General features: G+C 49.4%; 48 protein-coding genes, 1 tRNA gene and 1 pseudogene (2 of these 50 only partly in view). 34 read left to right on the top strand and 16 right to left on the bottom strand.

Annotated features, from left to right (window positions below; genetic code table 11):
* The 9 genes and pseudogenes from QUF14_RS25805 to QUF14_RS25765 form a co-directional block, all read left to right on the top strand.
* Positions 1 to 680 (top strand): annotated as a pseudogene (locus QUF14_RS25805) (HsdM family class I SAM-dependent methyltransferase); its annotated part reaches 1300 nt to the left of the window's first position; the annotation flags it as partial.
* Positions 680 to 2251, top strand: a complete 1572-nt coding sequence (locus QUF14_RS25800) for a restriction endonuclease subunit S domain-containing protein (protein WP_000190892.1) — start codon at positions 680 to 682, stop codon at positions 2249 to 2251. The pseudogene QUF14_RS25805 and the gene QUF14_RS25800, both read left to right, overlap by 1 nt.
* A gap of 17 nt (positions 2252 to 2268) precedes the next feature.
* Positions 2269 to 3555 carry a hypothetical protein gene (locus tag QUF14_RS25795; protein WP_100733715.1) on the top strand — a complete coding sequence of 429 codons (1287 nt, stop codon included), beginning with the start codon at positions 2269 to 2271 and terminating at the stop codon, positions 3553 to 3555.
* Positions 3552 to 7838: a hypothetical protein gene (locus QUF14_RS25790; RefSeq protein ID WP_000007268.1), complete on the top strand. Its 4287-nt coding sequence runs from the start codon at positions 3552 to 3554 to the stop codon at positions 7836 to 7838. The genes QUF14_RS25795 and QUF14_RS25790 overlap by 4 nt, the downstream gene beginning before the upstream one ends.
* A 10-nt stretch (positions 7839 to 7848) precedes the next feature.
* Positions 7849 to 8697: a hypothetical protein gene (locus QUF14_RS25785; RefSeq protein ID WP_000061128.1), complete on the top strand. Its 849-nt coding sequence runs from the start codon at positions 7849 to 7851 to the stop codon at positions 8695 to 8697.
* Between the two features lie 2 nt (positions 8698 to 8699).
* Entirely contained in the window at positions 8700 to 9857 is a 1158-nt protein-coding gene (locus tag QUF14_RS25780; RefSeq protein ID WP_001004902.1) for a hypothetical protein, read from the top strand.
* Positions 9847 to 11532, top strand: coding sequence for a helicase HerA domain-containing protein (locus QUF14_RS25775; protein ID WP_000323668.1), 1686 nt, complete (start codon positions 9847 to 9849; stop codon positions 11530 to 11532). The genes QUF14_RS25780 and QUF14_RS25775 overlap by 11 nt, the downstream gene beginning before the upstream one ends.
* 7 nt (positions 11533 to 11539) lie before the next feature.
* A complete protein-coding gene (locus QUF14_RS25770; RefSeq protein WP_001115387.1) occupies positions 11540 to 12082 on the top strand; it encodes a hypothetical protein in 543 nt (180 codons plus the stop codon).
* On the top strand, positions 12079 to 13548 hold the full coding sequence (locus QUF14_RS25765) for a protein kinase domain-containing protein (RefSeq protein ID WP_001022620.1): 1470 nt from the start codon (positions 12079 to 12081) through the stop codon (positions 13546 to 13548). The genes QUF14_RS25770 and QUF14_RS25765 overlap by 4 nt, the downstream gene beginning before the upstream one ends.
* Positions 13549 to 13749: 201 nt before the next feature.
* Here the strand turns inward: QUF14_RS25765 and QUF14_RS25760 are convergent, their stop codons facing one another.
* The gene (locus QUF14_RS25760) at positions 13750 to 15015 is read right to left on the bottom strand and encodes a tyrosine-type recombinase/integrase (protein WP_001218328.1); all 1266 of its coding nucleotides are present in this window, start codon (positions 15013 to 15015) and stop codon (positions 13750 to 13752) included.
* 198 nt (positions 15016 to 15213) lie between these two features.
* A tRNA-Leu gene (locus tag QUF14_RS25755) sits at positions 15214 to 15298 on the bottom strand.
* A gap of 195 nt (positions 15299 to 15493) precedes the next feature.
* Between QUF14_RS25755 and ahr the strand changes: the two genes are divergently transcribed.
* Complete coding sequence (gene ahr, locus QUF14_RS25750; RefSeq protein ID WP_024211952.1) at positions 15494 to 16513, top strand: NADPH-dependent aldehyde reductase Ahr; 1020 nt, start codon at positions 15494 to 15496, stop codon at positions 16511 to 16513.
* A 3-nt stretch (positions 16514 to 16516) separates the two neighbouring features.
* Here the strand turns inward: ahr and idnK are convergent, their stop codons facing one another.
* Positions 16517 to 17080, bottom strand: a complete 564-nt coding sequence (idnK, locus tag QUF14_RS25745; protein ID WP_000896738.1) for a gluconokinase — start codon at positions 17078 to 17080, stop codon at positions 16517 to 16519.
* A 216-nt stretch (positions 17081 to 17296) separates the two neighbouring features.
* Here idnK and idnD point away from each other — a divergent pair, with 216 nt between their 5' ends.
* The 5 genes from idnD to QUF14_RS25720 all read left to right on the top strand — a co-directional run bounded on the left by idnD (position 17297) and on the right by QUF14_RS25720 (position 23145).
* A complete protein-coding gene (idnD, locus tag QUF14_RS25740; protein WP_001197418.1) occupies positions 17297 to 18328 on the top strand; it encodes an L-idonate 5-dehydrogenase in 1032 nt (343 codons plus the stop codon).
* A gap of 23 nt (positions 18329 to 18351) precedes the next feature.
* Positions 18352 to 19116 (top strand): gluconate 5-dehydrogenase, encoded by a 765-nt coding sequence (gene idnO, locus QUF14_RS25735; protein WP_000998701.1) that lies wholly within the window; start codon positions 18352 to 18354, stop codon positions 19114 to 19116.
* A gap of 64 nt (positions 19117 to 19180) precedes the next feature.
* Positions 19181 to 20500, top strand: coding sequence for a gnt-II system L-idonate transporter (gene idnT, locus QUF14_RS25730; protein WP_001128340.1), 1320 nt, complete (start codon positions 19181 to 19183; stop codon positions 20498 to 20500).
* A gap of 66 nt (positions 20501 to 20566) precedes the next feature.
* The gene (gene idnR / locus QUF14_RS25725; protein WP_001422765.1) at positions 20567 to 21565 is read left to right on the top strand and encodes a DNA-binding transcriptional regulator IdnR; all 999 of its coding nucleotides are present in this window, start codon (positions 20567 to 20569) and stop codon (positions 21563 to 21565) included.
* 77 nt (positions 21566 to 21642) lie between these two features.
* Positions 21643 to 23145 carry a helicase HerA-like C-terminal domain-containing protein gene (locus QUF14_RS25720; RefSeq protein WP_001294564.1) on the top strand — a complete coding sequence of 501 codons (1503 nt, stop codon included), beginning with the start codon at positions 21643 to 21645 and terminating at the stop codon, positions 23143 to 23145.
* Between the two features lie 160 nt (positions 23146 to 23305).
* Here QUF14_RS25720 and lptG read toward each other — a convergent pair whose 3' ends face one another.
* From lptG to ytgA, 3 genes are all read right to left on the bottom strand, one after another.
* Positions 23306 to 24388 (bottom strand): LPS export ABC transporter permease LptG, encoded by a 1083-nt coding sequence (lptG, locus tag QUF14_RS25715; RefSeq protein WP_001295681.1) that lies wholly within the window; start codon positions 24386 to 24388, stop codon positions 23306 to 23308.
* Positions 24388 to 25488 carry an LPS export ABC transporter permease LptF gene (gene lptF, locus QUF14_RS25710; RefSeq protein ID WP_000584114.1) on the bottom strand — a complete coding sequence of 367 codons (1101 nt, stop codon included), beginning with the start codon at positions 25486 to 25488 and terminating at the stop codon, positions 24388 to 24390. Before lptF ends, lptG begins: the two co-directional genes overlap by 1 nt.
* A 62-nt stretch (positions 25489 to 25550) precedes the next feature.
* Positions 25551 to 25601, bottom strand: a complete 51-nt coding sequence (ytgA, locus tag QUF14_RS25705; RefSeq protein WP_211180521.1) for a protein YtgA — start codon at positions 25599 to 25601, stop codon at positions 25551 to 25553.
* 153 nt (positions 25602 to 25754) lie between these two features.
* Here ytgA and pepA point away from each other — a divergent pair, with 153 nt between their 5' ends.
* The 3 genes from pepA to valS all read left to right on the top strand — a co-directional run bounded on the left by pepA (position 25755) and on the right by valS (position 30824).
* Positions 25755 to 27266 carry a leucyl aminopeptidase gene (gene pepA, locus QUF14_RS25700; protein WP_000397144.1) on the top strand — a complete coding sequence of 504 codons (1512 nt, stop codon included), beginning with the start codon at positions 25755 to 25757 and terminating at the stop codon, positions 27264 to 27266.
* Positions 27267 to 27525: 259 nt separating this feature from the next.
* Positions 27526 to 27969 carry a DNA polymerase III subunit chi gene (holC, locus tag QUF14_RS25695; protein WP_000786397.1) on the top strand — a complete coding sequence of 148 codons (444 nt, stop codon included), beginning with the start codon at positions 27526 to 27528 and terminating at the stop codon, positions 27967 to 27969.
* Positions 27969 to 30824 carry a valine--tRNA ligase gene (valS, locus tag QUF14_RS25690; protein WP_100733714.1) on the top strand — a complete coding sequence of 952 codons (2856 nt, stop codon included), beginning with the start codon at positions 27969 to 27971 and terminating at the stop codon, positions 30822 to 30824. The genes holC and valS overlap by 1 nt, the downstream gene beginning before the upstream one ends.
* A gap of 53 nt (positions 30825 to 30877) precedes the next feature.
* Here valS and QUF14_RS25685 read toward each other — a convergent pair whose 3' ends face one another.
* Positions 30878 to 32074, bottom strand: a complete 1197-nt coding sequence (locus tag QUF14_RS25685; protein WP_000079650.1) for a YjgN family protein — start codon at positions 32072 to 32074, stop codon at positions 30878 to 30880.
* 192 nt (positions 32075 to 32266) lie between these two features.
* On the opposite strand from QUF14_RS25685, the gene QUF14_RS25680 reads away from it, so the two are divergent.
* Positions 32267 to 32770, top strand: a complete 504-nt coding sequence (locus tag QUF14_RS25680; protein ID WP_001059402.1) for a GNAT family N-acetyltransferase — start codon at positions 32267 to 32269, stop codon at positions 32768 to 32770.
* A 144-nt stretch (positions 32771 to 32914) separates the two neighbouring features.
* Here QUF14_RS25680 and rraB read toward each other — a convergent pair whose 3' ends face one another.
* A complete protein-coding gene (rraB, locus tag QUF14_RS25675; RefSeq protein WP_000002959.1) occupies positions 32915 to 33331 on the bottom strand; it encodes a ribonuclease E inhibitor RraB in 417 nt (138 codons plus the stop codon).
* Positions 33332 to 33492: 161 nt separating this feature from the next.
* On the opposite strand from rraB, the gene argF reads away from it, so the two are divergent.
* Positions 33493 to 34497, top strand: a complete 1005-nt coding sequence (gene argF / locus QUF14_RS25670) for an ornithine carbamoyltransferase (RefSeq protein WP_000012907.1) — start codon at positions 33493 to 33495, stop codon at positions 34495 to 34497.
* A gap of 57 nt (positions 34498 to 34554) precedes the next feature.
* On the opposite strand, the gene QUF14_RS25665 is transcribed toward argF, so the two are convergent.
* The 3 genes from QUF14_RS25665 to QUF14_RS25655 form a co-directional block, all read right to left on the bottom strand.
* Complete coding sequence (locus QUF14_RS25665; protein WP_100733713.1) at positions 34555 to 36222, bottom strand: DNA-binding protein; 1668 nt, start codon at positions 36220 to 36222, stop codon at positions 34555 to 34557.
* A gap of 122 nt (positions 36223 to 36344) precedes the next feature.
* Positions 36345 to 36797, bottom strand: coding sequence for a toxin-antitoxin biofilm protein TabA (gene tabA, locus QUF14_RS25660; RefSeq protein WP_001355110.1), 453 nt, complete (start codon positions 36795 to 36797; stop codon positions 36345 to 36347).
* A 144-nt stretch (positions 36798 to 36941) separates the two neighbouring features.
* The gene (locus QUF14_RS25655; RefSeq protein WP_000256677.1) at positions 36942 to 37535 is read right to left on the bottom strand and encodes a TetR/AcrR family transcriptional regulator; all 594 of its coding nucleotides are present in this window, start codon (positions 37533 to 37535) and stop codon (positions 36942 to 36944) included.
* A gap of 70 nt (positions 37536 to 37605) precedes the next feature.
* Between QUF14_RS25655 and bdcA the strand changes: the two genes are divergently transcribed.
* The 7 genes from bdcA (at position 37606) to QUF14_RS25620 (ending at position 42368) form a co-directional block, all read left to right on the top strand.
* Positions 37606 to 38319, top strand: a complete 714-nt coding sequence (bdcA, locus tag QUF14_RS25650) for an SDR family oxidoreductase (protein ID WP_000500711.1) — start codon at positions 37606 to 37608, stop codon at positions 38317 to 38319.
* A 130-nt stretch (positions 38320 to 38449) separates the two neighbouring features.
* Positions 38450 to 38845, top strand: a complete 396-nt coding sequence (locus tag QUF14_RS25645; protein ID WP_000230254.1) for a RidA family protein — start codon at positions 38450 to 38452, stop codon at positions 38843 to 38845.
* A 280-nt stretch (positions 38846 to 39125) separates the two neighbouring features.
* Positions 39126 to 39260 (top strand): pyr operon leader peptide, encoded by a 135-nt coding sequence (gene pyrL, locus QUF14_RS25640; protein ID WP_001296693.1) that lies wholly within the window; start codon positions 39126 to 39128, stop codon positions 39258 to 39260.
* Between the two features lie 3 nt (positions 39261 to 39263).
* The gene (gene pyrB, locus QUF14_RS25635; protein WP_000013046.1) at positions 39264 to 40199 is read left to right on the top strand and encodes an aspartate carbamoyltransferase; all 936 of its coding nucleotides are present in this window, start codon (positions 39264 to 39266) and stop codon (positions 40197 to 40199) included.
* Between the two features lie 12 nt (positions 40200 to 40211).
* Positions 40212 to 40673, top strand: a complete 462-nt coding sequence (gene pyrI / locus QUF14_RS25630) for an aspartate carbamoyltransferase regulatory subunit (RefSeq protein ID WP_000148577.1) — start codon at positions 40212 to 40214, stop codon at positions 40671 to 40673.
* A 72-nt stretch (positions 40674 to 40745) separates the two neighbouring features.
* Positions 40746 to 41132 (top strand): 2-iminobutanoate/2-iminopropanoate deaminase, encoded by a 387-nt coding sequence (gene ridA / locus QUF14_RS25625; RefSeq protein ID WP_000047539.1) that lies wholly within the window; start codon positions 40746 to 40748, stop codon positions 41130 to 41132.
* Positions 41133 to 41387: 255 nt separating this feature from the next.
* The gene (locus QUF14_RS25620) at positions 41388 to 42368 is read left to right on the top strand and encodes an IS110-like element IS621 family transposase (RefSeq protein ID WP_000399629.1); all 981 of its coding nucleotides are present in this window, start codon (positions 41388 to 41390) and stop codon (positions 42366 to 42368) included.
* A gap of 237 nt (positions 42369 to 42605) precedes the next feature.
* On the opposite strand, the gene mgtA is transcribed toward QUF14_RS25620, so the two are convergent.
* Together mgtA and mgtL are read right to left on the bottom strand one after the other, a co-directional pair.
* The gene (gene mgtA, locus QUF14_RS25615) at positions 42606 to 45302 is read right to left on the bottom strand and encodes a magnesium-translocating P-type ATPase (protein ID WP_000471876.1); all 2697 of its coding nucleotides are present in this window, start codon (positions 45300 to 45302) and stop codon (positions 42606 to 42608) included.
* Positions 45303 to 45442: 140 nt separating this feature from the next.
* Positions 45443 to 45496 carry a mgtA regulatory leader peptide MgtL gene (mgtL, locus tag QUF14_RS25610; RefSeq protein WP_001387276.1) on the bottom strand — a complete coding sequence of 18 codons (54 nt, stop codon included), beginning with the start codon at positions 45494 to 45496 and terminating at the stop codon, positions 45443 to 45445.
* A gap of 167 nt (positions 45497 to 45663) precedes the next feature.
* Here mgtL and treR point away from each other — a divergent pair, with 167 nt between their 5' ends.
* The 5 genes from treR (at position 45664) to nrdG (ending at position 53025) form a co-directional block, all read left to right on the top strand.
* Positions 45664 to 46626: a trehalose operon repressor TreR gene (treR, locus tag QUF14_RS25605; protein WP_272942091.1), complete on the top strand. Its 963-nt coding sequence runs from the start codon at positions 45664 to 45666 to the stop codon at positions 46624 to 46626.
* Positions 46627 to 46744: 118 nt separating this feature from the next.
* Positions 46745 to 48166, top strand: coding sequence for a PTS trehalose transporter subunit IIBC (gene treB / locus QUF14_RS25600; RefSeq protein WP_002431719.1), 1422 nt, complete (start codon positions 46745 to 46747; stop codon positions 48164 to 48166).
* A 49-nt stretch (positions 48167 to 48215) separates the two neighbouring features.
* Positions 48216 to 49871 (top strand): alpha,alpha-phosphotrehalase, encoded by a 1656-nt coding sequence (treC, locus tag QUF14_RS25595; protein ID WP_286333146.1) that lies wholly within the window; start codon positions 48216 to 48218, stop codon positions 49869 to 49871.
* Positions 49872 to 50264: 393 nt separating this feature from the next.
* Positions 50265 to 52403 carry an anaerobic ribonucleoside-triphosphate reductase gene (nrdD, locus tag QUF14_RS25590; protein ID WP_000187805.1) on the top strand — a complete coding sequence of 713 codons (2139 nt, stop codon included), beginning with the start codon at positions 50265 to 50267 and terminating at the stop codon, positions 52401 to 52403.
* A 157-nt stretch (positions 52404 to 52560) separates the two neighbouring features.
* On the top strand, positions 52561 to 53025 hold the full coding sequence (gene nrdG, locus QUF14_RS25585) for an anaerobic ribonucleoside-triphosphate reductase-activating protein (RefSeq protein ID WP_001106232.1): 465 nt from the start codon (positions 52561 to 52563) through the stop codon (positions 53023 to 53025).
* Positions 53026 to 53069: 44 nt separating this feature from the next.
* Here nrdG and cybC read toward each other — a convergent pair whose 3' ends face one another.
* Together cybC and pmbA are read right to left on the bottom strand one after the other, a co-directional pair.
* Entirely contained in the window at positions 53070 to 53456 is a 387-nt protein-coding gene (gene cybC / locus QUF14_RS25580) for a cytochrome b562 (protein ID WP_001232246.1), read from the bottom strand.
* 52 nt (positions 53457 to 53508) lie between these two features.
* Positions 53509 to 54861, bottom strand: a complete 1353-nt coding sequence (pmbA, locus tag QUF14_RS25575; RefSeq protein WP_001162171.1) for a metalloprotease PmbA — start codon at positions 54859 to 54861, stop codon at positions 53509 to 53511.
* A gap of 93 nt (positions 54862 to 54954) precedes the next feature.
* Here pmbA and yjgA point away from each other — a divergent pair, with 93 nt between their 5' ends.
* Positions 54955 to 55506, top strand: a complete 552-nt coding sequence (gene yjgA / locus QUF14_RS25570) for a ribosome biogenesis factor YjgA (RefSeq protein WP_000166270.1) — start codon at positions 54955 to 54957, stop codon at positions 55504 to 55506.
* Positions 55507 to 55661: 155 nt separating this feature from the next.
* Here the strand turns inward: yjgA and mpl are convergent, their stop codons facing one another.
* Positions 55662 to 57035, bottom strand: a complete 1374-nt coding sequence (gene mpl, locus QUF14_RS25565; protein WP_001219783.1) for a UDP-N-acetylmuramate:L-alanyl-gamma-D-glutamyl-meso-diaminopimelate ligase — start codon at positions 57033 to 57035, stop codon at positions 55662 to 55664.
* A gap of 175 nt (positions 57036 to 57210) precedes the next feature.
* On the opposite strand from mpl, the gene fbp reads away from it, so the two are divergent.
* Positions 57211 to 57671 carry the beginning of a class 1 fructose-bisphosphatase gene (gene fbp / locus QUF14_RS25560; RefSeq protein ID WP_000853753.1) on the top strand. 538 nt of this gene lie beyond the right edge of the window, so 461 of the gene's 999 nt are visible here — the first part of the coding sequence; it begins with the start codon at positions 57211 to 57213; the stop codon falls past the right edge of the window.

Below are 57671 nucleotides of genomic sequence, written 5' to 3'. Positions count from 1 at the left end.
CGACCAAAAAAGTCGTTGATAGCTACAACGCCTGGTATGACCACGTAAAAATGAAGTGGGAGGATATCGGTGATTTAGAGCTGGATGAAAACGGCGAGCCTAAATGGGCGGGCTATCGTACCGATTTGCGCAGAACGGGCGGGACTGATAAAAAGCCGTTTTACAGCCTGCAGCCTACAACCGCAGGGCTCGCGCTGGGCAGCAAGCCCGATAGCAAGGGCAACTGGCAACCGGTAGGTGCCACTATTGACCCAGCAGTACTTTTTATCGACCGCTGCCTGCAACTGCTTAAACCCGGTGGCCGCCTGTTAATAGTGCTGCCCGATGGTATTTTATGTAACTCCGGCGACCGTTATGTCCGCGAGTACATTATGGGGAAAAAAGACGAAAAAACTGGCGAGTTTGTTGGCGGTAAAGCCATAGTCAAAGCGGTGATCTCTCTGCCAAGTGACTGCTTTAAGCTCTCCGGTACAGGCGCCAAAACCTCGATTTTGTATTTACAAAAACGCCATGCTAACCCCAACCAACCAGAGCAATTTTTACCTGAGCCACAAACCGATGTATTTATGGCGGTGGCCGAAACTCTGGGCTACGTGGTGAAAAATAATATTGAAGACTATAACGCTGGTGTTACCAACGATCTGGATAAGATTGTATCGGCTTATAAGCGGGGGGAATGATGGCAACTATTTTTAAAAGAACACCCGAACAATTGTCTGAAAGGCGGATTGATCCTTGGCACTATCAACCGCGATTTGAAAGACAAATTAATAAGATAAAAGACAACCTAGGTGCTTTGCCCCTGGAAGCGGTAATTGATTCAAAGCGCGGGGTGGCTAGTGGCGCAACACCTTTAGGAGCAAATTATTTAGAAAAAGGCCGTGTTAAGTTTTATCGTACTTCTGAAGTTGAAGAAATGTTCTTGCAAGCTGAAGAAGCTGTTTTTATTAACGATGAAGATGATGAAAAATTAAAGCGCAGCCGATTAGTGGATGGCGACGTTTTACTTACTATTACTGGTGCAAAATTTGGTAAATCGGCTGTTGTGTCAGCTAAACATCTACCGGCCAACATTAGTCAGCACTCAGTCAGATTCAAGCCCGATCCCAAAAAAGTTGACGCCTATTTCTTGGTGGCATATTTGAATAGCAAAACCGGACAAGTAGCGATCTGGAAGGAGGCATATGGCGCAACTCGCCCTGCAATTGACTTCCCAAGTGTCCGCTCGCTAGCAGTTCCTAAAGTTTTACCTCTAGCCCAAAAATACATCGGGGATAAAGTTCGCCAAGCCGAGCAACTGCGCGTTTGGGCGAAGAGGCTCAATTCGGTTTTACAGTCACAAATTCACTCTGTATTTAAAGGTGATCCTAAGCCAGAAAAAAGAATTGGTAAGGTTATATCAATTCAACAACTATCCTCCCTGAGGCTGGAGGCTGAATACTATGGTGATTTAGAGCTTTGGGCGGAACTCGAAATTAAGAACTCTCCTTTTCCGAATAAACCACTCGGGGAGTTATCTTCAAGAATTAAAGATGGTCCTGGCGGATGGGCGGTGTCTACAAGCGACTATAGACCATCAGGCATTCCAGTTATAAGAAGTGTTAATTTAATCGACGGTCGCTGCGAATTAGAGGACTGCGTTTTTATCTCTAAGGAAAAGCATAATGATCTGAGATCGCATCAAGTAAAGCCTGGTGGTCTTTTGCTTTCTGTTCGAGGAACAATCGGCCGCGCTGCTGTATTTGACAGCGAGAAATACAGCACTGCTAGCCTGAATGCGGCGGTTGTAACTATTGACTGCAAACCAACTATAAACCCGTACTATTTAGCAGCATTTTTAAACTCAGAAGTTGGAAGGATTCAATCGAACCGAATTGCAAACGGCGCAGTTCAATTAAATATGAATTTAAAAGAAACAGCATCAAACTTAATTGTTATACCGCCTATTAATTTACAAGAAACTATCGCGGCAACTTTCCTATCCAAAAACCGAGCTATTATCTTAGCTAATTTATTAATTCAGTCCGCCAAAACCCTGGTCGAAGCCCTCATCGAAGGCCAACTGACCGAGCAACAACTAATCCAGGCTCAACAAGCCCTGGAAGATGGCGACAACAGCTTAGATCAGGCGATTTTAAGTAAACTGAGCGCTGAGGGTTATGCCATCGAAGGCGCCACACCGCTATTTAGCGATGTGGATGAGTTATACAGTTTGCTGGAAGAGGCGGCGCAAGCGGAGGCTGAAGAGTAAAGATGGAGACAAGGGGCATGGACAGCATTACAACCAGGCAAAATAACGACCCCGTAAATAGCGAAGCGGCACTTAACCTCTGCCTGCAGCTTTGGCATCAAGGCGGTTTAACCGCCAGTAAAGCAGCGTTGTTACTGGCGGCTGTGCCTGCCCTCAGGTCACTGTTACAACCAATAATACAGCCGAAAAAGAAAGACGCTGAAACGGATATCATTAGCGCCTTTAGCCTCACTGCACCATTACTTGATGCCTTTAGTGATTTAAGCCAGTCGGGTGAATGGCAATTAGCGTTGTTGGGCTTAAACCCAGATATTCGCCAACATTGGATAAATTTAGCCGCCGCTCGCTGCCAGGAAGCTGGCGCGATGAGTGACCCAATGGTATTGGTTAAACTCATTCAGCAACTGGGCAATGCCAGTGAATGGGTCTTAGCCCAGTTGGAAAACGCAGACTTCTCACCACAAATCATTGCAAGCCCATTGGCGCAAACCGAACGGGATTTACTCGGTCATAGCCTAAACGACAATGCTGCCATTCCCGCTCTATGCCGTATTTTGCGCACCAGCCATACCCTGTTTACCGTGAGCGAACAAAATGAACCACCGGCATCTATACAAGCGGTGGATGTCACCGCAAAACAACTGACAAATAACTGGTGTAGTGGGCGGTTGTTAGCACTCCCTAATACCTTGCTTGATGAACATAACCTTAAACCCAATGCCGATTGGTTATTGGTGTCCCGCTCGGGTCATGACAACATGCCGCTTACCGAGCTATTCGCCCAACAGCCCTGGTTATTTTTACTCAGTCTAATTATCTTTGTGCAAGATGCCTGGGCTGCCGAGCAACGTGGCGGTTTGTTGCTCACCTTACCTGCCGGGCAAAATGCCTTTGCCCCCGGTCAAATAAATGTGGCGGTACAGGGCATTGAAGGTGATGAGGTGAGTCTGGGTAGTTTGGCCGAGTTTCTTGTGCTTCTGCTCGGTGAGCTCAATATACCCCTCTACCCGGCACTCGATGCGAACACGGAAAGCATCAACCGCCTAAACCGCGTCCTGAGCTCATTCATTGCCGAATTGTTGGCAAAAAAAATCTGGCAATTTACCGAGGCGGGTCGTGGAGAGGCCGGCCAATATCGAATTCATACAAGCTTCAGCGATGCCTGTTATAGCCTGCCGTTAGCACCACTATTTGGCTACAAAAGCCAAACGTTACAACGGACCATTAAGCAACTGGCGCAAAACTGCTATGCCAATAAAAAACGCGCCGCCAATAGAATAAACCTTCAAGGATCGTCGTTATGAGTTTTGAATTAAACGAACAGATGGTTGATAGCCTGGCAAAACAACATCGCTGGGCGGCGACGGGTGTATCAGATTATCCACCTCGCGACCCGTTAGTGGGCCAGAGCCGCTTTTTTAAACGCTTTCAAACCTTTTTGCATACGGTGGATCACGACGATGATCGCTTTGCCCATGTGTTTGCCGTCGAAGCCGAATGGGGTCGGGGTAAATCACGTTTAGGCCATGAATTGGTCGCACAAATTAACGACTGCTCCAGGGGCTGGTTTGTCCGCGACGAACAAGGCCAACTGCACGATAAGCAGCTGTTTAATCGCGACACGCAAGACAAATACCTGGCGCTCTACATTCGCTACTCGCAAGTGGCATCAGATTATCAAAACTCGGATAACTGGTTTGCTTTTGGTTTATATCAGGCGCTATTACCACTGGCCACTCAAACCTTTGATGGATCGATTCAAAGTGAAATTGCCAAACAAGCCTATGAACGCTTAATGCCATTTGGCTTTAAATCTGAACTGTTAGCAGATGCCTTACAGCTGAACGCCAACCACAGCGAAGAAGACCTCTATACTGACCAAACGCTGGTAGTCAGTTTGGTGCAAGCCGCCTATAAAGTATTAAAGAGTTATGGCGTGCAGTATATGTTGGTGGTGCTGGATGAGCTGGAAACCGTTGCAGAAGCCGCCACCTTTGGCCTGGAAGATGAACAAGATAAACGCCTCGATGGCCAGGCCATTCGCCTGATTGGTAAAGCAATTAAAGAGGAAGACCCTCGGCGTAAACTTCCATGGTTGCGCTATGTGGCGCTGTGTTCACCACTGCTTGGCCAGCAATTGCGCGAAATTCAATCTGTCGCACGCCGCTTTGAGTTAGTAGAACTTGAGCATAATGCCTTTGCCGATGTATCAGACTATGTGGCAAGCCTCTTAAAAGACGGCAAGCTGGGTTTTAATTACCCTGCTGGTTTAGTGGAAGCTGCATACGCCATGAGTGGTGCCAACTTCGGTTGGTTTAACGTGGTCATGGCTAATGTGGATGCAGTGCTGAGCCAATACCAACAAGCAGGCCGCAGTATCAAGGATGTGGGCGATTTATTTGAAGCTGTGCTGGCAGGCTCTGGCCGCGTGGCCAGGCATGTGCTGGATAAAGGTGCGATAGAAGGCATTCAAACCCGCGACCAGGCACTATTGACCGAATGCCGTACTTTGCTATACGGCCAATTACCCGTGCGCTTAACTGAAGTGAGCCATGCAACTGAATTGCTGGCGCTGAAAAACGAAGATCTGGAACCCATAGCCGCTCATTACCGCAAACTGAGCATTGACCGCTTACAGTGCCGACAAGCCCTGGAGCAAGCCAAATTCCGCCGCGATAAAGATGAATGGTACTACCCTGCAGTAGATCAAGCGCTGAATTTAGATACTTTGCTGGATAACCTGCGTACTTTTTCAATTAAAGAACAAGCCGCAAGCGGCGATAAAGGCGCGGTATTACTACCGCTGTCCAAAGGTGAGTTTAAATATTTACTCAGCTTGCTGTATGACCACCCAGCGATTGAATTCGCTGCCGATGCCTTATGGCACAAGCTAGTGGGTGAAACTACCGAACTGGACGCCAGCGAAGCAACGCATATTGGCCCCAGTGTGGCGATGTTACTGCGCCTGGATTTGCGCTATCGCAGTGCTCAGCAAAACTCACTGATATTTAAAGATCCCGCCATGGGCGATGCACATGAACAGGCAATGAGTGAACTTAGCAAACAAAGTAGCCAGAAGCCGCTCATCAAGGCATTAGCCCGTGTAACGGGCTTTGTGAGATTACTGGATAACAACTGGACCTATGATGAAAACTTGCTGAGTAATAAAGCGGGCAGCGACGATGCACCTCTGGCCATTTTAACCGAGCCCCGTGGCCGCCAGGGTGGTTTAATTACCCTGGATGGATTTAAGCTTCACCCAGAAGGTAAAGCCTTGTTTGCCTGGGTCAGTAACCTAATTGAGCTGAACAATCTTCACACCTTTGCGGCAAACCACAGCTACCAAAATGGTCGCACGCCAGTATTAGCGTTAACCGCATCTGCACATCTCATGGAGCAATACAGCCGACTGGATGAAAGAAATGAGTTACGTGATGCGATACTGCTGCATTATATCAACCCAAGCGAAGCAGACCAGTTAGAGCGTATTGGCTTAAGTCTGGCAGCATGCCAGTTGCACGGCGTGAATTTAACTGCCGACAGCTTTACCGCGAAATTCAAAAACAAGCTGCATGCCCTGACAACCTTTGCCACGGATGCCATTCACAAGTGGCGCCAGCGTTTGCAACAGCGCGGTTTAATTGCCTGGCCGTTAAAGGTAGATGGTAAATTATCACCGAATGACCGAGACCTGTTGTTTAAAGGCTGGTATCAGCTGGCCATTGCTCACCCTGAGTTAAATGGCATTCTCGATTTACAGCAGCAACACGGCGTGCCAGTGAATGAGCTGAGCAGCTTGTTGGATAAGCTTAAGGTGCCGGGCAGCTATATTGCCAAAGGCTACACGGCCGATGAACATGCCGGGCTATTTACTGAACTTAATAATGTGCAGCGAAGCCAGGCGCAGCTCCCATTATTTTTAGCCCGTATTGCTCATCCTAATAAAAAGCACAAGTGGCAATTCGAAGGCTTTAAGCAGCAGTTTTATTTCGCCTATGTGGCTGAAACGAGTATTACTGCCAAAGGCGTGTTTAATGACTGGATGTGGTGGTGTGGAGAGCTGAACTTACTCACTTTAACCAATCCAACAGAAAAACAGGCAATTTGGGAGCACTACCCGCGCTCCCGCTTAGAAAATGCCATTAGAGAAGCGCAAAACTGGTTCCGCGGTAACGATATGGGCAGCTACGCAGCCAATGTGGAAGTCATGAGCCGCGTGTATGGTTATGCACGCATTAATGAAATGTTCGCGCCACTGGGTAAAAATAAGCTGGGGTTTGTCACCGTAGAAGCTAAAGAGCAGTTGGAAAAAGCACAATCACTATTTAACGTGCTCAAACAGCAAGAAGAACAACTGGCTGATATGGCCGAGGCCAATGACACGCAAGTACTGGCTGGGCTTATCCACAAACGTGCTGAAGTGCTGGAGCTGGTAGCAAAGGTTAAACCGCTTAATAGTTCCAGGCCTATGCTAAAAGATGCTCATATTCTCAGCTTAGAAGACAAAACGACCTCGCTTTATCAACGGATTGAACAGGCCTGTTTATTTGCCGAGTTTGTTGAGCGCAGCGCTGAGCGTATCAACAACCGACTCGCTGATTTAATCATAGATGTTGAAACAGAGTGTGCCCCGCTGACGAATTTCCCGAAACGTCTGTACACCAACACGCTGCGCACTATAGGTCATATTTTAGACGGAGCGTTAAAAGACGATACCAGCAGTGCCACTGGCCGAAAAGAGCAGCAAGCAGACAGCGATACCTTACTGCATTACCTGCGTAAACTCGATTTAGGTAGAGCGCATGACAAGCTTTCAGCCTTAGCGCAAGAAGTGGGTTTAAACCTGCACAATGATCAACAGTTGCCGATAGCGGAGATTCAGGGGCATATTTTGTCCAGCTACCGCAACTGCAAAGAACGATTTAGTAAGCTGGTTAATAACCTCACAGAGCAAAAACTACGTGCACAACAACTGCAAGAATGGCTTAGTAGCGCCACGGCTGAGTATCAGTTCACCGATGACATTGCAGAGCTACCAAAACTGGTAATGAAATTACAGCTCATTGAAGATGCTACTGCCGATCTCCCCAACGATGCCGAGAGCAAGCGTCAAAGTATGCAAAACAGTTTGCGCAATGGGCAGTTTTCATCGTTACGGGATTTACCAGAAGAGCTTTTAAAACCGGCACGCGGTCAACTTACACCGATTCAAGGCCAGCTACTTAAAATTGAAGAGCGTCTAAACCAAGTAAGACGCAACTCCATCGCGCAGGTAAACAGCTGGCTGCCGTTATTAAAACCGCTATTGGCTTCTCAAAAGCAAGCGGAACCAGCAGCGTTGACTCTGGAGGATGTGAGCAATTTGGGTGTCAGAGAACTTCAACAGGTGTGTGAAAGCACCCAGGCCAAATGGCAGAGTCAAGGTGAGCAGATATTAAAAAATACAGGCTTAACACTGGCGGATTGGCAACCGATTTATCAGGCTTTGAGCCAAAATCAGGAACCCGTGTTAACACCTGAGCAACAGAAAGGACTTGTAGACAAAGGCATTCTAAAAATGCGCCTTACCTTTGCCACTGGTTTATAGAGGTGACGCGATGAGTCTTTATTTATCTGCGGCACTGGCCAGTAATCGTAAAGGCCGTTTTTTGCAAACTGTTGCGGGGGCTACTCCCTTAACGAAGGATTGGATTAGCTCGCCGCCAGCCAGTGGTTTGTTAATAGTGCAAGCAGAAGAGTTGACTGACGCTAATACTATGCAGCACCTGTATCACTGGGCTATGCAGGCAGGTTGTGCCGCTTTGGTAATAAACCTGAAAGCTGAACAATTTACCTTATTAGCGCAATTGCCCTCCCCACTGGATTGGCAGTTAGTACCAGCTATCTTGAGGGTGCAGGAACCGGAGCTAACCGCTTTGCTAGCCAGTGAAACAGACCAGGCTATTGCTGGCTTTACTGGCAGTGCAGATCGCCACCAACACCAGGCCGGTGATGTAGTGCATACCCGCTACATACGAAAACACAGCAACAGTGGGCTATTAGCTTTTACCACGTTACCTTTGTGGTCGCTGACTTTACTCGATCATAGTGAGCTCCTGGTGAGCTGGTTGAATTGGTTTGTGGACCATGCAGGCATTGCTGAACGAATAATCGAACCTAAAGCGCCATCGACTGACTACACGCCAGATAAGCACGATCTGGTTGTATTGCTATTACTCTACGCTGGCGGTGGCATGAGCTTACAAGCGTTGTCTGAGCATAATGCGGTTAAGCTGATGTTTGATGTTAATAGCCTTGATATTGTCAAGCGGGGTGAGATGTTGCGGCAGCACGATTTTATCGACGACGCGGGCATAACAACTACAGGTAAAACATGCCTACAAACCTCGCAATATTGGGCTTATGCCCCATTACTTAGCGAGCAGCTACACACAGGAATGCTATAAGCATGAATGAGAACAAAACGATGAATTTAGCGCAATCGCTCGCCATCGATAGCCAGCTTCGCTTACCGGGAAGTGCAGGACGCTTGCTTAAACAGGTCCGTGATATTGAGCAAGTGGCGCCGCTGTTCCGTGATGCTGGCTTAGTGAAAGCGGTCCCCAAGCCCACAATTGTTAATTTACGCGTAGCCGGTATTGCGACTAAATCGTGCTTAGACAAGGTATTGGGTGGTTTTATTTATGCCAGTGCAGCAGTGCGCACAGATTTGTTAATAGATGACAATAAAGTCAGCACGGTGGGTAGCGACTCGATATCAGAACTGGATGATATTGATTTTGAAGCTCAGCGTAAACGGCTTGATTTAATTGAAATTCGTCAGGCTTATCAGTTAGTTGAGAAAAAACTTTTAAGTTATGAGCCTGGCGATTTAATTTTGCTGGATACGCCGTTGTTTTTAGCACGGGATATGGCTCCGCTGGAGCGAAATGTCCGTCATAAACAAGAGTACGAAAAAACCAGACAAGTGATAGAAACTTTTTGGCAAAACCATCGCTCCAGAATTTTTCCCTGGAATCAAAATGGTGTAGTACTTGCGAGCATTTTGGCTGAGCGCTTTAGTGCCATTGTAAGTATCGCCAAACAAGATTTACGTACCGAACAAGGCCGCAAACAAATTTTAGCATCTGATGGGTTTTCTAAAGAGTTGATGCAAAATCTGGAAGGACTGGATGAAAGTTTGGTTGGCGTGGGGGATTTGCGATTTATCAATGGCATTTTAGGCAACTATTCGCGCACCATCGCATTTCGGTTGTCTGAACAAGAAAAGCGCATTGAACCCAATATTGAAGCTAAGCAAGGTCTAATTGGTTTTCACTTCCGTAGTGCCCGAGGTGGACAGATAAAAATGGTGCAATTAGCGGGTGACGAACCAGAATGGAAAAGTGCTGATCTCGATTTAGTTGCCTCTCGCCTGATGGTGCTGGATATGCAAAACAAAGGTAATGCAATGCCGTTGCCACAATTACTTGGTTATCAACAGCTTGGTATTTTACCTAAATTTGCTACGTTTTATCGCCAGGGTTTACACCAGGCACTAAAGAATAATGATATTGAGGCAGGGTGGTTGGCAGGCCTCGATGAGGGATTGAATAATGGCTTATAAAGTTTTAGGTAAATTAGTCGGTAACACTGGTGATGCCAGTCAGTTAACTATGGTTGTGCAAGACTCGTTTTCAGTACGCCGTGGTGAGTTTGTACGCATTATGCACCAGGAACGCAAAGATGAGGGGCAAGTCGCCGTACTGGGGCGAGTGACCAAGATAAGCCGTACTAATATGCTCTATAACGCCGGCTTTGGCGATGGTGTAACCGAGCTTGAACTTTTGCCCGGTGCGAATGTAACTGGTGAGAATATGTTTGCTCAGGTCGAGCTGGTTGGTTACCGCGATCCTGTTACTCGTCAAATCAAAATTCCACGTCGCCCGCTTAACCCGGGTACCGCTGTTGAAACCGTCGATTTTCAGTTTTTGAGTGATTTTTACGAATTTAATGAACACTCCAGTTTGCACTTGGGTAACTTAGTAGGCTACGACAAAGGTGAGAATACAGTTCCTGTTTTTATTGACGTGAACAAGTTGGTCACTGAGCATTTGGCTGTTCTGGCAATGACGGGTTCAGGTAAGTCTTATACAGTTGGCCGCATTATTGAGCGTTTAGTTGCGGTTAATAACGGTACGGTAGTAGTATTTGACCCACATGGTGAATACGGTAAAGCCCTCGCTGGCGGTAATCTGCAATTCTCAAGCTTCTTAGAAGCCACTGACGATAAGCGTGATCAAGAAGCACTGCCACTGATAAAACAGACCTTTGAAAAGCTGCAGACCGCCGGTGCAGGTATTCAGGTTTACTCGCCGCAGCACGAATCTTTTAAACATAAATACGCCAGTAAGAATACGCCATTAGCGCTTCAGTTTGACCATTTTGAAATGGACGATATTGCTGAAATATTACCTGGCTTAACGGAACCGCAGCAACGAGTACTCGATGTTGCAATTCGTTATTGGCGCTCTGCAGATAAGACTGAGCCACGAGATATTAACCGCCTACGCTTCTTATTAGGTGATGGTATTGAAGAGTTAAAAGAGTGGGACGACCTTTCTGAAGCTGAGGCGAAGGCGTTATCAGGCCGTAGTGCCGCCGTCGCCTCGATGAAGCTTTCACGCGTGCTTAATGAAGCTAAAAGTTTTTACAGCGCAACAATGGCTGAGCCAACTGATATTTACAAAATGGTGGGCCGCCCGAGCAATCAACAGGGGCGTTTAGTTGTTGTTGACTTACAAGGTTTGAGTGATACCGCTAAGCAAGTCATTTGTGCACTGTTATCTAGTGAAATATTAAAAGCAGCCTCGAGCAAAACGGACCCGCTGCGCCCATGCTTTATCATTTACGAAGAGGGCCATAATTTTGCCCCGGCCGGCGGCAACGCAGTCAGTCACCGCATTATTAAAAAGATCGCCGGTGAAGGTCGTAAATTTGGTGTTGGATTTGGCATTGTGAGCCAGCGTCCATCGAAATTAGATTCAGATGTGACCTCTCAGTGCAATACGCTAATTACGATGCGCTTAAAGAACCCAGACGATCAACGATTTATAGCTAAAGCATCAGATATGGTGAGCAAAGCTGATCTGGAGGAACTCCCGAGTTTATCAACCGGTGAAGCTTTGGTGTGTGGTCGTTCAATCCCTGCACCACTGCTTGTTAAAGTTGGTAGTAAGGCATTAATTCACGGTGGTGAATCACCAGAGGTACTGCGTGTTTGGGGCTCTTTCAGTGGCTAAGGTGCCTATGCCTGAGGTTGCCTGGGTAAATGAGACATTTCCACTTTTAGCAAGCGGTAAGCTATTGGACCAGGATGTATTGGTCCACAGCCTGGGCTGTAGCGTTTGGAATACATTCGGGCATGAACAGTCATTTATGGCGGTAGTGGAATGCCCGGCTCCAGGGACAGTTGGTGCTGATATTCGTTCTGACTCGGGCTGGTTTCATAAATCTTCTGCATCGCCTGTGTGTTTAATCGAATTTGAACGCTTTGATGGTTCAGCGAAGGGGCAGCAAAAGCTGGAAGAAAAATTAAAAAACTTACTGGAAGCAGCACAGCGCTGGAATCATTGCCCCAAAACCCTGGTCCTCAGTGCCTGGAGCCAAGGCTTAGTAGGTGTACCTGATACTCAAAAACTGAAAGACATATGCCGTATGGGTTTTACTTCGTCCACGGGTACCCAAGTAATCGCCGCTCCTGATGTTGAGGTGGTATTTAGTCGCTTTTTATTTATCAAAAACCTGAACATGATTGTTTTGGACAGAATTCACTATGAGGTGTTGATGTGAATATAAAATCAGCACATTTTTTGCCAGGGACGAATAAACGCCTTGGTGACAAATACCTGTTACTTGAATGCCTTGGTGATGGCAGCCATGGCTGGGTATGGCGGGCGGAACGCCTGAAAGATGGAAAAATTGTCGCAGTAAAAATCCCTAAGGATATTACTCGGGAAGACCGTCAGCTTGCCGAAGGTAAAGAGCTTTTAAACGTCGAGCCGCACGAAAATATTGTGCAAATTTTTGATATGGGCCGTATAGATAATGAATGGTTCTATATTGAAATGGAGTATTTTCCCAGCCAAACCCTGGCGCAAAAGCTCGATGACAGGCAGCGTAATTTTGGTCAGACCTATGAACGGTTGTTCAGAATATATCGTCAAGTGCTCTGTGCTGTGCATTATTTGTCCGAACTACCAGTGCCAATATCTCATGGAGATATTAAGCCACATAACATTTTGGTTGGAGAGCGGGACCTGGTGAAGTTGACGGACTTTGGCAGCTCAGCTTTACCAGAAGAAATTTACGTTCGTACCCGAGAAAATGGCGGGACTGTGTTGTATTCGGCCCCAGAGTTCTCCAACGTCGATAGCCGTAGAGGCAGCCTGGAAGAGCTACTATTGGGCGACATCTATAGCTTAGGTGTTTTGCTATACCAGCTGCTGACAGGAAAACTGCCCCATGATACGCCAGCACAAGTTCAGCGCCACGCACCTTTCAAGCTTCCGACAGAGATTAATAGCTCTATTCACACAGACCTGGAGCAAGTGGTTCTTACCTGCTTACAAAAACGAGCGGAGGATCGCTTTTCCTCTATTTCCGACTTAATTCATGCATTTGATGCTGCTGCCACTAAGCAATTAAAAGTTGGTGCTATTGCTCCCGTTTTTCAGACTAAATCTGATCAGGACTGGTCAAGTGCGGTACTTGAGGCAATGTCCAATCAATCTTACCAAAAAGCTGCTCAGTTAGCGTCGCAGGAGTATAGCCGCAGTAAAGATCTACAAGCTTTACATCAGCAACTTATTGCCTTGTACCGCGCCAATCGCTTATTCGACTTTGAAAAAGTCGTAGAAGATAATAAAGGGATCTTGCTTGAGGGTAAATTGACTCAACCAGCGGCATTGTTCGAGTTGATAGTTAAGACAAACCTACAGTTACGCAATATCAGTCAAGCAAAATTCTGGCTGTTACAACGAAAGCAAGCTGAAGCAGAAAACGCGGCCACCATGTATTTAGAATCATCTATCCTTGGCCTTGAAGCGAAATATTCTGAAGCAAGAGTACTATTGGAGAAAGTAAACCAAACAACTCCAATGAAGTTCCATGTGTTAAGCCAACTCATTTTAGTTTGCGAGCAAATGCGTGATTACTCTGGTGCAGCGGCTTATTTGAAAGCGGCATTGCGAGTAGCACCATTGGATAACAGCATGAAAGAGAAAAAAGAATTGTATGCAAAGCTTGGAGTTATTTGATTGAAAGGATGACCATTGCGCGAACAAGGCATAGTGGATATTTAACACTTCCGTTCACATACCGGACAAAAAAATAAAGTTTTACATAACGATTTCCTTCTTGATTGAGTTAAGACAAAAGCCTCTCCCCATTAGGTCGGAGGCTTCTCAGTTATAAGCCCTTGATTAAAAAACAGTTAATATTCACACACTTAGCTAAAATTATCGAAAAGGACTATTAATCTTTGCATAGTCAAATGGAGTGATAGCCGCCATTCTATTCGCATCCAGATAATCAGCCCACCACTGCAGCATCAACATTCGCTCCCCAAGATGTTCCGCCTTATGGATATAAGCCGCCCGTACTGAGCTACGTTCCTGATGACTCATCTGCCGCTCTACTGCATCCCTCGACCACAATCCCGATTCAATCAAAGAACTACACGCCATCGTCCTGAAACCATGTCCACACACTTCCGTTTTCGTGTCATAGCCCATCACTCGCAAGGCCTTGTGAAGCGTATTCTCACTCATTGGCTTACGCGGATCGTGATCACCAACGAAGATCAGCTCACGGTTTCCACTCATGCTTTTGATTTTTTCCAGAATGGTGAGAGCTTGTCGAGATAAGGGTACAAGATGTGGAGTCCGCATCTTCGAACCACGCTGAGAATGCTTAACTCCCTCCAGTGGCTCACGTTCTCCCGGAATCGTCCACATGGCAGTATCAAAATCAACTTCTGACCAGCGAGCAAAACGCAACTCGCTTGAACGGATGAAAACTAACAATGTGAGTTCAACCGCTAGTCGGGTTAACGGCCTGCCAGAATAGTGATAGATGCGTTGAAGCAATTCAGGAATGCGGTTAAGTTCCAGAGCAGCACGATGCTGTCTTTTCGCCGTAGCAACCGCACCAGCAATCTCTTGAGCGGGGTTGTAGTCGATTAATCCACTCTGTACAGCAAAGCGTATAATCGCGGTAGTATGCTGCTGCAAACGAGCAGCGACTTCGAGACGCCCAGACGACTCCACCGCTTTGATGGGGACAAGCAGATCCCGAGTCTTCAGATCAGCAATGTTCCGCTTACCGATAGCAGCAAAGAGATTATCTTCGAGGCTTTTCAATACACGAGCGCTATGCGATGCAGACCACTTCTGATTGCTGGCGTGCCACTCTCTGGCTACCACTTCAAACGTTATCACCTCTTGCTCATGCTCTACCTTAACAGCTTTCTTGTTCTCACTAGGATCGACGCCGTTAGCTAACAACTTACGGGCTTCATCCCGGCGACCTCTGGCATCGACCAGCGAGACTTCAGGGTATTTCCCCAGCGCCAGCATCTTCTCCTTACCGCCAAAACGATAACGAAGTCGCCAGTATTTGGAGCCATTAGGGTGAACCAACAAAACCATGCCTTCACCGTCAGTAAGTTTATAGGCTTTTGCTTCCGGCTTAGCCGAACGGACCTTCACATCACTCAGAGCCATGATGAGTATCCTTTCAAGGGCCCTGTGTGGGTACAAACATAATCGAACCGGGAAATACCCGCAGTTGTACCCGCATCAGTAAGTTGATGTAGATTGAATCAGGTTGACTTAGGTTGAGTGAAAAAGCGAGGAAAGCCTTGCGGATACTGGATTTCAGGCACAAAAAAAGACGTCCGTTGACGTCTATTGATGTTCCGATGGTGCCGAAGGCCGGACTCGAACCGGCACGTATTTCTACGGTTGATTTTGAATCAACTGCGTCTACCGATTTCGCCACTTCGGCACTGAAGAGGTATGCGGAAAACGTTGTGGATTATACCTGTCGCACGCCACCATGCAAGCGCCAGCTTGCTCGCACCTCGCTAAGTGCTGAAATTTTCAGCATTGCATACAGCGATGTGCAACCTTTGTCACACTCCAGGCACCACGCCCTACCATGCTCTACACTTCCCAGACAACACCAGAGAAGGACAAAAATATGTCGATGATAAAAAGCTATGCCGCAAAAGAGGCTGGCGGCAAACTGGAAGTTTATGAGTACGATCCCGGTGAACTGAAGCCACAAGATGTCGAAGTGCAGGTGGATTACTGCGGGATCTGCCATTCCGATCTGTCGATGATCGACAACGAATGGGGATTTTCACAGTATCCGCTGGTTGCCGGGCATGAGGTGATTGGGCGCGTGGTGGCGCTCGGGAGCGCCGCACAGGATAAAGGTTTGCAGGTCGGTCAGCGTGTCGGGATTGGCTGGACGGCGCGAAGCTGTGGTCACTGCGATGCCTGTATTAGCGGTAATCAGATCAACTGCGAGCAAGGTGCGGTGCCAACAATTATGAATCGCGGCGGTTTTGCCGAGAAGTTGCGTGCAGACTGGCAATGGGTGATTCCACTGCCGGAAAATATCGATATCGAATCCGCCGGGCCGCTGCTGTGTGGTGGTATCACGGTCTTCAAACCACTGTTAATGCACCATATCACTGCCACCAGCCGCGTTGGGGTAATTGGTATTGGCGGGCTGGGGCATATCGCTATAAAACTTCTGCACGCAATGGGATGCGAGGTGACGGCCTTTAGTTCTAATACGGCGAAACAGCAGGAAGTGCTGGCGATGGGTGCCGATAAAGTAGTGAATAGCCGCGATCCGCAGGCACTGAAAGCACTGGCGGGGCAGTTTGATCTCATTATCAACACCGTCAACGTCAGCCTCGACTGGCAGCCTTATTTTGAGGCGCTGACGTATGGCGGTAATTTCCATACAGTCGGCGCGGTCCTCACGCCGCTGTCTGTTCCGGCCTTTACGTTAATTGCGGGCGACCGCAGCGTCTCTGGTTCAGCAACAGGTACACCTTATGAGCTGCGTAAGCTGATGCGCTTTGCCGCCCGCAGCAAGGTTGCGCCGACTACCGAACTGTTCCCGATGTCGAAAATTAACGACGCCATTCAGCATGTACGCGATGGTAAAGCGCGCTACCGCGTGGTGTTGAAAGCAGATTTTTGAAAATCATTCGCAGCGCTGATCTGAGGCGCTGCCCTCTTTCGCACATATTCTGTTTTGTCTTATCGCCAGCACAGCCTGCCGACATTGTTCGGTGACATTGGCAATATCATGGTTGATATCAATGCGCACAATATCCTGTTCATCTGCTTGTGGACGCTCCAGCGCCTCAAACTGACTTTTTAGTAACGCTACCGGCATAAAATGCCCAGCCCGACGCTGCATTCGCGCGAGAATAGTTTCATAGTCGCCATCTAACCAGAGGAAATGAACATGGGGGCTACCCTTGCGTAAAATATCACGATACTGTTTTTTTAATGATGAACAGACAATAAATCCTGTTTCATTCTTTTTATAAAGACTGTATGAAGCATCATTTAAGCGTTCCAGCCAGGGAAGTCGATCTTCATCAGATAATGGAATGCCTTGCGACATTTTATCTATATTTTTGGCTGGATGAAGATCGTCACCATCAATAAATTTCGCAGACAATAACGCGGCAACCTTGCTACCAATTAATGTTTTACCACTCCCTGATACGCCCATCAAAATAAAGCTTTCACCCGCCATTTAAAATCTCCTGAATCATCTTACCTGCGGCGATACTACGCCTGGCGGCATAATAATTTCACGTTTTTTTATTTCTGTTGATAAGAATTACAAGGCACATCACGTTATGCGTAACATAGTAATGTAACAATTTTCTGACGTGATCTTCATCACAAATAATGACAATTAAAACCGCTTAAATGCTTCCGAGGTGTCTACCTGACCAGTGAGGAATTTATGCAAGTGAAAACACAGTCCTGCGTTGTTGCGGGCAAGAAAACTGTTGCCGTTACCGAGCAGACGATAGATTGGAATAATAATGGAACATTAGTACAAATAACCCGAGGTGGAATTTGCGGTTCCGATTTACATTATTATCAGGAAGGAAAAGTAGGTAATTTCATGATAAAGGCACCGATGGTGTTAGGTCATGAAGTTATCGGTAAAGTTATTCATAGCGACTCATCAGAATTACATGAAGGGCAAACGGTAGCCATTAATCCGTCTAAACCTTGCGGTCACTGCAAATACTGCATTGAACATAACGAGAATCAGTGTACAGAGATGCGTTTTTTTGGCAGTGCCATGTATTTCCCTCATGTTGATGGTGGCTTTACCCGTTATAAAATGGTCGAAACGTCGCAATGTGTCCCTTATCCGGCCAAAGCTGACGAAAAGGTTATGGCTTTTGCCGAACCTTTAGCCGTCGCGATTCATGCCGCACATCAGGCCGGCGAGTTACAGGGCAAGCGAGTATTTATTTCCGGTGTTGGGCCCATTGGCTGCCTGATTGTCAGTGCTGTGAAAACACTGGGGGCCTCGGAAATTGTCTGTGCCGATGTGAGTCCCCGTTCCCTTTTGCTGGCCAAAGAGATGGGGGCGGATGTGCTCGTAAACCCACAAAACGACGACATGGATCACTGGAAAGCGGAAAAAGGCTATTTCGATGTCAGCTTTGAAGTGTCCGGTCATCCTTCATCAGTGAATACCTGTCTGGAGGTCACTCGTGCACGCGGCGTAATGGTGCAGGTAGGTATGGGAGGCGCGATGGCAGAATTCCCAATGATGACGTTGATTGGTAAGGAGATTTCACTCAAAGGCTCTTTCCGTTTTACCAGCGAATTTAATACCGCAGTGTCATGGCTGGCGAATGGCGTTATCAATCCACTGCCTTTACTGAGTGCTGAATATCCCTTCACTGACCTGGAAGAGGCGCTACGTTTCGCCGGTGATAAAACCCAGGCAGCAAAAGTCCAGCTTGTTTTCTAAGAGATAAATAAAGGAATAATACAATGAACGATCTATTTTCACTGGCAGGAAAAAATATCTTGATTACCGGTTCAGCACAGGGCATTGGCTTTTTACTGGCAACCGGCCTGGGTAAATATGGCGCACAAATAATTATTAATGATATTACTGCCGAACGCGCAGAACTTGCTGTAGAAAAACTCCGCCAGGAGGGTGTTCGGGCCGTTGCCGCACCTTTTAATGTTACCCATAAACATGAAATTGATACCGCCGTTGAACATATCGAAAAGGACATCGGCCCCATTGATGTGCTGGTGAATAACGCCGGTATCCAGCGCCGTCATCCTTTTACTGAGTTCCCTGAACAAGAGTGGAATGATGTGATCGCAGTAAACCAGACCGCCGTGTTCCTGGTGTCGCAAGCGGTAACTCGTCACATGGTTGAACGCAAGGCGGGTAAAGTTATTAATATTTGCTCGATGCAAAGCGAACTGGGACGTGACACCATCACCCCTTATGCCGCATCGAAAGGAGCGGTAAAAATGCTCACCCGCGGCATGTGCGTCGAGCTGGCGCGCCACAATATTCAGGTCAACGGTATTGCGCCGGGCTATTTCAAAACAGAAATGACTAAAGCACTGGTTGAGGACGAAGCCTTCACCGCCTGGTTGTGCAAACGGACCCCCGCCGCACGCTGGGGCGATCCGCAGGAACTGATTGGTGCTGCGGTGTTCCTTTCTTCAAAAGCCTCTGATTTCGTAAACGGCCACCTGTTGTTTGTTGATGGCGGCATGTTGGTGGCTGTTTAACAGCCACTACCCTGCGTGCAGCGCGAAAGCGCTGCTTTTCTGGCACTAATAAGAGATAAAGACTATGCCATTAATCATTATTGCGGCAGGCGTCGCGCTGCTTCTTATCCTGATGATCGGCTTTAAAGTTAACGGCTTTATTGCCCTCGTTCTGGTAGCTGCCGTCGTCGGATTTGCCGAAGGGATGGATGCACAGGCCGTCCTGCACTCTATACAAAATGGTATCGGCAGCACGCTCGGCGGGCTGGCAATGATCCTCGGTTTCGGGGCCATGTTAGGCAAGCTGATTTCTGATACGGGCGCGGCACAACGTATCGCCACTACGCTGATTGCTACTTTTGGTAAAAAACGCGTGCAATGGGCGCTAGTGATCACCGGTCTGGTTGTGGGCCTCGCCATGTTTTTTGAAGTGGGTTTTGTCCTGCTGTTGCCGTTGGTATTTACCATCGTAGCATCATCAGGATTACCCCTGTTGTATGTTGGCGTACCAATGGTAGCAGCGCTCTCTGTAACCCACTGTTTTCTGCCGCCACATCCTGGTCCTACTGCCATCGCGACTATCTTTGAGGCTAATCTCGGAACGACTCTACTGTATGGATTTATCATTACCATTCCGACAGTTATTGTCGCAGGACCGCTGTTTTCTAAACTGCTAACTCGCTTTGAGAAAGCACCACCAGAAGGCTTATTTAATCCTCATCTGTTTAGCGAAGAGGAGATGCCCTCCTTCTGGAACAGTATTTTCGCTGCCGTGATCCCGGTCATCCTGATGGCTATCGCCGCCGTTTGTGAAATTACGTTACCGAAAACTAACACCGTGCGCCTCTTCTTTGAATTTGTCGGTAGCCCTGCCGTTGCGCTGTTTATTGCCATTGTTATTGCGATTTTCACACTGGGCCGACGTAATGGACGCACCATCGAGCAAATCATGGATATCATTGGGGATTCTATAGGCGCTATCGCGATGATTGTGTTTATTATCGCTGGCGGCGGCGCGTTTAAGCAGGTATTAGTAGATAGCGGTGTCGGGCAGTATATTTCACACTTAATGACCGGAACTACGCTTTCGCCGTTATTGATGTGCTGGACTGTTGCGGCGCTGTTGCGTATCGCTCTGGGCTCTGCCACCGTCGCGGCCATTACCACCGCGGGTGTGGTGTTGCCGATTATCAACGTTACCCATGCCGATCCCGCTTTAATGGTACTGGCAACCGGTGCGGGCAGCGTGATCGCGTCACACGTAAACGACCCTGGCTTCTGGCTATTTAAAGGGTATTTTAATCTGACGGTTGGTGAAACGTTGCGTACCTGGACGGTGATGGAAACCCTTATTTCTATTATGGGTTTGCTGGGCGTGTTAGCCATTAACGCCGTATTGCACTGAAAGAATAAAATATTGTGATGTAGTTTCGGGGGAAGATTGAAGATTCCCCCGACGTTGGGAGAAGTTATGCGCAATCACAGAATTTCTTTACAGGATATCGCTACGCTGGCTGGCGTAACAAAAATGACCGTGAGTCGTTATATCCGCTCGCCGAAAAAGGTGGCAAAGGAAACAGGCGAGCGCATCGCCAAAATTATGGAAGAGATCAATTATATCCCTAATCGCGCTCCCGGCATGTTGTTGAATGCACAAAGTTATACCCTCGGTATCTTGATTCCGTCATTTCAAAATCAACTCTTCGCTGACATTCTCGCGGGAATAGAATCCGTCACCTCTGAGCATAATTATCAGACCCTTATTGCTAATTACAATTACGATCGCGATTCCGAAGAAGAGTCGGTGATTAACCTGCTCTCTTATAACATTGACGGGATTATTCTTTCGGAAAAATATCACACCATCAGGACGGTGAAATTTCTGCGTTCAGCCACCATTCCGGTCGTGGAATTGATGGATGTACAGGGAGAACGGCTGGATATGGAGGTCGGTTTTGATAATCGGCAGGCCGCTTTTGACATGGTGTGTACCATGCTGGATAAGCGAGTCAGGCGCAAAATTCTGTATCTCGGTTCCAAAGATGACACCCGCGATGAACAGCGTTATCAGGGGTATTGCGATGCGATGATGCTGCATAATCTTTCCCCGTTACGCATGAATCCACGCGCCATCTCATCCATTCATTTAGGAATGCAATTAATGCGAGATGCCCTTAGCGCAAACCCGGATTTAGACGGTGTATTTTGCACCAATGACGATATTGCGATGGGTGCGCTTCTGCTGTGCCGCGAGCGAAACCTCGCCGTGCCAGAACAAATTTCCATTGCGGGTTTTCATGGGCTGGAGATTGGCAGGCAAATGATCCCAAGCCTCGCCAGCGTAATTACTCCCCGTTTTGATATTGGTCGGATGGCCGCCCAAATGTTGCTGAGCAAAATTAAAAATAACGATCACAACCACAACACTGTTGACCTCGGGTATCAGATTTATCACGGTAACACGCTTTAGGTTATTTTCTCTTCATTACACGTATTCTCTTTGCCGGACGTTGCCTATACTCCAGGCAGGAAACTGGAGGAAATCTCATGAGCGAACCCCTGTTAATTGCCCGCACGCCGGACACAGAACTGTTTTTACTGCCGGGAATGGCTAACCGTCACGGGCTGATTACTGGCGCAACGGGGACGGGTAAAACCGTTACGCTGCAAAAACTGGCAGAGTCATTGTCGGAAATCGGTGTTCCGGTGTTTATGGCCGATGTGAAAGGTGATTTAACGGGAGTAGCGGAGGAAGGTACATCTTCGGAAAAACTGCTCGCAAGGCTTAAAAATATCGGCGTCAATGACTGGCAACCACATGCTAATCCGGTGGTGGTGTGGGATATCTTTGGCGAGAAAGGCCACCCGGTGCGGGCGACGGTTTCAGACCTGGGGCCGCTGTTGCTGGCGCGACTGTTGAATCTCAACGATGTGCAATCTGGCGTGCTGAATATTATCTTCCGCATTGCTGATGATCAGGGGCTGTTACTGCTCGACTTTAAAGATTTGCGGGCGATTACCCAGTACATCGGCGATAACGCCAAATCCTTCCAGAATCAGTACGGTAATATCAGTAGCGCATCGGTTGGTGCCATCCAGCGCGGGCTGTTGTCGCTGGAACAACAAGGCGCAGCACACTTTTTTGGCGAGCCGATGCTGGATATCAAAGACTGGATGCGCACCGATGCCAATGGTAAAGGGGTTATCAATATCCTCAGCGCCGAGAAGCTCTACCAGATGCCGAAACTGTATGCCGCCAGCCTGCTGTGGATGCTTTCAGAGTTGTATGAACAATTGCCGGAAGCAGGCGATCTGGAAAAACCGAAACTGGTGTTTTTCTTCGACGAAGCACATCTGCTGTTTAACGATGCACCGCAGGTACTGCTGGATAAGATTGAGCAGGTGATAAGGCTTATTCGCTCAAAAGGCGTTGGGGTCTGGTTCGTTTCGCAAAACCCGTCGGATATTCCGGATAATGTGCTCGGGCAGCTCGGTAATCGTGTTCAACATGCTTTGCGTGCTTTTACGCCTAAAGATCAGAAAGCAGTAAAAGCTGCGGCGCAAACCATGCGGGCCAATCCGGCGTTTGATACCGAAAAGGCGATTCAGGAACTGGGGACCGGCGAGGCGTTAATCTCGTTTCTCGATGCGAAAGGAAGTCCTTCAGTGGTGGAACGGGCGATGGTTATCGCGCCTTGTTCGCGAATGGGGCCGGTGACGGAAGATGAGCGTAATAGCCTGATTAATCACTCCCCGGTGTATGGCAAGTACGAGGATGACGTGGACCGGGAATCCGCCTATGAGATGTTGCAAAAAGGCTTTCAGGCCAGTACCGAGCAGCAAAATAATCCTCCCGCGAACGGGAAAGAGGTGGCGGTGGATGACGGTATTCTTGGTGGATTGAAGGATATTTTGTTTGGCACTACCGGACCACGCGGCGGGAAGAAAGATGGTGTGGTGCAAACAATGGCGAAAAGCGCCGCCCGCCAGGTGACGAATCAGATTGTACGCGGTGTGCTGGGGAGTTTGCTGGGGGGGAGAAAAAGGTAAGTCAGGTGCGATTTGTCTTTGCTTGATGCGACGCTGGCGCGTCTTATCATGCCTACACCACTGCAATATATTGAATTTTCATGATTTTTCAGGCATGAACAAAGCACACTTTGCTAACAATAATAAAGGGAGCTTTCGCTCCCCTTATACGTTCATCCAGTTACGATTTTCTCATTAACAGCCACAGGCTGATTAAGAAGAAGCTGGCGCTTGGCAACAGTGCGCCGATGATCGGCGGGATGCCGTAAACCAGCGTCAGCGGGCCGAAGATCTGGTCCAGTACGTAGAAGACAAAACCGAAGCTGATACCGGTGACCACACGCACGCCCATCGGCACGCTACGCAGTGGGCCGAAGATGAACGACAGCGCCATCAGCATCATCACCGCCACGGATAACGGCTGGAAGATTTTGCTCCACATGTTGAGCTGATAACGTCCGGCATCCTGACCGCTCGACTTCAGATACTTCACGTAGTTGTGCAAACCACTGATGGAGAGTGCATCCGGGTCCAGCGCCACCACGCCCAGTTTGTCCGGCGTGAGGTTGGTTTTCCAGGTGCCGCTCACCGTCTGCGAACCGGTGATCTGTTTCGGATTGGTCAGATCAGATTCATCAACCTGCGACAGACGCCAGACTTTATGTTCCGGGTCAAACTTCGCGGTAGCGGCATAGCGTACAGATTGCAGACGACGATTCTCATTAAAGGCATAGATACTGATGCCACCTAACTCTTCGTCACCTTTAACCCGCTCAATGTAGACGAAGTTGTTGCCATCTTTTGCCCATAAACCTTGCTGGGTAGAGAGCAACGAGCCACCGTACATCGCCTGCGCGCGGTAGTTACGCGCCATCTGCTCGCCCTGCGGTGCGACCCATTCGCCAATCGCCATCGTCAACAAGACCAGCGGAATGGCGGTTTTCATCACCGACAGCGCCACCTGCATACGGGTAAAACCAGAAGCCTGCATGACCACCAGTTCGCTGCGCTGCGCCAACATCCCAAGACCAAGCAACGCCCCAAGCAGAGCCGCCATCGGGAAGAAGATTTGCACATCTTTCGGCACGCTCAGCAAGGTATACATTCCTGCGCCTAACGCGTCGTAACTCCCCTGCCCGGCTTTTTTCAGCTGATCGACAAACTTGATAATGCCCGACAGCGACACCAGCATGAACAGCGTCATCATGATGGTGGTGAAAATAGTTTTACCGATATAGCGGTCAAGTACGCCAAAAGGTTGCATCACACCGCTCCTTTACGCGAAAAACTGGCGCGCAGGCGGCGGACCGGCACGGTGTCCCAAAGGTTGAGAACAATCGCCAAAGCCAGATAAATCAGGTTTACGGTCCACATCCACAGCGTCGGGTCCAGCTTACCTTTACCGCCGTTCGATTTCAGGGAGGTCTGGATCAGGAAGAACAACAGATACAGCAGCATGGCTGGCAGCATCGACAGTACGCGCCCCTGACGCGGGTTAACCACGCTCAGCGGAACGACCATAAGCGCCATCATAAACACGGTGAATACCAGCGTGATACGCCAGTTCAGTTCTGCGCGGGCACGATCGGTGTCAGTGTTCCACAATGTGCGCATGTCCATCTGGTCAGTATCGTTCGGGTCGAGCGCCACCGCCTGGTGACCAATGATCGCCTGATAATCCTGGAAGTCCGTAATGCGAAAATCACGTAACAGTGCAGTGCCTTCGAAACGCGTTCCCTGGTTGAGAGTGACGACCTGGGAGCCGTCGCGCAGCTGGGTTAAATGTCCGGAATCGGCCACCACCACAGAAGGACGTGCATTACCTTTTGGTCGAATTTGCGCGAGGAACACATCTTTGAAATCGCTGCCGTCAACGCTTTCGATGAACAGCACCGAGCTGCCATTAGTCGCTTGCTGGAATTGCCCTTGCGCCAGCGCCGCCATGCCAGGGTTCGCTTTCGCTTCTGCTAACACTTCATCCTGATGACGCGATGACCACGGTCCCGCCCACATCACGTTAACCGCCGCGACGATTGCCGTGAATACCGCAAGGATCATTGCCGCTTTCACCAGAACCGCTTTGCTCAAGCCGCAGGCATGCATTACCGTAATTTCACTTTCGGTATACAGTTTGCCCAGCGTCATCAGCAGCCCGAGGAACAGGCTTAATGGCAGGATAAGCTGCGCCATTTCCGGCACGCCCAACCCGAGAAGGGAGAGCACCAGATTCGCCGGAATATCGCCGTCAACCGCTGCGCCGAGGATCCTCACTAACTTTTGACAGAAGAAGATCAAAAGCAAGATGAAGAGTATCGCCAGCTGGCTTTTGAGCGTCTCCCGCACCAGATATCTTATGATTATCACTTTAAATACGCCCGTAAAAACTCGTCTTTTGCAGGATTTTAGCTTGTTTCATGGCTTAAACGTCATTTATTCTCTTGAGTCGTCGAAATCGTCGCTAAGATAATTATACTCAACGGATTCACCTCTCAGATTTTGTTCTGACGTGCCAATGCCGTAATAACGTTAAGATTAACACGAAGTCATCGCAACAGCGGACATGAGTTACGAAAGCTTGCAATTCTATCTGTAGCCACCGCCGTTGTCTTTAAGATTCAGGAGCGTAGTGCATGGAGTTTAGTGTAAAAAGCGGTAGCCCGGAGAAACAGCGGAGTGCCTGCATCGTCGTGGGCGTCTTCGAACCACGTCGCCTTTCTCCGATTGCAGAACAGCTCGATAAAATCAGCGATGGGTACATCAGCGCCCTGCTACGTCGGGGCGAACTGGAAGGAAAACCGGGGCAGACACTGTTGCTGCACCATGTGCCAAACGTGCTTTCTGAACGCATCCTCCTTATTGGTTGCGGCAAAGAACGTGAGCTGGATGAGCGTCAGTACAAGCAGGTTATTCAGAAAACCATTAATACGCTGAATGATACTGGCTCGATGGAAGCGGTCTGCTTTCTGACTGAACTGCACGTTAAAGGCCGTAACAACTACTGGAAAGTGCGTCAGGCTGTCGAGACGGCAAAAGAGACGCTCTACAGCTTTGATCAGTTGAAAACGAATAAGAGCGAGCCGCGTCGCCCGCTGCGTAAGATGGTCTTCAACGTGCCGACCCGCCGTGAACTGACCAGCGGCGAGCGCGCGATCCAACACGGTCTGGCGATTGCCGCCGGGATTAAAGCAGCAAAAGATCTCGGCAATATGCCGCCGAATATCTGTAATGCCGCTTACCTCGCCTCTCAGGCGCGCCAGTTGGCTGACAGCTACAGCAAGAATGTCATCACCCGCGTTATCGGCGAACAGCAGATGAAAGAGCTGGGGATGCACTCTTATCTGGCGGTTGGTCAGGGTTCGCAAAACGAATCGCTGATGTCGGTGATTGAGTACAAAGGCAACGCGTCGGAAGATGCACGCCCAATCGTGCTGGTAGGTAAAGGTTTGACCTTCGACTCCGGCGGTATCTCCATCAAGCCTTCAGAAGGCATGGATGAGATGAAGTACGATATGTGCGGCGCGGCGGCGGTTTACGGCGTGATGCGTATGGTCGCGGAGCTGCAACTGCCGATTAACGTTATCGGCGTGCTGGCAGGTTGCGAAAACATGCCTGGCGGCCGAGCCTATCGTCCGGGCGATGTGTTAACCACCATGTCCGGTCAAACCGTTGAAGTGCTGAACACCGACGCCGAAGGCCGTCTGGTACTGTGCGACGTGTTAACTTACGTTGAGCGTTTTGAGCCGGAAGCGGTGATTGACGTGGCGACGCTGACCGGTGCCTGCGTTATCGCGCTAGGCCATCATATTACCGGTCTGATGGCGAACCACAATCCGCTGGCCCATGAGCTGATTGCCGCGTCTGAACAATCCGGTGACCGCGCATGGCGTTTGCCGCTGGGTGACGAGTATCAGGAACAGCTGGAGTCCAATTTTGCCGATATGGCGAACATTGGCGGTCGTCCTGGTGGGGCGATTACCGCAGGTTGCTTCCTGTCGCGCTTTACCCGTAAGTACAACTGGGCACACCTGGATATCGCCGGAACCGCCTGGCGTTCTGGTAAAGCGAAAGGCGCAACCGGCCGCCCGGTGGCGTTGCTGGCACAGTTCCTGCTCAACCGCGCCGGGTTTAACGGCGAAGAGTAATTGCATCAGGCTGTGTTGTTATTGTCGGATGCGGCGTGAACGCCTTATCCGACCGACACAGAGCACCGGACCCGTAGGCCTGATAAGACGCGACAGCGTCGCATCTGGCAATGTTGTTATTGTCGGATGCGGCGTGAATGCCTTATCCGACCTACACAGAGTACCGGACCCGTAGGCCTGATAAGACGCGACAGCGTCGCATCAGGCAATTCGGCGTTTATCTGATGTGTATTTAAATCCACCACAAGAAGCCCCATTTATGAAAAACGCAACGTTCTACCTTCTGGACAATGACACCACCGTCGATGGCTTAAGCGCCGTTGAGCAGCTGGTGTGCGAAATTGCCGCAGAACGTTGGCGCAGCGGTAAGCGCGTACTCATCGCCTGTGAAGATGAAAAGCAGGCTTACCGACTGGATGAAGCCCTGTGGGCGCGTCCGGCAGAAAGCTTTGTTCCGCATAATTTAGCGGGAGAAGGACCGCGCGGCGGTGCACCGGTGGAGATCGCCTGGCCACAAAAGCGTAGCAGCAACCCGCGCGATATATTGATTAGTCTGCGAACAAGCTTTGCAGATTTTGCCACCGCTTTCACAGAAGTGGTAGACTTCGTTCCTTATGAAGATTCTCTGAAACAACTGGCGCGCGAACGCTATAAAGCCTACCGCGTGGCTGGTTTCAACCTGAATACGGCAACCTGGAAATAATGGAAAAGACATACAACCCACAAGATATCGAACAGCCGCTTTACGAGCACTGGGAAAAGCAGGGCTACTTTAAGCCTAATGGCGATGAAAGCCAGGAAAGTTTCTGCATCATGATCCCGCCGCCGAACGTCACCGGCAGTTTGCATATGGGTCACGCCTTCCAGCAAACCATCATGGATACCATGATCCGCTATCAGCGTATGCAGGGCAAAAACACCCTGTGGCAGGTCGGTACTGACCACGCAGGGATCGCTACCCAGATGGTCGTTGAGCGCAAGATTGCCGCAGAAGAAGGTAAAACCCGTCACGACTACGGCCGCGAAGCTTTCATCGACAAAATCTGGGAATGGAAAGCGGAATCCGGCGGCACCATTACCCGTCAGATGCGCCGTCTCGGCAACTCCGTCGACTGGGAGCGTGAACGCTTCACCATGGACGAAGGCCTGTCCAATGCGGTGAAAGAAGTTTTCGTTCGTCTGTATAAAGAAGACCTGATTTACCGTGGTAAACGCCTGGTAAACTGGGACCCGAAACTGCGTACCGCTATCTCTGACCTGGAAGTGGAAAACCGCGAATCGAAAGGTTCGATGTGGCACATCCGCTATCCGCTGGCTGATGGCGCGAAAACAGCAGACGGTAAAGATTATCTGGTGGTTGCGACTACCCGTCCGGAAACCCTGCTGGGCGATACCGGCGTGGCCGTTAACCCGGAAGATCCGCGTTACAAAGATCTGATTGGCAAATATGTCATTCTGCCGCTGGTTAACCGTCGTATTCCGATTGTTGGCGACGAACACGCCGATATGGAAAAAGGCACCGGCTGCGTGAAGATCACTCCGGCGCACGACTTTAACGACTATGAAGTCGGTAAACGTCACGCCCTGCCGATGATCAACATCCTGACCTTTGACGGTGATATCCGTGAAAGCGCCCAGGTGTTCGATACTAAAGGTAACGAATCTGACGTTTATTCCAGCGAGATCCCGGCAGAGTTCCAGAAACTGGAGCGTTTTGCCGCGCGTAAAGCAGTCGTTGCTGCGGTTGATGCACTCGGCCTGCTGGAAGAAATTAAACCGCACAACCTGACCGTTCCTTACGGCGACCGTGGCGGCGTAGTTATCGAACCGATGCTGACCGACCAGTGGTACGTGCGTGCCGATGTACTGGCGAAACCGGCAGTTGAAGCGGTTGAGAACGGCGACATTCAGTTCGTACCGAAGCAGTACGAAAACATGTACTTCTCCTGGATGCGCGATATTCAGGACTGGTGTATCTCTCGTCAGCTGTGGTGGGGTCACCGTATCCCGGCATGGTACGACGAAGCGGGTAACGTTTATGTTGGCCGCAACGAAGACGAAGTGCGTAAAGAAAATAACCTCGGTGCCGACGTTGCCCTGCGTCAGGACGAAGACGTTCTCGACACCTGGTTCTCCTCCGCGCTGTGGACCTTCTCCACGCTCGGCTGGCCGGAAAACACCGACGCACTGCGCCAGTTCCACCCAACCAGCGTGATGGTATCCGGCTTCGACATCATCTTCTTCTGGATTGCCCGCATGATCATGATGACCATGCACTTCATCAAAGATGAAAATGGCAAACCGCAGGTGCCGTTCCACACCGTTTACATGACCGGCCTGATTCGTGATGACGAAGGCCAGAAGATGTCCAAATCCAAGGGTAACGTTATCGACCCGCTGGATATGGTTGATGGAATTTCTCTGCCGGAACTGCTGGAAAAACGTACCGGCAATATGATGCAGCCGCAGCTGGCGGACAAAATCCGTAAGCGCACCGAGAAGCAGTTCCCGAACGGCATTGAGCCCCACGGCACTGATGCCCTGCGCTTTACCCTGGCCGCACTCGCTTCTACCGGTCGTGACATCAACTGGGATATGAAGCGTCTGGAAGGTTACCGTAACTTCTGTAACAAGCTGTGGAACGCCAGCCGCTTTGTGCTGATGAACACAGAAGGTCAGGATTGCGGCTTCAACGGCGGCGAAATGACGCTGTCGCTGGCGGACCGCTGGATTCTGGCGGAGTTCAATCAGACCATTAAAGCGTACCGCGAAGCGCTGGACAGCTTCCGCTTCGATATCGCCGCAGGCATTCTGTATGAATTCACCTGGAACCAGTTCTGTGACTGGTATCTGGAGCTGACCAAGCCGGTAATGAACGGTGGCACCGAAGCAGAACTGCGCGGTACTCGCCATACGCTGGTGACTGTACTGGAAGGTCTGCTGCGCCTCGCGCATCCGATCATTCCGTTCATCACCGAAACCATCTGGCAGCGTGTGAAAGTACTTTGCGGTATCACTGCCGACACCATCATGCTGCAACCGTTCCCGCAGTATGATGCATCTCAGGTTGATGAAGCCGCACTGGCCGACACCGAGTGGCTGAAGCAGGCGATCGTTGCGGTACGTAACATCCGTGCAGAAATGAACATCGCACCGGGTAAACCGCTGGAGCTGCTGCTGCGTGGTTGCAGCGCGGATGCAGAACGTCGCGTAAATGAAAACCGTGGCTTCCTGCAAACGCTGGCGCGTCTGGAAAGCATCACCGTGCTGCCTGCCGATGACAAAGGTCCGGTTTCCGTTACGAAGATCATCGACGGTGCAGAGCTGCTGATCCCGATGGCTGGCCTCATCAACAAAGAAGATGAGCTGGCGCGTCTGGCGAAAGAAGTGGCGAAGATTGAAGGTGAAATCAGCCGTATCGAGAACAAACTGGCGAACGAAGGCTTTGTCGCCCGCGCACCGGAAGCGGTCATCGCGAAAGAGCGTGAGAAGCTGGAAGGCTATGCGGAAGCGAAAGCGAAACTGATTGAGCAGCAGGCTGTTATCGCCGCGCTGTAATCAACACCGTGATGAAAACGAAGGCCGGAGCATGCTCCGGCCTTTTTTATCTCTTACAGAAATGGTAAAGAAGGCATAACTCCCCGAGAAATACTGGCTAAGAAGCCTTTATCTGGTTGTTCTTCTTTATTGATTAAAGGAAGGTCATCCAAATCGCCCAGCAAATACGTATTTTTTGCCTGCCAGTCAATCATCCATATTTTCAACAGTGGATAAGCCAGACCGCCCGTAATCCCGGATATCACCACCAACGCACACATGCGATAAAGCATACCGTGGTACGTTAAAGTTGAGCGAAAACGAATACGCCCATCATTCAGTGATAGGTTGCTCATAAAATGGTTTCGCAACGACACCGTTAAATAACTGGTGCTAACAGCAATCCCAAAATAATAGATTAACTGCGCGATTATCATTTTACGTTGCATTTCCATAAATTGCTGTAAATTCTCAATGTCATCATTTGCATATACAGAACTATCATACGCATTTAATATTTGATCGAAGATAATATAACCAGCAACAGCGAGAAAAGGCAATAAAGCTAAAAATGCGAGAATGGCATATTTTATACAATACGTAGTATCTAATTTCACCTTGAAACGATGTATACCGAAACTGGTATTGCTCCAGAGAAAACTCATTACCAGACTATATAAAGTACCATTAAAAATACCAATGGAAACAATACCAACTATTGCCATCAGAACCATAGATATAATAACACTACTTGAACTATTGGCATGTAGCATCTTTGTCGAGATAAAGAAAACAGTCCCCATCCCAACGGCCATTAAAATCGGCAAGAAAAAGGTCACCCACCAGAACCCTTTCATAGAGCAATTAAAACTAAATCTTACGCCGTTGAGACTGGTCATTAAGGCCTGATGACGCAGTCCTTTTGCTGCCATAAATATAAGCAAAACCAACAGTAACAAAGTCAAAACACAACCAACAAGCGGCATATCTGCTGACACTGTCATTAAGATTGCGAAATAGAAAAAAACAAAAACAAGACAACTAACAAAAACATTCCCACCGGTAATTCCATAAGAAAATCGTTGTCCGTTAACTTCCATATTAGCATAAAGATAACGCTTACATTTCATTAATGCCCATGGTAAATAGATACCTAACGTTATAATCGTTAACAACACATTCACCACACAAATAAGAAAATACCTCTCACCTGTACCATGAAAAACAAACGAATGGGACGGAACATCCATTTCATTAATAACTTGAGCCATAAAAAATCCCTGAATTAAAAAATCCATTGATATAACTTATATATACAGACAGTAAAATGTTCTGCCACGTTACAATACTCTTATCAGTAATAGGCTGGCAAAAACTTTATTACTTTATAAGTCGCTTGCGCACGTAAGAAGAGAGTGGTATTAAACAAATGTATAATTACTTTATTTTTATTGGGTTAAACTATGAATAACATTGCGCCGCAATCACCTGTAATGCGTCGCCTGACGCTGCAGGATAATCCTGCTATCGCCCGCGTCATTCGTCAGGTATCCGCCGAATACGGTCTTACCGCTGATAAAGGCTACACCGTCGCCGATCCGAATCTTGACGAGCTGTATCAAGTGTATAGTCAGCCTGGCCATGCATATTGGGTAGTTGAGTACGAGGGTGAAGTGGTCGGCGGCGGTGGGATAGCGCCATTAACCGGGAGTGAGTCGGACATTTGCGAACTGCAAAAGATGTATTTTCTTCCGGCTATCCGCGGCAAAGGGCTGGCAAAAAAACTGGCCTTAATGGCGATGGAGCAGGCGCGAGAGATGGGTTTCAAACGCTGCTATCTGGAAACGACAGCTTTTTTAAAGGAAGCCATTGCGCTTTATGAGCATTTGGGCTTTGAGCATATCGACTATGCGCTTGGCTGCACGGGCCATGTCGATTGTGAAGTGCGGATGTTGCGCGAACTCTAAAAAAATGCCCGCGTGTTCAACTCGCGGGCATTCGAACATTAACAACGTACGTTTTGTTTATGCCGGATGTGACATGAATGCCTTATCCGGGCAACAAATTCACCAGGTTGCAGGAACTACCTGGGCCTGATGCGCTACGCTTAATTAGTGGCGAACTCCGTCATCGTCTTCATCGACAAAATCTTCATCGTCGCCATCTTCGCCGTTAGGATCTTCAAAGTAAGTGCCCCAACCGTCGTACTCAACGTCAAATTTCTCTGCCAGCGTCATCAGTTGTTCAACCTGGGCATCGATCAGATCGGCATTCAACGCGCACTCGCTGAGGATGTCGCAGCAAATCACCACATCACCATCCTCTACTTCCAGTTCTTCCGGATCGGTGACTTCATATCCGAGTTTAAACGCTTCTACCGCTGCTTTCTCCAGCGTTTCAAGGTCGTCTGCGGAAAGATGGTGCTCAATGGTGTACAGCGCATCTGGATCGCTGCCATCTTCCAGTAATTCTTCAATAATTAAACGTGTTTCTTCACGCTGTTCTTCCAGTTGTTCCGGGTTTGCCATGGCTCATTCCTCTTAATGTCCTGCCGATACTCTTATTGTCACACACCACTGACATTGCCTCCACCTTTGTGATAAAGATTTATGCTTTAGACTTGCAAATGAATAACCATACATATAAATTGAATTTTAATTCATTTAGGCGTTAGCCACAGGAGGGATCTATGTCCGGGTTTTATCATAAGCATTTCCTGAAATTACTCGATTTCACGCCAGCTGAACTTAACAGCCTGCTGCAGTTAGCCGCGAAGCTGAAAGCCGATAAGAAAAGCGGTAAAGAAGAAGCCAAACTCACTGGTAAAAACATCGCGCTCATCTTCGAAAAAGACTCGACCCGTACCCGATGCTCTTTCGAAGTTGCCGCATATGACCAGGGTGCTCGCGTTACTTATCTCGGTCCAAGCGGCAGCCAAATTGGTCATAAAGAGTCGATTAAAGACACTGCCCGCGTGCTTGGTCGCATGTATGACGGTATTCAGTATCGCGGCTATGGTCAGGAGATTGTCGAAACACTGGCGGAATACGCTGGCGTGCCGGTATGGAACGGCCTGACCAATGAGTTTCACCCCACGCAGCTGCTGGCGGATCTCCTCACCATGCAGGAGCATTTGCCCGGCAAAGCGTTCAACGAAATGACGCTGGTCTATGCAGGTGACGCACGTAACAACATGGGCAATTCGATGCTCGAAGCTGCAGCGCTTACCGGTCTGGATTTGCGTCTGGTCGCGCCACAGGCGTGCTGGCCAGAAGCTGCGCTGGTTACGGAATGCCGCGCCCTGGCACAACAAAATGGCGGGAATATTACGCTGACGGAAGATGTAGCTAAAGGAGTTGAAGGTGCTGACTTTATCTATACCGATGTATGGGTGTCGATGGGTGAAGCAAAAGAAAAATGGGCTGAACGCATTGCATTACTGCGTGATTATCAGGTGAACAGCAAGATGATGCAGTTGACCGGTAACCCGGAGGTCAAATTCCTCCACTGCCTGCCCGCGTTTCATGACGACCAAACGACGCTTGGCAAAAAAATGGCGGAAGAGTTTGGCCTACATGGCGGAATGGAAGTGACTGATGAGGTCTTCGAATCTGCCGCCAGCATTGTATTTGATCAGGCGGAAAACCGCATGCATACCATCAAAGCGGTGATGGTCGCGACGCTCAGTAAATAATTGACATCTCTATAAAGATGCCGGGAAATACAAAAAATATCCCGGCATCATATTATTTTATGCAGTGTGAGTTCTATTCTTCCACCCCCATTTTTCTATTACTGTTCGTAAATTTTCCGGAGGATTTAATTTTTCTAACTGTTTTTCATTAATATAATTATATATATTGATTTTCCCATCCCGGAGGACTTCCATCATTCTTGTTCTAATTTTTAATTCATTAACCATCTTTTCTTCAAAAATCTTAACGACATAACCCGGAAATTTATTTACAATTTCTTTTGTTTTTTCTTCATCACCATAAACATATCCTAACTCATTAAGATACAGCTGTTCGCCCTCATAACACTTAAGTAATTGATAGAAGTACCACTTAGCAAAATCAGGTTGCTTCATGAAAAAACCCTTCAAAATAATATCATTTACTAAAATGCTGACAGGCACTTCATTAAATAGCAACTTAACATCATCAAATAACTTTAGTATTAAGCGTGATTTTTCTTGATTGCTTAAGTTAAAATCATTGACATATGCAACCAACTTATCCCAAATCAATTCCTGTAATTTACGGCTATTTTTATAGGGTTCTTTATCGAGATTGAAAAATAAGGTCTCAGCTATTTTAATTTTAGATTGATCGCAGCTAAAATCTTTAGATTGATCGCGGCTAAAATCAATATGATTTATCACAGAGCATGCATGCTTTATCTTTGCAGAATCACCAAAATATTGCATGCTTTTATTAAAACACCAATCCAGTATTCTTACATCATCAATATATGGGGATTTTAAAAAAGTCTCCAGAATCGAATCGATGACCGGTGTAAGGTTAACTTTTGCATCATCTAAGGAATCAATAAGAATATGAGACAGGTTAACTTTGATGTCATTAATTTCATTGTCAGTAGCTTTTTTATTATTAATAATATAATTATTTAATACGTTAAGGTCATCTATTTCTTTCAGTATCCCTTTTTTACCCAGCAAGTATGAAATCGATTCATTACATACATAAGGCATTAATAGCAGATGTTCTTTCCTTATTGCTAATAATGCATTATTCAATGGTTTTTCTAATAAATCCGTAATCGTAGAATCAACTGAACCTTTACAACTCACCTGCGAGTTATTTAAGCCATGAGAATTATTTAACTCCTGCGGAATATTTAATAGACGAGCTATTTCCTTGTTAGCTTCGCGTTGGTAACACGCCAGAATCTTGTTAGTAATCAGGTGTAATGAACTCTCATCTTTTCTTTCAAAGGACTTTCCTTCATAACGATTAGTCGAACCATCAGGTTGTTGAAATATAATAGCCGTATGTCCTTGACGAGTTCCCATAGTAGTGATAGTGGAAAGTGTAATTTCTATTTCCACCTTAGATAAATCCGCTCGTTCCCCTTCAGGATTATTCATAACAAACTTCATTATCTCACTGCCATCATTATTTTTGATATAAGATGAGGACTCAATATGAGCCATCATATTTCTTCCCGCTTCGTTGGAGCGTTTGCTAAAATCCACATAACCCAGGGTAAATATTTTTACCAAAAACTCCAAAAATGTCTTAGGATCAAGGATATTTCTTGTATTATCCTGCCCCTCGGCATTACGGGCAAAATTATTCATTCCAACACGCCAGGTATTTAAAACTTCACTTTTTTGTTTAAAATTGTCGGCTAATGTAATGTGTTGAGAATAATTCAAATCTGATATTTTGCTCATGACGAACTCCTTGAGTTAATAAGAACGTCTAAGCATTACAAATTTTACTCACAAAAAAATATCAAAAAACGCTCTTTTCACAAACTCGCCGTAAACCTGGAGTTATTTACGGCGAAAAGTCATCACGCCATCAGCATCTTCACTACTGCTTTGCGAACCTGGGCTGGCGCGCCCACTGCGCACAGCGGTTTATGCACTTCCCCCGGATAAAACACAACAAAATCACCTTCATTAAGGATAACTTTTTTCTCATCAACGCCTTCCGGCAAAAATGCGATGTCTTTGTCTGCTAACCAGTCGGTATCCGGGGTGCCTGCAGGTTGCGTGCTGAAGGTCATGCCTTCCTGACCTTTTAACACAATCTGAATGTCGAGATAGCGGGCATGGTACTCCGCACGGCGAGCTTCGTACGGCTCGGTCATATCTTCCGAGATAAGATAAAACAGACGATTGCCTTCGATATCGTGCTTGCCCTTGGGCGTTTCTGCCGTAACGTTTGCTTTGATATGCTCAATCGCCTGGCGTAACTCCTGGGGTAGCCACGGCTGAAGATTATGAATATTTCCGATGATCATCTTTTCCACTCCTTAATTAAAACAATGTTTCATTTCTATCGTTATACGAAAAGATGATCAATTCCGCCAGCCTTAACGCGTGAATTATTGTCTTATCACAACTTATCGGCAGGCGCGTTCCCGCCTTTCGGATCAAGGCCAGCATCACTCCTTGAGAAGAGTTTTTATCGCTTCCCCCGCCAGGGCAGCTGTTGCACAGAGTTGTTCGATGGAGTGCCCCTCTCGTGCCTTCGCAGAAAGCCCAGACATCACGGTACTCATAAAATCAGTCACACATTGTGCGCTTTGTGGATGCCGCCTTGCGATATAGTCATAAATGGTTGTTTCTGCGGCGTGATAATATTGAACGGCAATACCACGCGCTTGTGGATCATGACTATGAATACCTTCAAGAACCATACAGCCAGCGCAGCCGCCGTTTTGGCTATATCTGCGCGCCGCTTCTTTTAATACCTCAACCAGGCACTCGCCTACCGGACGATCATCACGAAGAATATCGGCAAGCGGAATAGCTTCCGTACCGACATATTCATTGAGTACACGGCTAAATAACCCAGCCTTACTGCCAAAAGCCGCGTAGAGGCTCGGGGGGTTAATACCAAGATAATCAGTAACTTCAGCAACACTGACAGCATCGAAACCTTTTTGGTGAAAAAGCACTTTTGCCGCAGAGACTGCCTGCTCAGGAGCGAAACGTCTGGGACGACCTGGAACGCGAGATTGTTTTTTAGTGACCATTACAAAACTTGTTGACAGAAAGTTAAAACAGTTTTGTAATGCATGTTACATAATAAATCAAGGAGTCCTTATGGGCGCTTTTACAGGTAAGACAGTTCTCATCCTCGGTGGCAGTCGTGGAATCGGTGCTGCTATCGTACGTCGTTTCGTCACCGATGGGGCCAATGTACGATTCACCTATGCGGGGTCGAAAGATGCCGCTGAACGCCTGGCACAAGAGACGGGAGCGACAGCAGTATTCACAGATAGTGCTGACAGAGACGCTGTCATTGATGTCGTTCGTAAGAGCGGTGCATTGGATATCCTGGTGGTAAATGCAGGTATTGGCGTCTTTGGCGATGCCCTGGAATTAAATGCCGACGATATTGATCGCCTTTTCAAAATCAATATTCATGCTCCTTACCATGCCTCTGTTGAAGCCGCCCGGCAGATGCCCGAAGGCGGGCGCATCTTAATCATCGGCTCCGTGAATGGCGATCGTATGCCTGTTGCAGGCATGGCTGCTTATGCCGCCAGTAAATCTGCCCTGCAAGGTATGGCGCGCGGGCTGGCCCGTGATTTTGGACCGCGTGGGATCACCATCAACGTCGTCCAGCCAGGGCCAATTGATACCGACGCGAATCCCGCCAACGGGCCAATGCGCGATATGTTGCATGGTTTTATGGCTATCAAAAGACATGGGCAACCGGAAGAGGTCGCTGGTATGGTCGCATGGTTAGCAGGGCCAGAAGCCAGTTTTGTTACCGGTGCGATGCATACCATTGATGGCGCGTTTGGCGCATAACCGACTACGCTCAATTAAGCCCAGCCATTATCCATGATGTCTGGGTTTTGTTTACTCACGTCGTCCCCTAAAAGCGGCTCCCGGTAAATATAAATCTTCTGTTCATGTCGTAAATCTTGAGGATAACCAAATGGTAGAAAGAAACGCTGTTTTCCCTGCTGGCCGACATTCACTGTATGCTGAACATCGTTATTCTGCGGCTATCCGTTCCGGCGATTTGCTGTTTGTTTCCGGGCAAGTAGGAAGTCGAGAAGACGGAACACCTGAACCCGATTTTCAGCAACAAGTCAGACTGGCATTTGATAATTTGCATGCGACCCTGGCAGCTGCGGGATGCACTTTTGACGATATCATTGATGTGACGAGCTTTCATACCGATCCGGAAAAACAATTTGAAGACATCATGACAGTCAAAAATGAAATATTTAGCGCCCCACCTTACCCAAATTGGACGGCGGTGGGTGTTACCTGGCTGGCAGGCTTTGATTTTGAAATTAAAGTGATAGCGCGCATCCCTGCGCAGTAAGCAATAGTGTTAGCCGTTCGTTTTCACACTCCGCCCTATAAGTCGGATGAATGGAATAAAATGCATATCTGATTGCGTGAAAGTGAAAAAGAAAAAAGCAGGAAATGTCTGCAATTATTGATACCGAACGACAGTTCTCCTCCAGAATCACATCAAATAAAAATGCATATATTTTGACTTATAATTCAAATAAACCGTTTGCGCAGACAAAATATTGCATCAAATGCTTGCACCGCTTCTGACGATGAGTATAATGCCGGACAATTTGCCGGGAGGATGTATGGTTCAGTGTGTTCGACATTTTGTCTTACCACGTCTGAAAAAAGACGCTGGCCTGCCGTTTTTCTTCCCGTTGATCACCCATTCCCAGCCCCTCAATCGAGGGGCTTTTTTTTGCCCAGGCGTCAGGAGATAAAAGATGGCTAATCCGCTATATCAGAAACATATCATTTCCATAAACGACCTTAGTCGCGATGACCTTAATCTGGTGCTGGCGACAGCGGCGAAACTGAAAGCAAACCCGCAACCAGAGCTGTTGAAGCACAAAGTCATTGCCAGCTGTTTCTTCGAAGCCTCTACCCGTACCCGCCTCTCTTTCGAAACTTCCATGCACCGCCTGGGTGCCAGCGTGGTGGGCTTCTCCGACAGCGCCAATACATCACTGGGTAAAAAGGGCGAAACGCTGGCCGATACCATTTCGGTTATCAGCACTTACGTCGATGCGATAGTGATGCGTCATCCGCAGGAAGGTGCAGCGCGTCTGGCCACCGAGTTTTCCGGCAATGTACCGGTACTGAATGCCGGTGATGGCTCCAACCAACATCCGACGCAAACTTTACTGGATCTGTTCACCATTCAGGAAACCCAGGGGCGTCTGGACAATCTCCACGTCGCAATGGTTGGTGACCTGAAATATGGCCGCACCGTTCACTCCCTGACCCAGGCGTTAGCGAAGTTCGACGGCAACCGTTTTTACTTCATCGCGCCGGACGCGCTGGCAATGCCGCAATACATCCTGGATATGCTCGATGAAAAAGGGATCGCCTGGAGTCTGCACAGCTCCATTGAAGAAGTGATGGCGGAAGTGGACATTCTGTATATGACTCGCGTGCAAAAAGAGCGTCTGGACCCGTCCGAGTACGCCAACGTGAAAGCGCAGTTTGTTCTTCGCGCCAGCGATCTCCACAACGCCAAAGCCAATATGAAAGTGCTGCATCCGCTGCCTCGCGTTGATGAGATTGCCACCGATGTTGATAAAACGCCTCACGCCTGGTACTTCCAGCAAGCAGGCAACGGGATTTTCGCTCGCCAGGCGTTACTGGCACTGGTTCTGAATCGCGATCTGGTACTGTAAGGGGAAATAGAGATGACACACGATAATAAATTGCAGGTTGAAGCTATTAAACGCGGCACGGTAATTGACCATATCCCCGCCCAGATCGGTTTTAAGCTGTTGAGTCTGTTCAAGCTTACCGAGACAGATCAGCGTATTACCATCGGCCTGAATCTGCCTTCTGGTGAGATGGGGCGTAAAGATCTGATCAAAATCGAAAATACCTTTTTGAGTGAAGATCAGGTAGACCAACTGGCATTGTATGCGCCGCAAGCCACGGTTAACCGTATCGACAACTATGAAGTGGTGGGCAAATCGCGCCCCAGCCTGCCGGAGCACATCGACAATGTGCTGGTCTGCCCGAACAGCAACTGTATCAGCCATGCCGAACCGGTTTCTTCCAGCTTTGCAGTACGAAAACGCGCCAATGACATCGCGCTCAAATGCAAATACTGTGAAAAAGAGTTTTCCCATAATGTGGTGCTGGCCAATTAATTGCGGTTGGTAATAAAAGTCTGGCTCCCTATAATGAGCCAGACTTTTTACCGCTGTAATAAAGGAGAAATCATGAGCAAAACTATCGCGACGGAAAATGCACCGGCAGCTATCGGTCCTTACGTACAGGGCGTTGATCTGGGCAATATGATCATTACCTCCGGTCAGATCCCAGTAAACCCGAAAACCGGCGAAGTACCGGCAGACGTCGCTGCACAGGCACGTCAGTCGCTGGATAACGTAAAAGCGATCGTCGAAGCCGCTGGCCTGAAAGTGGGCGATATCGTTAAAACCACCGTGTTTGTGAAAGATCTGAACGACTTCGCAACCGTAAACGCTACATACGAAGCCTTCTTCACCGAACACAACGCCACCTTCCCGGCGCGTTCTTGCGTTGAAGTTGCCCGTCTGCCGAAAGACGTGAAGATTGAGATCGAAGCGATCGCTGTTCGTCGCTAATCTTGATGGGAATCCGGGCTATCATGCCCGGATTAAGCCTGATGCGCTACGCTTATCAGGCCTTGTATTATCCCTCCTGTGCAGAGAAAATCGGCCAGTTTTCTCTGCCTGCAGTCCGCATGCCGTATCGGGCCTTAGGTTTTCAACCTGTTGCGTAGATTTATGCAGCGGACTGCCTTTCTCCCAAAGTGATAAACCGGACAGTATCATGGACCGGTTTTCCCGGTAATCCGTATTTGCAAGGTTGGTTTCACGATGGAACATGAACTTCATTATATCGGTATCGACACCGCTAAAGAGAAACTGGATGTCGATGTGTTGCGTCCTGATGGTCGTCATCGCACCAAAAAATTCGCTAACACCACTAAAGGGCACGATGAGCTGGTGAGCTGGCTGAAGGGTCACAAGATTGACCATGCGCATATCTGCATCGAAGCGACCGGCACCTATATGGAACCTGTCGCAGAGTGCCTTTACGATGCAGGCTACATAGTGTCAGTCATTAATCCTGCGTTGGGTAAAGCTTTCGCTCAGAGTGAAGGACTGCGTAACAAGACTGATACCGTGGATGCGCGCATGCTGGCAGAGTTCTGTCGTCAGAAGCGCCCTGCAGCCTGGGAAGCGCCTCACCCGCTTGAACGCGCGTTGCGTGCCCTGGTAGTACGCCACCAGGCGCTGACAGATATGCACACGCAGGAACTGAACCGCACTGAAACGGCGCGGGAAGTCCAGAGACCGAGCATTGATGCTCACCTTCTGTGGCTTGAAGCAGAGCTGAAGCGTCTTGAGAAGCAGATAAAAGACCTGACAGACGATGATCCGGATATGAAACACCGCAGGAAACTGCTGGAAAGTATCCCGGGTATCGGAGAGAAAACATCTGCGGTATTACTGGCTTATATCGGTCTGAAGGACCGCTTCGCCCATGCCAGACAGTTCGCCGCTTTTGCGGGTCTGACACCACGGCGTTATGAATCAGGCAGTAGTGTGAGAGGGGCAAGCCGGTTGAGTAAAGCCGGACATGTGTCGCTTCGCAGGGCGTTGTATATGCCTGCAATGGTAGCCACCAGTAAGACTGAGTGGGGACGGGCGTTCCGCGACCGTCTGGCGGCTAATGGCAAGAAAGGAAAAGTGATTCTCGGCGCGATGATGCGCAAGCTGGCACAGGTGGCGTATGGAGTGCTGAAGTCAGGCGTACCGTTCGATGCGTCACGGCATAATCCGGTAGCTGCGTAAAAATCGCGGAAGGGATGAAAAAAACAGCGCCTGACGGCGCTGTGTCTGGCATGCCTGCAATCTGGGAAACCAGGGTAGAAAAAAACTTGCAGGCCATAACAGTATCTACGTAATTCCTGCAATTTATTGAATTTGCGAGTTTTAGTAGGCCGGATAAGGCGTTTTCGCCGCATCCGGCATGAACAAAGCTCACTTTGTCTGTAATCTGAATCCGGGCCACCATGCCCAGTTTATTCTTTACTGCCAGCCGTAACGACGGCTATAGAACCCTTTCACCAACTGGGTTAACGTCATATACCCTGCCAGAATCGCAACCAGCCACGGGAAATAGCTTAACGGCAGCGCCTGCAGTTGCAGATAACTGGCCAGCGGTGAAAAAGGCAATGCGATCCCGACTATCATCACAATCACGGTCATGATCATTAACGGCCACGATGCACAACTCTGAATAAACGGTACACGACGGGTACGGATCATATGCACAATCAGCGTTTGCGACAGTAAGCCCACCACAAACCAGCCCGACTGGAACAGCGTTTGCGTTTCCGGCGTGTTGGCATGGAATACCCACCACATCAGGCAAAACGTCAGAATATCGAAAATCGAGCTGATCGGTCCGAAGAAGATCATAAAGCGCCCCAAATCCGCCGGATTCCAACGCTGAGGCTTTTGAATTTGCTCGTCGTCGACGTTATCAAACGGGATCGCCACCTGTGACACATCGTACAGCAGGTTCTGGATCAGTAAGTGTAAAGGCAGCATCGGCAGGAAGGGCAAGAAAGCACTCGCCACCAGCACGCTGAACACATTACCGAAGTTAGAACTCGCCGTCATTTTTATGTATTTCAGCATGTTGGCGAAAGTCCGGCGTCCTTCAATAACCCCCTCCTCCAGCACCATCAGGCTTTTTTCCAGCAGGATGATATCAGCCGCTTCACGGGCAATATCTACCGCACCATCCACAGAAATGCCGATATCCGCAGCGCGTAAGGCGGGCGCATCATTAATACCATCGCCCATAAAGCCAACCACATGCCCTTCGCGCTTTAGTAAGGTCACGATGCGTTCTTTATGCATCGGCGTCAGGCGAGCAAACAGCGTGGTGCGCTGTGCAAGATTTGCCAGTTCGTCGTCAGATAGCGTTTCAATATCACTACCAATGACCACCTCTCCCGCGTCCAGTCCCACTTCATGGCACACTTTCGCCGCCACTAACTCACTGTCGCCAGTAAGGATTTTCACGGTAATGCCACTCGCTTTTAATGCCTTCAGAGCCGGAGCTGTTGTCTCTTTCGGCGGATCAAGGAAAGCAATATATCCTTCGAGGATCAGGTCGGATTCATCCGCCCGCTGGTAATCCCCTTCACGTGCTGGCAGGTATTTCGTCGCCACCGCAACCACGCGCAGCCCCTGACGATTCAGCGTATCAGTAACGCGCTTAATCTTACGCAGTATGATGTCATCAAGCGGCACAATCTCGCCATTGTGACGCACCTGCGAACACACATTGAGGATTTCCTGCAATGCGCCTTTGCAAACCAGTTGATGATGTTCGGTATTCTCTGCCACTACCACCGACATCCGGCGACGCTCGAAATCAAACGGAATCTCATCAATTTTTTGCCAACGACTGGCCAGCGAGCGCGCTGACTCTTCATCCGTACCTTCGAGCACCGCTGTATCAAGCAGGTTTTTAAGTCCGGTCTGATAATGACTGTTCAACCACGCGCTATGCAGCACGCGTTCGCTGGTTTTACCGGAGATATCGGTATGATTCTCCAGCACAATTTTATCCTGCGTCAGGGTGCCGGTTTTATCAGTGCACAGAATATCCATAGCGCCAAAGTTCTGAATGGCATCCAGATGTTTGACGATCACTTTCTGTTTCGACAGCTTTACGGCACCACGCGCCAGCGTCGAAGTGACAATCATCGGCAACATTTCTGGCGTTAAGCCTACCGCGACCGAAAGTGCGAACAGTGCCGCTTCCCACCAGTCACCTTTGGTGTAACCGTTGATCAGCAACACCACCGGAGCCATCACCAGCATAAAGCGAATCAGCAGCATACTGACGCGGCTAATCCCTTGCTGAAAGGCATTCGGCTCGCTTTCCTGCTCACTAACACGCCCCGCCAGTTGACCAAACCAGGTGTTGGCTCCTGTAGCAATCACCATTGCTTGTGCCGTGCCGCTCACTACGGTGGTGCCCATAAAACACAGGGTGTCGCACTCCAGCGGATTGCTGTGCTCCGGCTGGCGAGTGGTAGCAGCTTTTTCCACGGGCAGAGACTCACCGGTTAACGACGCCTGAGCGACAAACAGATCCCGCGCCTGCAAGATACGTAAATCTGCCGGGATCATATCCCCCGCCGCCAGTTTTATAATATCGCCGGGCACTAGTTGGTCTATCGGGATCTCCAGCCAGCCATTTTCACCTTTATCGTTAATTACGCGCAGTACCGTCGCGGTATTACTGACCATCGCTTTCAGGGCATCTGCCGCTTTGGTGGAACGAGCTTCCTGAATAAAGTTCAGCAACGTAGAAATAGCGACCATTAGCGCGATAACACCTGCGGCAAATAAATCTTCCGTGGCGTAAGAAATAGCACCGAGAATGGTGAGCAAAATATTAAAGGGGTTGCGATAGCAGACCCATAAATGCACCCACCACGGCGACGGTTGTTGCGCGGGTAATTTATTTTCACCATGTTGTTCGCGGGCAGATTCCACTTCCGCCTGATTTAACCCTTCCGGATGGGTATTGAACGTTTTCCATAATTCCTGTTCTGGCATCACCGCCATTTTCAGGCAATGCGCACTTAAGGACGGCGGGACCGCCGTATTCACTGTCTGCTGCGCGCCAGGCAATGGATCGCGATGAACCAGACGGGAAGGTAAATGGCGAATGAGCCGGGTAAAAATTTCTTTAAACATAAGGAGTCCCTCCGCACTGACTGAAACAGTGCAGAAATGTCTTCAGGCGTGGCGAAGCCTTACCTGAAGGTAATAAAGCTGAGCTGGGACGTTAAAACGTCATGGCCTTACGCATCCGGTAACGCCGTGAAAAGACGGGCTTACCGGAAAAGTTTTAATCTCCGTCGAGGGAGAGGCGTGGGATCAGGTTCCATATAACCTCCGGTAAGTGAAAAAAGCGCCGCAAATAATAAGGAGAATCCAATAATATTCGTGGCATTTATGGCGATATAATACCTACTGGCAACTAAACCAACGATAAACCAGACTTTACCCATTGCTGAATGCACGGGTAAAGTTAGGCTCAAATAATGAAACGCAAATACGGGACAACAGGATGCAAAATCGGCTGACCATCAAAGACATCGCTCGCTTAAGCGGCGTGGGGAAATCTACGGTTTCCCGAGTGCTGAATAACGAAAGCGGCGTGAGTCAGCGCACGCGCGAGCGCGTGGAAGCAGTGATGAATCAGCATGGATTTTCCCCTTCCCGCTCCGCACGCGCTATGCGTGGGCAAAGCGACAAAGTCGTCGCCATCATCGTGACCCGTCTGGATTCGTTGTCAGAAAATCTCGCCGTCCAAACCATGCTGCCAGCGTTCTATGAACAAGGTTACGACCCGATCATGATGGAAAGTCAGTTTTCTCCGCAATTAGTTGCCGAACATTTGGGGGTGCTGAAACGGCGTAATATCGACGGCGTAGTGCTGTTCGGTTTTACCGGCATAACCGAAGACATGTTAGCCCACTGGCAGTCATCGCTGGTTCTGCTGGCGCGTGACGCAAAAGGCTTTGCTTCGGTCTGTTATGACGACGAAGGGGCAATCAAAATCCTGATGCAACGGCTGTATGACCAGGGGCATCGTAATATCAGTTATCTCGGCGTACCGCACAGTGACGTGACGACCGGTAAGCGACGTCACGAAGCCTACCTGGCGTACTGCAAAGCGCATAAACTTCATCCCGTCGCCGCCCTGCCAGGCCTTGCGATGAAGCAAGGCTATGAGAATGTCGCAAAAGTGATTACCCCTGAAACCACCGCGTTACTGTGCGCAACCGACACGCTGGCACTTGGCGCAAGTAAATACTTGCAAGAGCAACGCATCGACACCTTGCAACTGGCGAGCGTCGGTAATACACCGTTAATGAAATTCCTCCATCCGGAGATCGTCACCGTTGACCCAGGTTACGCCGAAGCCGGACGCCAGGCGGCCAGCCAGTTAATTGCGCAGGTAACCGGGCGCAGCGAACCGCAACAAATCATCATCCCTGCCACCCTATCCTGATCGTTTCCTGAACGATAAATTGTGATCTTCGCTGCGTTTAGGGAACGTTCCCGTTTTTAAATTTTTCCGCGCAATATATTCTGCAGCCAACCAAAAATGTCATCTGCCATGGGGCTTTATGATGAGCAAAATAAACCAAACGGATATCGATCGGTTGATTGAACTGGTCGGCGGGCGCGGCAATATTGCGACGGTGAGCCACTGTATTACTCGCCTGCGCTTTGTCCTCAACCAACCGGCCAATGCCAGACCGAAAGAGATTGAGCAACTCCCCATGGTGAAAGGCTGTTTCACCAATGCCGGGCAATTTCAGGTGGTAATTGGCACCAACGTGGGTGATTACTATCAAGCGCTGATAGCGACGACCGGACAGGCGCAGGTTGATAAAGAGCAGGTGAAAAAAGCCGCCCGGCAGAATATGAAATGGCATGAGCAGTTGATCTCTCATTTCGCGGAGATCTTCTTCCCGCTGCTGCCCGCGTTGATTAGTGGTGGTTTGATCCTCGGTTTTCGCAATGTGATCGGCGATTTGCCCATGAGCAACGGTCAAACGCTGGCGCAAATGTACCCTTCCCTGCAAACGATCTACGATTTTCTATGGTTGATCGGTGAAGCGATCTTCTTCTACCTGCCGGTCGGAATTTGCTGGTCAGCGGTGAAAAAAATGGGCGGCACGCCGATCCTCGGTATCGTGCTTGGCGTGACGCTGGTTTCCCCACAGTTGATGAACGCTTATCTGCTCGGGCAGCAGCTACCGGAAGTATGGAACTTTGGCATGTTCAGCATCGCCAAAGTGGGCTATCAGGCACAGGTTATTCCGGCACTGTTAGCCGGGCTGGCGCTGGGCGTGATAGAAACTCGCCTTAAGCGTATCGTGCCGGATTACCTCTATCTGGTGGTGGTGCCGGTCTGTTCGCTGATCCTCGCGGTGTTCCTCGCCCATGCGCTGATTGGTCCGTTTGGTCGCATGATTGGCGATGGCGTTGCCTTTGCGGTGCGTCACCTGATGACCGGCAGCTTTGCCCCCATTGGTGCGGCATTGTTTGGCTTCCTTTATGCACCGCTGGTGATCACCGGCGTACACCAGACCACGCTTGCTATAGATTTGCAGATGATTCAAAGCATGGGTGGCACGCCAGTATGGCCGCTTATTGCGCTGTCGAATATCGCTCAGGGCTCCGCCGTGATAGGCATTATCATTTCCAGCCGCAAGAGCAATGAACGCGAGATCTCCGTACCTGCCGCTATCTCCGCCTGGCTTGGGGTCACTGAGCCTGCAATGTACGGCATCAACCTGAAATATCGCTTCCCGATGCTGTGCGCGATGATTGGTTCTGGTCTGGCTGGATTGCTATGTGGTCTGAACGGCGTTATGGCGAATGGCATCGGCGTAGGCGGCCTGCCGGGAATTCTCTCTATTCAACCGAGCTATTGGCAAGTGTTTGCGCTGGCAATGGCTATCGCCATCATCATCCCGATTGTACTCACCTCATTTATCTACCAGCGGAAATACCGCCTGGGTACGCTGGACATTGTTTAATTTTCTTCGGGGCGCAATTGCGCCCCCTCGCATTTGCAGGAATAACGTAATGACGAATCTTCCCCACTGGTGGCAAAACGGCGTTATCTACCAGATTTATCCCAAGAGTTTTCAGGACACCACGGGCAGCGGCACCGGCGATTTACGTGGCGTTATCCAACGCCTGGACTATCTGCATAAACTGGGCGTTGATGCCATCTGGCTAACCCCCTTTTATGTCTCTCCCCAGGTCGATAACGGATACGACGTAGCGAACTATACGGCGATAGATCCCACTTACGGTACGCTGGACGATTTTGACGAAATGGTGACGCAGGCGAAATCGCGCGGCATTCGTATCATTCTCGATATGGTGTTTAATCATACTTCTACCCAACATGCCTGGTTTCGTGAGGCGCTGAGCAAAGAAAGCCCTTACCGCCAGTTTTATATCTGGCGCGATGGTGAACCAGAAACGCCACCGAATAACTGGCGTTCAAAATTTGGCGGTAGTGCGTGGCGCTGGCATGCGGAAAGCGAACAGTACTATTTGCATCTCTTTGCACCAGAACAGGCGGATCTCAACTGGGAGAATTCGGCGGTACGCGCCGAGCTGAAAAAAGTCTGTGAGTTCTGGGCCGATCGCGGGGTCGACGGGTTACGCCTGGATGTAGTGAATTTGATCTCTAAAGATCTGCGTTTTCCTAATGACCTGGATGGCGATGGGCGTCGCTTCTACACCGACGGGCCACGAGCACACGAGTTTTTGCATGAGATGAACCGCGATGTGTTTACGCCTCGCGGTTTAATGACCGTGGGTGAAATGTCCTCCACCAGCCTTGAGCATTGCCAGCGATACGCGGCACTAACAGGCAGTGAATTGTCGATGACCTTTAATTTTCATCACCTGAAGGTCGATTATCCCGGTGGTGAAAAATGGACGCTGGCTAAACCTGACTTTGTGGCGTTGAAAGCATTGTTCCGCCACTGGCAACAAGGAATGCACAACGTGGCATGGAATGCCTTGTTCTGGTGTAACCACGATCAGCCGCGCATTGTTTCTCGTTTTGGTGATGAAGGGGACTACCGCGAACCTGCGGCAAAAATGCTGGCGATGGTGCTGCATGGCATGCAGGGAACGCCATATATCTATCAGGGCGAAGAGATTGGCATGACTAACCCACATTTCACGCGCATTACTGACTATCGCGACGTGGAGAGCCTCAATATGTTTGCCGAACTGCGCAACGATGGGCGTGACGCCGACGAGTTATTGGCAATCCTCGCCAGTAAATCCCGTGACAATAGTCGCACGCCAATGCAATGGAGCAACGGCGATAATGCCGGGTTTACAACGGGTGAACCGTGGATTGGCCTGGGCGATAACTATCAAGAAATCAACGTAGAAGCCGCGCTGGCCGATGAGTTCTCAGTGTTTTACACCTACCAAAAGTTAATCGCACTGCGTAAGCAAGAAGCCGTCCTGACATGGGGCAATTACCAGGATCTGCTGCCAGACAGCCCTGTATTGTGGTGCTATCGCCGTGAATGGAAGGGGCAAACCTTGCTGGTCATTGCCAACCTTAGCCGTGAGATCCAACCCTGGCAGCCAGGGCAAATGCGCGGAAACTGGCAGCTTGTGATGCATAACTACGAAGAAGCCTCAGCACAACCCTGTGCCATGACTTTACGGCCTTTTGAGGCCGTCTGGTGGTTACAGAAGTAAGTATCCGCTAAGCCCCGGTAATACTGGTCATTCCGGGGTTTTGCCTTTCAGTATGTTGTTTTTGTTGATTTTATAATCAAAAAATTCATTAAAAAATTTACATAACGCTGTAGCGCCCGTCATCCGTACGCTCTGCTTTTTACTTTGAGCTACATCAAAAAAAGTTCAAACATCCTTGATGCAAAGCACTATATATAGACTTTAAAATGCGTCCCGACCCAATATGTTGTATTAATCGACTATAATTGCTACTACAACTCCCCACGAAAAAGGTGCGGCGTTGTGGATAAGCGGATGGCGATTGCGGAAAGCGCCGGAAAACGAAACGAAAAAACCGGAAAACACCTTTCCCAATTTCTGTGGATAACCTGTTCTTAAAAATATGGAGCGATCATGACACCGCATGTGATGAAACGAGACGGCTGCAAAGTGCCGTTTAAATCAGAGCGCATCAAAGAAGCGATTCTGCGTGCAGCTAAAGCAGCGGAAGTCGATGATGCAGATTATTGCGCCACTGTTGCCGCGGTTGTCAGCGAGCAGATGCAGGGCCGCAGCCAGGTGGATATCAACGAGATCCAGACCGCCGTTGAAAACCAGCTTATGTCGGGTCCATACAAACAACTGGCTCGTGCTTACATCGAGTACCGTCACGATCGCGACATTGAACGTGAAAAACGCGGTCGCCTGAATCAGGAGATCCGTGGTCTGGTCGAGCAGACCAACGCCTCGTTGCTCAACGAAAACGCCAACAAAGACAGCAAGGTGATTCCAACCCAGCGCGACCTGCTGGCCGGGATTGTGGCTAAACACTATGCACGTCAGCACCTGCTGCCGCGTGACGTGGTGCAGGCGCATGAGCGTGGCGATATTCACTATCACGATCTCGATTACTCGCCGTTCTTCCCGATGTTCAACTGCATGTTGATCGACCTGAAAGGTATGCTGACCCAGGGCTTTAAGATGGGTAACGCCGAGATTGAACCACCGAAGTCGATCTCTACGGCAACCGCGGTAACAGCGCAGATTATTGCTCAGGTCGCCAGTCATATTTATGGCGGCACCACCATTAACCGTATCGATGAAGTGCTGGCACCGTTTGTCACCGCCAGCTACAACAAACACCGCAAGACCGCAGAAGAGTGGAACATCCCGGACGCCGAAGGTTACGCTAACTCTCGTACCATCAAAGAGTGCTACGATGCCTTCCAGTCGCTGGAGTACGAAGTAAACACCCTGCACACCGCCAACGGTCAAACACCGTTTGTGACCTTTGGTTTTGGTCTGGGCACCAGCTGGGAGTCTCGCCTGATTCAGGAGTCTATCCTGCGTAACCGTATCGCGGGCCTCGGTAAAAACCGCAAAACTGCGGTGTTCCCGAAACTGGTGTTTGCGATTCGCGATGGCCTGAACCATAAAAAAGGCGATCCGAACTACGATATCAAACAGCTGGCGCTGGAGTGTGCAAGCAAGCGCATGTATCCGGATATCCTGAACTACGATCAGGTAGTGAAAGTCACCGGTTCGTTTAAAACCCCGATGGGCTGCCGTAGCTTCCTCGGCGTGTGGGAAAATGAAAACGGCGAACAGATCCACGATGGTCGTAACAACCTCGGCGTGATCAGCCTGAACCTGCCGCGCATTGCGCTGGAAGCGAAAGGCGATGAAGCCACCTTCTGGAAGCTGCTGGATGAACGTCTGGTGCTGGCACGTAAGGCGCTGATGACCCGTATCGCTCGTCTCGAAGGCGTTAAAGCGCGCGTGGCCCCGATCCTCTATATGGAAGGTGCTTGTGGCGTTCGTCTGAATGCTGACGACGACGTTTCTGAAATCTTCAAAAACGGTCGTGCGTCTATTTCGCTGGGTTACATCGGCATCCACGAAACCATTAACGCGCTGTTTGGCGGCGAGCATGTGTATGATAACGAGCAGCTGCGCGCGAAAGGTATCGCCATTGTTGAACGTCTGCGTCAGGCGGTGGATCAGTGGAAAGAAGAAACGGGTTACGGTTTTAGCCTTTACAGCACGCCAAGTGAAAACCTTTGCGACCGCTTCTGCCGTCTCGATACCGCGGAGTTTGGCGTGGTGCCGGGCGTGACTGATAAAGGTTACTACACCAACAGTTTCCACCTCGATGTGGAGAAGAAGGTGAACCCGTACGACAAGATCGACTTTGAAGCGCCTTACCCGCCGCTGGCGAACGGTGGCTTCATTTGCTACGGCGAATATCCAAACATTCAGCACAACCTGAAGGCGCTGGAAGATGTCTGGGATTACAGCTATCAGCATGTACCGTATTACGGCACCAATACGCCGATTGATGAGTGTTACGAGTGTGGTTTTACCGGTGAGTTTGAGTGCACCAGTAAAGGCTTCACCTGCCCGAAATGTGGTAACCATGATGCCTCCCGTGTGTCGGTGACTCGCCGCGTGTGCGGATATTTAGGTAGCCCGGATGCGCGTCCGTTTAACGCTGGTAAGCAGGAAGAAGTTAAGCGCCGCGTTAAACATTTGGGAAATGGGCAGATCGGTTAATCTTCACTCTGCGCTAAGCAAATGCCGGATGCGGCGTAAACGCCTTATCCGGCCTACATTTGGCAACGGCTGTAGGCCTGATAAGACGCAACAGCGTCGCATCAGGCGTTGATTGCCTGATACCGCCTACACGCGGACTGATAAGCCAGGCGAAATAATGAATTATCATCAGTACTATCCTGTCGACATCGTCAACGGCCCCGGCACTCGCTGCACCCTGTTTGTCTCCGGGTGTGTTCATGAATGCCCCGGTTGCTATAACAAAAGCACCTGGCGAGTAAATTCCGGTCAGCCATTTACCAAAGCAATGGAAGACCAGATCATTAACGATCTGAACGACACCCGCATCAAACGCCAGGGTATTTCCCTCTCCGGCGGCGATCCGCTGCATCCGCAAAACGTGCCGGATATTCTGAAACTGGTACAACGCATCCGCGCCGAATGTCCGGGTAAAGACATCTGGGTGTGGACAGGCTATAAACTCGACGAACTCAACGCTGCGCAAATGCAGGTTGTTGATTTGATTAACGTGCTGGTCGACGGCAAATTTATGCAGGATCTAAAAGACCCTTCCCTGATCTGGCGCGGCAGCAGCAATCAGGTGGTGCATCATTTGCGATGATAAGTTCCCTGTTACCTGAGTGCAGGCAACAGGGAAATAAGGAATTAACGATACTTCTGGTGATAGGCGTTGCGGGTCGTTTTCAGTTGCTCTGCGGCAGCCTGCGCTTCTTTTACTTTACCTTCATTAGCCAGCTTCAGCGCGTCGTCAATCTGACCGACCAGAATGTCGAAACCGTGGCGGAAGTCTTTCATCTCCGGGCTGTCTGGCGATTTGCCTTCGAGCTTCGGCGGCGTTGCTTTTTGCGCATCCAGCGCCGCTGCGCGCATTTTGGTTAACGCGTCTTTGACTTGCGCCGCGTTATCGGCTTTTTCGACCACTTTTAAATTGTCGTTGAGGGTTTCCATATTGTCTTCAAGATCAGCGGCAAACGACGCCGAACTGAATACCAACGAGGAGACTGCAAGAATAGCTAACAGGCTTTTACGCATTGCTCACTTCCTTTTTCTTATTAAGATTTGGCGCGGCAGGTCGCGCCTTTTTTTACTGCCCGGCGATTTTCATCTCCGGCAACAGCACAGAACCACACTGTATATTGCTGCGTGTTTCAATATCGTTACCGACGGTGACAATATTGCGCCACATATCTTTTAAATTACCTGCGATGGTGATTTCGCTAACCGGATACTGAATTTCGCCATTCTCTACCCAGAAGCCCGCAGCACCACGGGAATAATCACCGGTAATGGCACTCACTCCCTGGCCCATCAGTTCCGTCACCACCAGCCCGGTGCCCATCTCTTTGAGCATTTGTTCGAAGCTTAGCCCTTGCCCGGCAATCCGCCAATTATGAATACCACCCGCATGTCCGGTGCTTTTCAGCCCCAGTTTACGTGCGGAATAGCTGGTCAGCAGCCACTGGGTCAGAATGCCATCTTTAATAATATCGCGGCGCTCGGTGCGCACACCTTCGCTATCGAATGGCGTGGAGGCCAGCCCTTTCAGCAAATGCGGATGCTCTTCAATGGTCAGCCAATCCGGTAGAATTTGTTTACCCAGCGAATCCAGCAGGAAGGTGGATTTACGGTAGACCGATCCACCCGCTATCGCCCCAACCAGATGGCCAAAAAGCCCGGTTGCCACTTCATTGGCAAAAATTACCGGTGCTTTCATGGTGGAAAGTTTACGCGGTGACAGGCGCGATAAAGTACGGCGAGCACAGTCGGCCCCGACCCACTCTGGCGTTTGCAGATCGCTCATCGCGCGACCAATGGTGTAGGCGTAATCACGCTCCATATCGCCATTTTCTTCGGCAATTACGCAGCTTGAGAGTGAATGACGCGTTGAGCAATAACCCTGCAACATGCCGTGGCTGTTGCCAAAAACTTTTACGCCGTAGTGGCTGTTAAAACTGCCGCCTTCGGTATTGGTGATGCGTTTATCCGCCTGTAATGCTGCCTGTTCTGCGCGAGCCGCCAGTTCAATAGCTTCATCCGGGGAAACTTCCGCAGGGTGAAACAAGTCGAGATCCGGCGCGTCAAAGGCCAGCAGCTCTTTGTCTGCCACGCCGGCACAGGGATCTGGCGAAGTGTAACGAGCAATATCCAGCGCTGCCTGTACGGTGCGGGCAATGGCCTGCGGGCTTAAATCGGTAGACGATGCGCTACCTTTACGGTTCTGGTGATAAACAGTGATCCCCAGCGCGCCATCGCTATTGAATTCGACATTCTCCACTTCGCCATATCGCGTGCTAACGCTAATGCCGGTGGTCTTGCTGACGGCAACTTCCGCACCGTCCGATTTGCCTGAGGCCAACTCCAGCGCAGTGGAAACTGCTTCTTCCAGAATCTTGCGCTGCGCTTCAACTTGAGAGATTACTTTCATTGCAAGTGCCATAATGTAGAGAGTTTCTCTGAAGTCTAACAGAGAACCGTTTTTCAGTGCGCATCTTAACTGGTAACATTAGCCTCTTTTTTTAAGGAGCCTGAGATGACTAAGCAGCCCGAAGACTGGCTCGACGACGTTCCCGGTGATGACATCGAAGACGAAGACGATGAAATTATCTGGGTCAGTAAAAGTGAAATTAAACGCGATGCCGAGGAGCTAAAACGCCTTGGCGCAGAAATTGTTGATCTGGGGAAAAACGCGCTGGATAAGATCCCGTTAGACGCGGATCTGCGCGCGGCTATTGAGCTCGCCCAGCGTATTAAGATGGAAGGTCGCCGCCGCCAGTTGCAGCTCATCGGTAAGATGCTGCGCCAGCGCGACGTAGAACCGATCCGTCAGGCGCTGGATAAGCTGAAAAATCGCCACAACCAGCAGGTGGTGTTGTTCCATAAACTGGAAAACCTGCGCGATCGTCTGATCGACCAGGGTGATGACGCCATCGCTGAAGTATTAAATCTGTGGCCCGATGCCGATCGTCAGCAACTGCGTACTCTGATCCGCAACGCGAAGAAAGAGAAAGAAGGAAATAAGCCGCCGAAATCCGCGCGCCAGATTTTCCAGTATCTGCGTGAGTTAGCGGAAAACGAAGGGTAATTTTCGTTGTTGATGTGAGTATGGTTTGCCGAATGCGGTGCACCTGTAGGCCTGATAAGACGCATCAAGCGTCGCATCAGGCACTATGCTCAAATGCCGGATGCGGCGTGAACGCCTTATCCGGCCTACACACACTATATCAGGCTGAGGCAGAATTACTGCGCGGCTTCCGCTTTCTTCGCTAGCCCATCCAGCAGTTTCTGATGAATTCCACCAAAACCGCCGTTGCTCATCACCAGAATATGGTCGCCAGGCTGAGCGGTTTTCACCACCATATCTGCCAGCGTATCCACATCGCCACTCCAGTGTGCAGGCTGAACGCAGGCTTCTGCCACTTCTGCGACCTGCCACGGAATATGCGCCGGTTGCAGCAGGAAGACTTCATCGGCACGACCTAATGAAGGTGCCAAATCGTCTTTGCAGATCCCCATTTTCATGGTGTTTGAGCGCGGTTCCAGCACGGCAATAATGCGCGCCGTACCGCCAACTTTGCCGCGCAGCGCAGCCAGCGTTGCCAGAATCGCCGTCGGGTGATGGGCAAAATCGTCATACACCGTCACGCCATTTGCTTCTCCGCGCAACTCCAGACGACGACGAGCGTTAATAAACGAACCCAGCGCGTTAGCAGCATCTGCCGGCGCTACGCCAACATGACGGGCCGCCGCAATCGCCATCAGGCCGTTGTGCATATTATGTTCGCCCACCAGCGACCATTTCACTTCGCCCACTTTTTCGCCATCCAGCAAGACTTCCCATTCGGAAGCGTCAGTGGTCAGCTTTTTCGCCTGCCAGTGCCCCTGCTCGCCCACCAGCTCCTGCTCGCTCCAGCAGCCCATCGCCATGGTTTGTTTCAGGTTGATGTCGTTTTCCGGCCAGATAATACGCCCCTGCCCCGGAACGATACGCACCAGATGGTGGAACTGTTTCTGGATCGCTTTCAGGTCGTCAAAGATATCGGCATGATCGAACTCAAGGTTGTTGAGGATCAGCGTACGCGGGCAGTAATGGACAAATTTAGAGCGTTTGTCGAAGAAGGCGCAGTCATACTCATCCGCTTCGATAACAAAGAAGTCGCTTTCGCCTAAACGTGCCGAAACGTCAAAGTTCCCCGGAACACCGCCGATCACAAAACCCGGTTTATAGCCACACTGTTCCAGAATCCAGGTCGCCATTCCCGCCGTGGTGGTTTTGCCGTGTGTACCGGCAACGGCCAACACCCAGCGGTCACGCAGCACAAAATCGTGCAGCCACTGCGGGCCAGACATATAAGGGATGTTTTTTTCCAGTACCGCTTCCACACACGGATTTCCACGGGTCATGGCGTTGCCAATGATCACCAGATCCGGCTGCGGGTCGAGCTGGCTGGCATCGTAACCCTGAATCAGTTCAATGCCTTGCTTCTCAAGTAAGGTGCTCATCGGCGGATACACATTGGCGTCCGAACCCGTTACTTCATGGCCTAACTGGCGCGCCAGCATCGCCAGACCGCCCATAAATGTGCCACAAATTCCTAAAATATGAATGCGCATACGTCACTATCCTTTTTTAATCTGCCGCTCATTTTACGCATATGTCGGGCAAGTGAGAAACGCATTTCAGGATAATCCGTAATTTGCTGGCGCGATTCACCTGAGCGCGACATTGAGATTATTTGTTAAGATTGTTGCGGTCGCTTTACTCCATAAACATTGCAGGGAAAGTTTTATGAAAACGTTAGGTGAATTTATTGTCGAAAAGCAGCACGAGTTTTCTCATGCTACCGGTGAGCTCACTGCTTTGCTGTCGGCAATAAAACTGGGCGCCAAGATTATCCATCGCGATATCAACAAAGCAGGACTGGTTGATATCCTGGGTGCCAGCGGTGCTGAGAACGTGCAGGGCGAGGTTCAGCAGAAACTCGACTTGTTCGCTAATGAAAAACTGAAAGCCGCACTGAAAGCACGCGATATCGTTGCGGGCATTGCCTCTGAAGAAGAAGATGAGATTGTCGTCTTTGAAGGCTGTGAACACGCAAAATACGTGGTGCTGATGGACCCACTGGATGGCTCGTCCAACATCGATGTTAACGTCTCTGTCGGTACCATTTTCTCCATTTACCGCCGCGTTACGCCTGTTGGTACGCCGGTAACGGAAGAAGACTTCCTCCAGCCTGGTAACAAACAGGT

Origin of the sequence: Escherichia sp. HH091_1A, from assembly GCF_030295175.1 — a bacterium.
Lineage (GTDB): Bacteria > Pseudomonadota > Gammaproteobacteria > Enterobacterales > Enterobacteriaceae > Escherichia > Escherichia coli_F.
Note: the sequence above shows the minus strand (reverse complement) of the source record. Positions and strands in the feature narration are given on the sequence as shown.

Coding starts and splice junctions, on each gene's coding strand:
- QUF14_RS25800 (WP_000190892.1), top strand. CDS start 680: ATGGCAACTATTTTTAAAAGAACACCCGAACAATTGTCTGAAAGGCGG.
- QUF14_RS25795 (WP_100733715.1), top strand. CDS start 2,269: ATGGACAGCATTACAACCAGGCAAAATAACGACCCCGTAAATAGCGAA.
- QUF14_RS25790 (WP_000007268.1), top strand. CDS start 3,552: ATGAGTTTTGAATTAAACGAACAGATGGTTGATAGCCTGGCAAAACAA.
- QUF14_RS25785 (WP_000061128.1), top strand. CDS start 7,849: ATGAGTCTTTATTTATCTGCGGCACTGGCCAGTAATCGTAAAGGCCGT.
- QUF14_RS25780 (WP_001004902.1), top strand. CDS start 8,700: ATGAATGAGAACAAAACGATGAATTTAGCGCAATCGCTCGCCATCGAT.
- QUF14_RS25775 (WP_000323668.1), top strand. CDS start 9,847: ATGGCTTATAAAGTTTTAGGTAAATTAGTCGGTAACACTGGTGATGCC.
- QUF14_RS25770 (WP_001115387.1), top strand. CDS start 11,540: ATGCCTGAGGTTGCCTGGGTAAATGAGACATTTCCACTTTTAGCAAGC.
- QUF14_RS25760 (WP_001218328.1), bottom strand. CDS start 15,015: ATGGCTCTGAGTGATGTGAAGGTCCGTTCGGCTAAGCCGGAAGCAAAA.
- ahr (WP_024211952.1), top strand. CDS start 15,494: ATGTCGATGATAAAAAGCTATGCCGCAAAAGAGGCTGGCGGCAAACTG.
- idnK (WP_000896738.1), bottom strand. CDS start 17,080: ATGGCGGGTGAAAGCTTTATTTTGATGGGCGTATCAGGGAGTGGTAAA.
- idnD (WP_001197418.1), top strand. CDS start 17,297: ATGCAAGTGAAAACACAGTCCTGCGTTGTTGCGGGCAAGAAAACTGTT.
- idnO (WP_000998701.1), top strand. CDS start 18,352: ATGAACGATCTATTTTCACTGGCAGGAAAAAATATCTTGATTACCGGT.
- idnT (WP_001128340.1), top strand. CDS start 19,181: ATGCCATTAATCATTATTGCGGCAGGCGTCGCGCTGCTTCTTATCCTG.
- idnR (WP_001422765.1), top strand. CDS start 20,567: ATGCGCAATCACAGAATTTCTTTACAGGATATCGCTACGCTGGCTGGC.
- QUF14_RS25720 (WP_001294564.1), top strand. CDS start 21,643: ATGAGCGAACCCCTGTTAATTGCCCGCACGCCGGACACAGAACTGTTT.
- lptG (WP_001295681.1), bottom strand. CDS start 24,388: ATGCAACCTTTTGGCGTACTTGACCGCTATATCGGTAAAACTATTTTC.
- pepA (WP_000397144.1), top strand. CDS start 25,755: ATGGAGTTTAGTGTAAAAAGCGGTAGCCCGGAGAAACAGCGGAGTGCC.
- holC (WP_000786397.1), top strand. CDS start 27,526: ATGAAAAACGCAACGTTCTACCTTCTGGACAATGACACCACCGTCGAT.
- valS (WP_100733714.1), top strand. CDS start 27,969: ATGGAAAAGACATACAACCCACAAGATATCGAACAGCCGCTTTACGAG.
- QUF14_RS25685 (WP_000079650.1), bottom strand. CDS start 32,074: ATGGCTCAAGTTATTAATGAAATGGATGTTCCGTCCCATTCGTTTGTT.
- QUF14_RS25680 (WP_001059402.1), top strand. CDS start 32,267: ATGAATAACATTGCGCCGCAATCACCTGTAATGCGTCGCCTGACGCTG.
- rraB (WP_000002959.1), bottom strand. CDS start 33,331: ATGGCAAACCCGGAACAACTGGAAGAACAGCGTGAAGAAACACGTTTA.
- argF (WP_000012907.1), top strand. CDS start 33,493: ATGTCCGGGTTTTATCATAAGCATTTCCTGAAATTACTCGATTTCACG.
- QUF14_RS25665 (WP_100733713.1), bottom strand. CDS start 36,222: ATGAGCAAAATATCAGATTTGAATTATTCTCAACACATTACATTAGCC.
- tabA (WP_001355110.1), bottom strand. CDS start 36,797: ATGATCATCGGAAATATTCATAATCTTCAGCCGTGGCTACCCCAGGAG.
- QUF14_RS25655 (WP_000256677.1), bottom strand. CDS start 37,535: ATGGTCACTAAAAAACAATCTCGCGTTCCAGGTCGTCCCAGACGTTTC.
- bdcA (WP_000500711.1), top strand. CDS start 37,606: ATGGGCGCTTTTACAGGTAAGACAGTTCTCATCCTCGGTGGCAGTCGT.
- QUF14_RS25645 (WP_000230254.1), top strand. CDS start 38,450: ATGGTAGAAAGAAACGCTGTTTTCCCTGCTGGCCGACATTCACTGTAT.
- pyrL (WP_001296693.1), top strand. CDS start 39,126: ATGGTTCAGTGTGTTCGACATTTTGTCTTACCACGTCTGAAAAAAGAC.
- pyrB (WP_000013046.1), top strand. CDS start 39,264: ATGGCTAATCCGCTATATCAGAAACATATCATTTCCATAAACGACCTT.
- pyrI (WP_000148577.1), top strand. CDS start 40,212: ATGACACACGATAATAAATTGCAGGTTGAAGCTATTAAACGCGGCACG.
- ridA (WP_000047539.1), top strand. CDS start 40,746: ATGAGCAAAACTATCGCGACGGAAAATGCACCGGCAGCTATCGGTCCT.
- QUF14_RS25620 (WP_000399629.1), top strand. CDS start 41,388: ATGGAACATGAACTTCATTATATCGGTATCGACACCGCTAAAGAGAAA.
- mgtA (WP_000471876.1), bottom strand. CDS start 45,302: ATGTTTAAAGAAATTTTTACCCGGCTCATTCGCCATTTACCTTCCCGT.
- treB (WP_002431719.1), top strand. CDS start 46,745: ATGATGAGCAAAATAAACCAAACGGATATCGATCGGTTGATTGAACTG.
- treC (WP_286333146.1), top strand. CDS start 48,216: ATGACGAATCTTCCCCACTGGTGGCAAAACGGCGTTATCTACCAGATT.
- nrdD (WP_000187805.1), top strand. CDS start 50,265: ATGACACCGCATGTGATGAAACGAGACGGCTGCAAAGTGCCGTTTAAA.
- nrdG (WP_001106232.1), top strand. CDS start 52,561: ATGAATTATCATCAGTACTATCCTGTCGACATCGTCAACGGCCCCGGC.
- cybC (WP_001232246.1), bottom strand. CDS start 53,456: ATGCGTAAAAGCCTGTTAGCTATTCTTGCAGTCTCCTCGTTGGTATTC.
- pmbA (WP_001162171.1), bottom strand. CDS start 54,861: ATGGCACTTGCAATGAAAGTAATCTCTCAAGTTGAAGCGCAGCGCAAG.
- yjgA (WP_000166270.1), top strand. CDS start 54,955: ATGACTAAGCAGCCCGAAGACTGGCTCGACGACGTTCCCGGTGATGAC.
- mpl (WP_001219783.1), bottom strand. CDS start 57,035: ATGCGCATTCATATTTTAGGAATTTGTGGCACATTTATGGGCGGTCTG.